The sequence below is a fragment of the Candidatus Venteria ishoeyi genome, assembly GCF_030378065.1.
In the GTDB taxonomy this organism is placed as follows: Bacteria; Pseudomonadota; Gammaproteobacteria; order Beggiatoales; family Beggiatoaceae; genus Venteria; species Venteria ishoeyi.
Genome location: NZ_JAUCGJ010000026.1, coordinates 1 through 57,671 on the forward strand (window position 1 = coordinate 1; position 57,671 = coordinate 57,671).

41 protein-coding genes are annotated in these 57,671 nt (G+C 44.4%); 15 read left to right on the top strand and 26 right to left on the bottom strand.

Going from position 1 to position 57,671, the window contains the following annotated elements:
- Positions 1–290: 290 nt before the first annotated feature.
- Positions 291–2,450 (bottom strand): two-partner secretion domain-containing protein, encoded by a 2,160-nt coding sequence (locus QUF61_RS10220; RefSeq protein WP_289681548.1) that lies wholly within the window; start codon positions 2,448–2,450, stop codon positions 291–293.
- A gap of 445 nt (positions 2,451–2,895) precedes the next feature.
- Between QUF61_RS10220 and QUF61_RS10225 the strand changes: the two genes are divergently transcribed.
- From QUF61_RS10225 to QUF61_RS10235, 3 genes are all read left to right on the top strand, one after another.
- On the top strand, positions 2,896–3,687 hold the full coding sequence (locus QUF61_RS10225) for a reverse transcriptase family protein (protein ID WP_146066895.1): 792 nt from the start codon (positions 2,896–2,898) through the stop codon (positions 3,685–3,687).
- 179 nt (positions 3,688–3,866) lie between these two features.
- The gene (locus tag QUF61_RS10230; RefSeq protein WP_289681549.1) at positions 3,867–5,555 is read left to right on the top strand and encodes a hypothetical protein; all 1,689 of its coding nucleotides are present in this window, start codon (positions 3,867–3,869) and stop codon (positions 5,553–5,555) included.
- On the top strand, positions 5,552–6,298 hold the full coding sequence (locus QUF61_RS10235) for an NUDIX hydrolase (RefSeq protein WP_289681550.1): 747 nt from the start codon (positions 5,552–5,554) through the stop codon (positions 6,296–6,298). Before QUF61_RS10230 ends, QUF61_RS10235 begins: the two co-directional genes overlap by 4 nt.
- Before the next feature lie 156 nt (positions 6,299–6,454).
- Here QUF61_RS10235 and QUF61_RS10240 read toward each other — a convergent pair whose 3' ends face one another.
- From QUF61_RS10240 to thrC, 12 genes are all read right to left on the bottom strand, one after another.
- A complete protein-coding gene (locus QUF61_RS10240; RefSeq protein ID WP_289681551.1) occupies positions 6,455–10,714 on the bottom strand; it encodes a PAS domain S-box protein in 4,260 nt (1,419 codons plus the stop codon).
- A 572-nt stretch (positions 10,715–11,286) separates the two neighbouring features.
- Complete coding sequence (locus tag QUF61_RS10245; protein ID WP_289681552.1) at positions 11,287–11,430, bottom strand: hypothetical protein; 144 nt, start codon at positions 11,428–11,430, stop codon at positions 11,287–11,289.
- Between the two features lie 209 nt (positions 11,431–11,639).
- Entirely contained in the window at positions 11,640–12,920 is a 1,281-nt protein-coding gene (gene rho / locus QUF61_RS10250) for a transcription termination factor Rho (protein ID WP_103922196.1), read from the bottom strand.
- 251 nt (positions 12,921–13,171) lie between these two features.
- Positions 13,172–13,498, bottom strand: coding sequence for a thioredoxin TrxA (gene trxA / locus QUF61_RS10255; protein WP_103922197.1), 327 nt, complete (start codon positions 13,496–13,498; stop codon positions 13,172–13,174).
- Between the two features lie 159 nt (positions 13,499–13,657).
- Positions 13,658–14,020, bottom strand: a complete 363-nt coding sequence (locus tag QUF61_RS10260) for a sulfur globule family protein (RefSeq protein WP_103922198.1) — start codon at positions 14,018–14,020, stop codon at positions 13,658–13,660.
- Between the two features lie 243 nt (positions 14,021–14,263).
- Positions 14,264–18,115 carry an efflux RND transporter permease subunit gene (locus tag QUF61_RS10265; RefSeq protein ID WP_289681554.1) on the bottom strand — a complete coding sequence of 1,284 codons (3,852 nt, stop codon included), beginning with the start codon at positions 18,113–18,115 and terminating at the stop codon, positions 14,264–14,266.
- Between the two features lie 104 nt (positions 18,116–18,219).
- Positions 18,220–19,398, bottom strand: coding sequence for an efflux RND transporter periplasmic adaptor subunit (locus QUF61_RS10270; RefSeq protein ID WP_286019573.1), 1,179 nt, complete (start codon positions 19,396–19,398; stop codon positions 18,220–18,222).
- A 247-nt stretch (positions 19,399–19,645) separates the two neighbouring features.
- Positions 19,646–20,047 carry an SCP-2 sterol transfer family protein gene (locus tag QUF61_RS10275; protein WP_103922200.1) on the bottom strand — a complete coding sequence of 134 codons (402 nt, stop codon included), beginning with the start codon at positions 20,045–20,047 and terminating at the stop codon, positions 19,646–19,648.
- Between the two features lie 285 nt (positions 20,048–20,332).
- Positions 20,333–21,052: a lysophospholipid acyltransferase family protein gene (locus QUF61_RS10280; protein ID WP_103922201.1), complete on the bottom strand. Its 720-nt coding sequence runs from the start codon at positions 21,050–21,052 to the stop codon at positions 20,333–20,335.
- Positions 21,053–21,054: 2 nt separating this feature from the next.
- Positions 21,055–21,609: a D-glycero-beta-D-manno-heptose 1,7-bisphosphate 7-phosphatase gene (gmhB, locus tag QUF61_RS10285; RefSeq protein ID WP_103922202.1), complete on the bottom strand. Its 555-nt coding sequence runs from the start codon at positions 21,607–21,609 to the stop codon at positions 21,055–21,057.
- A gap of 11 nt (positions 21,610–21,620) precedes the next feature.
- Positions 21,621–21,962, bottom strand: coding sequence for a nucleoside triphosphate pyrophosphohydrolase family protein (locus QUF61_RS10290; protein ID WP_289681560.1), 342 nt, complete (start codon positions 21,960–21,962; stop codon positions 21,621–21,623).
- A 133-nt stretch (positions 21,963–22,095) separates the two neighbouring features.
- Entirely contained in the window at positions 22,096–23,235 is a 1,140-nt protein-coding gene (gene thrC, locus QUF61_RS10295; RefSeq protein ID WP_103922204.1) for a threonine synthase, read from the bottom strand.
- A 107-nt stretch (positions 23,236–23,342) separates the two neighbouring features.
- Between thrC and QUF61_RS10300 the strand changes: the two genes are divergently transcribed.
- Entirely contained in the window at positions 23,343–23,741 is a 399-nt protein-coding gene (locus QUF61_RS10300; RefSeq protein ID WP_289681562.1) for a hypothetical protein, read from the top strand.
- A gap of 32 nt (positions 23,742–23,773) precedes the next feature.
- Here the strand turns inward: QUF61_RS10300 and QUF61_RS10305 are convergent, their stop codons facing one another.
- The 3 genes from QUF61_RS10305 to alaC form a co-directional block, all read right to left on the bottom strand.
- Positions 23,774–24,829 (bottom strand): AAA family ATPase, encoded by a 1,056-nt coding sequence (locus tag QUF61_RS10305; RefSeq protein WP_289681564.1) that lies wholly within the window; start codon positions 24,827–24,829, stop codon positions 23,774–23,776.
- A 35-nt stretch (positions 24,830–24,864) separates the two neighbouring features.
- Positions 24,865–26,184 carry a homoserine dehydrogenase gene (locus QUF61_RS10310; protein WP_103922207.1) on the bottom strand — a complete coding sequence of 440 codons (1,320 nt, stop codon included), beginning with the start codon at positions 26,182–26,184 and terminating at the stop codon, positions 24,865–24,867.
- A gap of 63 nt (positions 26,185–26,247) precedes the next feature.
- A complete protein-coding gene (gene alaC, locus QUF61_RS10315; RefSeq protein ID WP_289681566.1) occupies positions 26,248–27,426 on the bottom strand; it encodes an alanine transaminase in 1,179 nt (392 codons plus the stop codon).
- Between the two features lie 265 nt (positions 27,427–27,691).
- On the opposite strand from alaC, the gene rpsU reads away from it, so the two are divergent.
- The 5 genes from rpsU (at position 27,692) to QUF61_RS10340 (ending at position 34,443) form a co-directional block, all read left to right on the top strand.
- On the top strand, positions 27,692–27,907 hold the full coding sequence (gene rpsU, locus QUF61_RS10320) for a 30S ribosomal protein S21 (protein ID WP_103922209.1): 216 nt from the start codon (positions 27,692–27,694) through the stop codon (positions 27,905–27,907).
- Positions 27,908–28,034: 127 nt separating this feature from the next.
- Complete coding sequence (locus QUF61_RS10325; protein ID WP_103922210.1) at positions 28,035–28,481, top strand: GatB/YqeY domain-containing protein; 447 nt, start codon at positions 28,035–28,037, stop codon at positions 28,479–28,481.
- Between the two features lie 166 nt (positions 28,482–28,647).
- Entirely contained in the window at positions 28,648–30,399 is a 1,752-nt protein-coding gene (gene dnaG / locus QUF61_RS10330; protein ID WP_289681570.1) for a DNA primase, read from the top strand.
- A gap of 133 nt (positions 30,400–30,532) precedes the next feature.
- Positions 30,533–32,377: an RNA polymerase sigma factor RpoD gene (gene rpoD / locus QUF61_RS10335; RefSeq protein ID WP_289681572.1), complete on the top strand. Its 1,845-nt coding sequence runs from the start codon at positions 30,533–30,535 to the stop codon at positions 32,375–32,377.
- A gap of 107 nt (positions 32,378–32,484) precedes the next feature.
- Positions 32,485–34,443 (top strand): non-ribosomal peptide synthetase, encoded by a 1,959-nt coding sequence (locus tag QUF61_RS10340; RefSeq protein WP_289681574.1) that lies wholly within the window; start codon positions 32,485–32,487, stop codon positions 34,441–34,443.
- A 154-nt stretch (positions 34,444–34,597) separates the two neighbouring features.
- Here QUF61_RS10340 and QUF61_RS10345 read toward each other — a convergent pair whose 3' ends face one another.
- The gene (locus QUF61_RS10345; protein WP_103922214.1) at positions 34,598–35,509 is read right to left on the bottom strand and encodes a PLP-dependent cysteine synthase family protein; all 912 of its coding nucleotides are present in this window, start codon (positions 35,507–35,509) and stop codon (positions 34,598–34,600) included.
- 142 nt (positions 35,510–35,651) lie between these two features.
- Between QUF61_RS10345 and QUF61_RS10350 the strand changes: the two genes are divergently transcribed.
- Entirely contained in the window at positions 35,652–36,308 is a 657-nt protein-coding gene (locus QUF61_RS10350) for a rhomboid family intramembrane serine protease (protein WP_289681576.1), read from the top strand.
- A gap of 10 nt (positions 36,309–36,318) precedes the next feature.
- On the opposite strand, the gene QUF61_RS10355 is transcribed toward QUF61_RS10350, so the two are convergent.
- The 7 genes from QUF61_RS10355 to gyrB form a co-directional block, all read right to left on the bottom strand.
- The gene (locus QUF61_RS10355; protein WP_103922216.1) at positions 36,319–38,058 is read right to left on the bottom strand and encodes a diguanylate cyclase; all 1,740 of its coding nucleotides are present in this window, start codon (positions 38,056–38,058) and stop codon (positions 36,319–36,321) included.
- 75 nt (positions 38,059–38,133) lie between these two features.
- The gene (locus QUF61_RS10360) at positions 38,134–38,754 is read right to left on the bottom strand and encodes a tetratricopeptide repeat protein (protein ID WP_289681579.1); all 621 of its coding nucleotides are present in this window, start codon (positions 38,752–38,754) and stop codon (positions 38,134–38,136) included.
- Between the two features lie 5 nt (positions 38,755–38,759).
- Complete coding sequence (leuS, locus tag QUF61_RS10365; RefSeq protein WP_289681581.1) at positions 38,760–41,183, bottom strand: leucine--tRNA ligase; 2,424 nt, start codon at positions 41,181–41,183, stop codon at positions 38,760–38,762.
- A gap of 60 nt (positions 41,184–41,243) precedes the next feature.
- Entirely contained in the window at positions 41,244–41,939 is a 696-nt protein-coding gene (locus tag QUF61_RS10370) for a hypothetical protein (RefSeq protein ID WP_103922219.1), read from the bottom strand.
- Positions 41,936–43,090, bottom strand: a complete 1,155-nt coding sequence (locus QUF61_RS10375) for an AAA family ATPase (RefSeq protein ID WP_103922220.1) — start codon at positions 43,088–43,090, stop codon at positions 41,936–41,938. The genes QUF61_RS10370 and QUF61_RS10375 overlap by 4 nt, the downstream gene beginning before the upstream one ends.
- 160 nt (positions 43,091–43,250) lie before the next feature.
- Positions 43,251–45,065 (bottom strand): M23 family metallopeptidase, encoded by a 1,815-nt coding sequence (locus QUF61_RS10380; protein WP_289681582.1) that lies wholly within the window; start codon positions 45,063–45,065, stop codon positions 43,251–43,253.
- A 245-nt stretch (positions 45,066–45,310) separates the two neighbouring features.
- Complete coding sequence (gene gyrB / locus QUF61_RS10385) at positions 45,311–47,725, bottom strand: DNA topoisomerase (ATP-hydrolyzing) subunit B (RefSeq protein ID WP_289681584.1); 2,415 nt, start codon at positions 47,723–47,725, stop codon at positions 45,311–45,313.
- A gap of 236 nt (positions 47,726–47,961) precedes the next feature.
- Here gyrB and QUF61_RS10390 point away from each other — a divergent pair, with 236 nt between their 5' ends.
- From QUF61_RS10390 to mrdA, 5 genes are all read left to right on the top strand, one after another.
- Positions 47,962–48,360 (top strand): hypothetical protein, encoded by a 399-nt coding sequence (locus QUF61_RS10390; protein ID WP_289681586.1) that lies wholly within the window; start codon positions 47,962–47,964, stop codon positions 48,358–48,360.
- 129 nt (positions 48,361–48,489) lie between these two features.
- Positions 48,490–49,536, top strand: coding sequence for a rod shape-determining protein (locus QUF61_RS10395; RefSeq protein ID WP_103922224.1), 1,047 nt, complete (start codon positions 48,490–48,492; stop codon positions 49,534–49,536).
- A gap of 134 nt (positions 49,537–49,670) precedes the next feature.
- Positions 49,671–50,558 (top strand): rod shape-determining protein MreC, encoded by an 888-nt coding sequence (gene mreC, locus QUF61_RS10400; protein ID WP_286019589.1) that lies wholly within the window; start codon positions 49,671–49,673, stop codon positions 50,556–50,558.
- Positions 50,555–51,043, top strand: a complete 489-nt coding sequence (gene mreD / locus QUF61_RS10405) for a rod shape-determining protein MreD (protein ID WP_103922226.1) — start codon at positions 50,555–50,557, stop codon at positions 51,041–51,043. The genes mreC and mreD overlap by 4 nt, the downstream gene beginning before the upstream one ends.
- Positions 51,044–51,065: 22 nt before the next feature.
- The gene (gene mrdA / locus QUF61_RS10410; RefSeq protein ID WP_286019574.1) at positions 51,066–52,964 is read left to right on the top strand and encodes a penicillin-binding protein 2; all 1,899 of its coding nucleotides are present in this window, start codon (positions 51,066–51,068) and stop codon (positions 52,962–52,964) included.
- Positions 52,965–53,016: 52 nt separating this feature from the next.
- Here the strand turns inward: mrdA and QUF61_RS10415 are convergent, their stop codons facing one another.
- Positions 53,017–56,106, bottom strand: a complete 3,090-nt coding sequence (locus QUF61_RS10415; protein WP_289681587.1) for an efflux RND transporter permease subunit — start codon at positions 56,104–56,106, stop codon at positions 53,017–53,019.
- The gene (locus QUF61_RS10420) at positions 56,103–57,434 is read right to left on the bottom strand and encodes an efflux RND transporter periplasmic adaptor subunit (protein WP_177428673.1); all 1,332 of its coding nucleotides are present in this window, start codon (positions 57,432–57,434) and stop codon (positions 56,103–56,105) included. The genes QUF61_RS10415 and QUF61_RS10420 overlap by 4 nt, the downstream gene beginning before the upstream one ends.
- Between the last annotated feature and the right edge of the window lie 237 nt (positions 57,435–57,671).

Below are 57,671 nucleotides of genomic sequence, written 5' to 3' on the forward strand. Positions count from 1 at the left end.
GATGATAAATTTATTTTTCTAGCGGCTGGATTATGGAACTTCAATCTGGAATGTAGAGGGTAATTCATAGGGTAAACGGGCATGGGGCGGGAGTTTTTTTAATTTAGGTTATTTGGCAACATCTCTCATGAAAAATACCGAAAACCATCATTTATACTCATAGTACCACTTATCTTGTCAAGACATTTTTAATGCGATTGCCCTGCAGGTCGGAGGCACTGATATTGACCTGTGTCATAAAATGTGTCAGCAATTCAGCAAAATTGTGGTTATTCAATGTTAACTTCTTCTTAATAGATGAAATCTTCTGGTGCTGTCGGCGTGCCATGTGGGGCTTTTTTAATGCCAAAACGCGATAGGACATCATTGTGAATGGCGCAATCCAATGGTAATAAGTCGGTAGTCTGCAGAAAACGTCCGGTGGTAGGCAGCAGACTGCTGCTGCCATAACTATCCGGCGTATCGATCAATACCTGACCATCAATACCCAGGCGCGAAGAAGCGTTGATTTGGCTGTTCTGGGAAGATAAAAAATGATCTGCTGCAATGCTGATATTACCACCATTACCGACATCTGCCTGGGCTTTAATTTGTCCCTGGTTCAAAGCAGCAACGCGTGGCTGCTGAATATTGATATTACCACCATCACCACTGCCGCCAAACACGCTGGTATTAATTTCGGATTTATGCAGATACAGTTGTTGATTGATGTCAAGCTGGATATTACCGCCCGTTGCCTGGCTTGCGCTGGTACTGATGTTAGTACCGATTTCCAGGCTCAACTTATTGGCCTGCACATGAATTCTTCCTGCATTACCCGCAGGCACGTCATCAAAAAAAGAATGGGAACTTGCTGATAAATAACTGGGGAAAGCTTGTGTGTCCTGACTTTTTCCCGTTAATCGAATACTATCAGCCTGTAGCTGGATGTTGCCGCCATGACCTGCGCCAAAGGTTGAAGTATTGATGCCCGCACCCGCAGCTAATTCTATGTGGCGTGCACTGACATTAATATCCCCTCCAGTACCTGCTTCTATGGTATCTCCTAAGGACATGGATGATAAGCTTGCCTGCCCCATATATTGCTCGCTTTCCAGGTAAACGGTATCGCTTGCCTGTAATTGAATCGTTCCACCAGAACCGCTCCCCATAATACTGCTGCTGCTGATAAAGCCTCCATCCAATACCTTGATATTTTGAGCTTGAACATGAATATTACCCGCTTTGCCTGTTGCAAAATTAGCTGTTAAAAAAGAGGCACTATGAGATAAGCGCATCTCTTTTTCCAGTTCAATCTCAATATCGCCGCCTTTACCTTCTCCAATCGTGGTACTGCTCAGACTGATACCCTTGGCAATAGCCAGGTTTTCAGCACTGATATGGATGGGTGCGCCGGATGCAGATAATGTAGAAGCGGTAATACTGCTTGAATCAAGCTGAATATCACCTGCCCAAATATCGATCATGCCTGCGGGACTAACGCCTCTGTTTTCTGCGAAAATATGCCCATTTGACATCAATAATTTATCTGTCTGTAAGCGTATCTTACTACTGGGTGTTCCACTGACATTCAACCATGCCCGTTCCAGGGTGAAACTGCCAGACGGCTGGACATGAGATGGTGCATCATTGCCCAGAATAATTTCTCCTGTGCCTTGTTGGGTTATTAAATTTAATTCCCCACCAGAAACTGCCAGTATGGGTACAGGTAGAAAGTCTACGACTTGTTGTACAGTTTTTGTTTCCAGCTCATAAATCTCTGCTTGATGGTAACCACCCTGAGTCAACACAATATCACCTGCAATTAATGACAAGGCTTTTCCTGAATTTACCGCAAGTTGTGGGATATAACCCCTCCGGTATTGCAAACTTTCTTCTTTACTCAAGCGTATCGACCCCAGATCGCCGCCACCCCTGATTTCAATTGGTGCTGAATTTGTTCCCAAAAAACCAAACTTGTCGGTAGGACTTATTGACAGGCTACTGTTTGTTTGTAAGTCAGTATAAAATCTTGCCCCATCCTCCATTTGTAAATAATTAGCCGTGCTGGCATGAAAACTCCCGGACATATCCAGACTGGCGTGTTCTCCAAAAAAAATACCACTGGGATTTAATAAGTAGGTATTTGCGCCGGGAATGCTGTTTTTAATCATACCGTTAATATTTGATGGGCTGCCGCCGGTAACGCGGGAAATCACGTTTTCGACATGTGCCGCACCGGAAAAAACGGCGGTTTCACCCTGGGCAAGATTAAATGTCTGAAAAGAATGAAATAAATGATTACCAACAGTTTTCCCTAAATCCTGAGTAATGGCATAAGCCTGGGTTTCGTTGGATAAGGACAGTTTGTGGGCTGCTCCAAGTGTACCATCGCTAACTATCTCAGCCAGCGCCACAGAAGTGGAAAGCCAGTACAGGGTGCAATAATTAAATAAAGTTGTAACTTTCATGTATCCATTTTAACGTAAACCCAATAGAAACGTCACCCTGTTGCATGAGGCGTTACTTTCATGTAACAAAGTTAGCTGAAAAAACCTTGCAGTTGTTACTTGATATGTAACAGGCGGTTCGGGCTAAACTGACAGGCAAATATTTGTCACTTGCCAGCATCGCTTGGCACCGACAATTTTATCAACCACCTGAACAGCGTCCGAGGTTTTTATCATGCCCACAACAATAACTAGTACAGTAACTGGTAAAAACAAATAATAACTTCAGGACTGGCAGTCCTTAAAGGACTGCCAGTCCTACGCTCAAAGTTATTATGTAAACTTAGTGTTCGCTGTACTAGGAAGCTGTCCGAGGATTAAAAAATACTGTCTCTTGTAAAGAGGCAGTATTTTTTATCTGTTATAAGCAACAAAAACACCCTCCATTAAGACAGAAGGCAATATAATGAAATACTCATCACCTCAGATGTGGGGGAAAACCTCAAAAACAGGTTTTCAATCCACTGCAAGTCCTCATCTTCAAGCAGACTTAAAAACCTCTGCTCCACTGCTGACACAAACCCTCAGTGATAATAATTTAGATGTGGCACTAGCATGGTTATGCGACAGTGCGCAAGCGCAAGAACATAGCAATGTGCAGGATTACAGCCGCGACTGGGCTACCCACAAAGTACATTTGCAAGCACGTATACAAGCGGGTGAATTCCAATTCCAAACTGTGCATGAAGTTGAAATTCTGAGCAATGGCAAAAGTGAAATCCACGAATTGCGCTGTGCTGAAGACCGCTTATTGATTCGCGCCATTGCGCAAGTTTTACAACCTGTGTTTGCCGAACACATTGCACCTAAATGTATACATTTAGCCGGTGGTACACAACAGGCAGTTGAAGCGTTCCACGCACAAATTAAAGCCAAGGCTTTAGAGATGAAATTGGATATCAAAAGCTATTATGCCCACCTTGACCATTTTATTCTGCGCAGCCAGTTCAGCACCTTGTTAGTACAGGAAACCGAGCTACAGCGCCTGCTGTGGCAATTCATGCAACGCACCGTAGAACGTGACGGTCATTATCGTAATATTAAGCAGGGGGTTCCCTTGGAAACTGCCTTATCCCCCCTGTTCGGTGCGCTCTATTTCAGCCCCTTACACCACTTGTTTAGGAGTGAGGATGAAATAAATGCAGAAACTGGGCGCAGGATTTTTATTCATTTTCAAGGCGTGAAAACAGGCGCATAGCAAGCTATGTAACTGTTTTCACAACGCAGAAAATGGAGGAAAAGACCAGCCAAGTTGCTGAAGTTATAAAATTCTCACTCCTTAATGATGATAACAGGCATTTTTATCACCGTTACGTGGATTGATTCCTGTTTTTGTTCTATCATTAGGAATCTTTAGCAAAAAACATTATTTAGCTCATGGATTACCAGATTCAAGGCGGAAATAAAGTCACCCTGAAAGATCGGGATTTTATCGCGCAAGGCGGTGAAGCCAGTTTGTATGCCAAAGGCAATCAGGTATTTAAAATTTACACCGATCCCAAGGCAATGATTCCACCCACCAAAATCCAGGAACTGGCTTGCCTGGATCGCAGCAATATTATTCGTCCCCAGGCGGTGTTATTGGATCAGCGGCAAAATCCGGTGGGTTTTAGCATGCAGCGCATCAAACAAAACGTGGCTCTGGCGCGTTTGTTTACCAATGATTATCAACGCAAGCAGGGATTGGATACCCAACATATCATCGCCTTGCTGGAGCAGATGCAGGAAACCATTGCTTTTATTCACAGCCAGCAGTGCCTGTTGGTGGATGGCAATGAAATGAATTATCTGGTGGACAGCAAATCCCATAAAAAAGTCTATTTTATTGATGTCGATTCCTGGCAAACACCCAGTTTTCCAGCAACCGCCATTTTACCCACCATACGTGATTATCACAGTTCACAGTTTTCGCCGTTGACTGACTGGTTTGCATTTGCGGTCATCAGTTGTCAGTTGTTTTTAGGTATACATCCGTATAAAGGTAGACATCCTGATTTTAAGAAACATGATTTAAGCGGGCGTATGCAGAACAATGTATCCATTTTTAATTCAGAGGTGTCTTTGCCTGCGGCGGTGCGTGATTTCAGCCTGATTCCCACACCCTGGCATGACTGGCTACATGCCGTGCTGGAACAGGGACAGCGTAGCGCGCCACCCAGTGCGGGGGTTCCTGCTGCCTCCTCCATGCGCCCGGTTGTGCGTCCAAAAACCGTACACGGCAGTAATAACTTTATTATCACCCGTCTGGCTGAATATGACAGTCCCATTCGCGCAGTTTATGGGCGTAATGGGCAACGGGTGGTGGTTACTGCGGATAAATTGTATCTGGAAAATGCAGCCCATGCCTTGCCGCATCCCGCTGCACGTTTAATTGTTACCCCACAAAATCTGACACCTGTTTTTGCCTGGGTTGAGCAACAACAGCTTAAGCTGTTAAATGCCCATACCCAGGATATGCTGAATATCAGCTTGCAGGCTGCTCAGGTGCTGGTGGAAGATAATCAGTTATTTGTGATTTATCAGGAGCGGTGCACTGCCATACGTTTTCATGAGCTAGGCGGGAAGTGTCTGGCGGCTCCCGGTGCAAGCTGGCAGATTATGCCCCATGCCACGCAGGTACTGGATGGTTTGTTATATCAGAATATTTTAGGGCAGCCGTGGCTGTTATTACCTTGGAAAAGTCAGTCCTGTGCCGTATTAGCCGTGCCGGAGTTGCGCGATTATCGTATTATGAGCGGACGTTACAGTCAGGGTATTGCCATGTTGACGGCTTATCGGCAAGGTCGTTATGATCGTTTCTGTTTTTGGTTTAATCCTGACCACAGCCAGTATCAACTGGAAAAAACTGAAAATATTGAGGCTGACAGCCATCATTTCATCTGTCTGCCCAGTGGCGTGGCTTTGCATTTAGTTGAGGATGGTGTTTTGTCCTTGTTCCACCGTGAACAAAGTCTCAGTAAACAAATTTTAGATCCCGTATTAACCACAAAAATGCAGCTTGCCAATAATGGCAGTATGGTATTGTTCTCTACAGAAAATGTACTTTATCAATTGAAAATGCAATGACAGCAATCAAAGACAGCCGCCCAGCGGGGCTGGCGCATTATAAAAAACCCACGGTGATGGTGGATATTGTGATATTCACCATCGCAGATGATACTTTGAAAGTATTATTGATTAAACGCGGCATTCCTCCTTTTAAGGGACATTATGCATTACCCGGTGGCGCAGTGCGGGTGGATACCGATATGAATCTGGAAGCCGCCGCGCAGCGGGAGCTGGAGGAGGAAACCGGAGTTGAGAATAATTATCTGGAGCAGTTATATACCTATGGCGGCATAGATAGAGATCCGCGTGATTGGACGGTCAGTGTGGCTTATTTTGCCCTGGTCGCGAAACAGGATGTGCAATTAAAAGCAGGGACCGATGCCGCAGAAGCTCATTGGCATAGCATTCAGGGTAACCGGGTGGAGTTGCCGCTGGCATTTGACCATGCCCCCATATTGCAAGATGCCATAGAACGTTTGCGTGCCAAACTGGATTATACGGATATTGCAGTACATCTGTTGCCCGAAGAATTTACCTTAAGTGAATTTCAGCGCGTGTATGAAATTATCATGCAGGAAAAGTTAAATAAAAGCTCATTTAGAAAACGCGTGAGTCGGGCTGAAATTGTGCAGCCTATTGCGGGAAAAATGCGCACAGGTTCCAACCGCCCTGCACAGCTTTATCGTTTTACGGAAAATAAAACAGATCGTATGTTTTTTCCGCGCAGCATAGTCTGGGCGGAACGGGGGAAGCATGAATAAGCTGAATTCGACGTAAGCTTCTTTCAACGCTAAACGCATTAAAAACCGCTTCCGTCTCATGCTAAGTTATTGATAGTACGCACTGGATTTTATGAGTTTTTGCTAAAAAACCTTATGTCAGGTTCAGCTTGAATAAGCTGAATTGAACTCAAATTATTAATTCAGTTTTTCTTCAGACGTTAAAATTTGTGTGCACAGTATATAAATAGGCTCATAATCATATACTTTTGTCAGTATTTCAAGGCGCTTTGCAATATCAGGATTTATTTCCCTGATTTGAGCAACAATATTATCGATTTGTTCTGCCTCCAGCGTTAATATTGCTTCATACAATAAATTTAACAGCGCCTTCGATAATTTTTTCAGGTCATCTACAGACAGTGCCGCAGTCTTTTGTGGAGGATACGTTACTGCTTCTTGCGCATAGATATAACTCACCCCTAAATATTTATTCATCAATTCAAATACTTGAGGTATCAGGAAAGGTTTAGCGAGTATATCGTCACAACCCTCAAGCAGCACCTTGTTACGTTCTTTCTGAAAGACATTGGCTGTCAAGGCAACGATTTTAACCTGCTCACCACCAGACAAAGCACGAATTTTGGCTGTGGCAGCATAACCATCCATAACCGGCATTTGGATATCCAACCAGATAAAATGAGGTTGCCAAGTTTGGAATAATCTCACTGCATCCTCTCCGTTGACACCGGTTTTCACCTCAAACCCCACCTCAGTCAACACATTTTTGAGCAGGGTGCAACTATCCTGATCATCATCAACCACTAAAATCCGCCAGGCCTGCTGCCTGGGTTGTAAACCAAGCACTGACATAGCTTTATTTTTTTGGGTAATTTCCGCTGCTGTCTCCGGCACGTCCACGGCAATCAGGAAGCTGAAATACGTCCCTTCACCCAAGGTGCTTGTCACGCGCATCTCACCCCCAAGAAGCTCGACAAATTTACGGGAAATGGTCAAACCAAGGCCGGTGCCTTTCTGACCGGGCATATCCGGGGCAGCCTGTACAAAAGGTTTAAAAATATCATCCAACTTGCCTTTTGCAATCCCTTTGCCCGTGTCTTGCACCGCTACCTGTAAATACCACTGCTCTGTTTCATATGCGGGTGGCAAAAGGCCTGCACGTAAATCAATGTTTCCCTGCGGGGTAAATTTAATGGCATTACCCAATAGATTGCTGATGATTTGGCGCAGCTTGCCGGGATCCGTTTTAATATGATGGCTCATATTGTCTTCTAACATCAGTTTAATGGAAATATTCTTAGACTGGGCACGGATACGGAACATTTCCGTCATGTCTTGCAGCAATTGTTTGACATCAAATATTTCCAGATGTAACTCAATTTTGTTGGCTTCGATTTTGGATAGATCCAATACATCATTGATCATCGCCAGCAGATGTTCACCGGCATGGTTGATGATGTCCAGACTTTCTTTTTGCTTGAGCGTCGTATCGGGCGCATTGACCATCAATTGGGAAAATCCCAAAATGGCATTAAGCGGGGTACGCAGTTCGTGTGACATGTTGGCAAGAAACAAACTCTTGGCACGATTGGCGCTTTCTGCGATTTCTTTCGCCTGCACCAGTGCGTGATTGGTGAGTTCCAGTTCTTCTGTGCGTTCTGCCACGCGCTGTTCAAGTTTTTCCTTGGCTTCTTGTAATGCCTGTTCGGCTTTAACCTGCTCGGTAATATCCTGGGCAATACCGCTGATAATAACCTCTTTACCCCTGCTTTCCCGCCCGATAGCACGATCATGCAGCCAGTGCCAGTCACCATGACGATCCTTAATCCGGTATTTGATTGCAAATGAATGACCCTTGATGGATTCTGCAATAGCTGCATCCACTTTGATGATATCTTCAGGATGGATAGCATCATGCCAAATCATTGGATTATTCATAATCTCAGTTGGTGTATAACCTAAGCTTGTAGCCACACGTGGTGACCAGTAGAGCGATCCTTGAGTATTGGAAAACTGGTAGACCATGTCACTCATATTTTCTACCAGTTCCCGAAAGCGTTTTTCACTCAGTCGCAAGGAGCGTTCTGCCTGGAGGCGCTCGGTAATATCCTGACCGATGGCTAAAAGTCCCACCACCTTGCCCCCTGTATCCTTGAGAGTCTGATCCCACCACTCAATTTCAACTTCCTTACCTTCCTTGGTCACTATGGGGTTGACATTGCCTTTGGTCTGAATTTCACCAATAGCATTAAGAAATATATTTCGTATTTGTTCCTGATCAGATTCAGGCAAAAAAGTCCTGAACCAGTCTTTGCCCTGGACTTCCTCCAGACAATAGCCGGAAATATTCTCCATATATGAATTAAAGCGTATGATCCGGCCTTTTGTATCAATCAATAAAACAATGGCTGGGGCTGTATTGATTACACTTTCTGCAAAATTACGCTCGGCCCGTAAGGCTTCCTCCATCTCTTTGTGTATGCTGACATTCCTGAAACTAACCACTGCACCGATGATCTGTTGCTCATGCTTAATCTGTCTGGCATGAACCCAAACGGGAAAGCAGCTACCGTCAACACGGGTGAAAATCTGATCTTCCCGACTAACCCAATCATTATGCAAGGTTTGATGAACGGGACAGTCTTTTTTTAGCAAAGGCTGTCCATTGGCATCAAAATGGTGTATCAGCTTGTGCATGTCACGACCCAGCACCTCGGCGGTATCACGATACCCCAACATTTCCAGGGCTGCCGGATTAATAAAAGTACAAAGCCCTTTTTCATCAATACCGTAAATACCTTCTCCCACGGTATTCAAAATCAGGCGCTGGCGTGCTTCCACTTCAGCAAGCTGGTGTTTGCTATCGCGTAGTGCTTGTTCTGCCTGCTTGCGTTCGCTAATATCATCAATAACACCATCCAGGTAACGAGTATTACTCTGCTCATTCAGAACACTCACACCTTTTTCATGCACCCAACGGATAGTTTGATCGGCATGGATGATTCGGTATTCAATCGTGAAAGGCCTTTGTTCCGCGACACTTTGCAAAACACGCTCTTCCACCATGCCAACATCATCAGGATGAATAACCGAGGCATAGGAGCGTACCTGGTTGGCAATGAAATCAGCAGCCGGGTAGCCGGTCAAGGTTTCAATGCCTTCATTGATAAACGCCATAGTCCAGTTTTTATCACAAGCGCAGCGATAATTGACTCCTGCAATATTTGATGCCAGTGTATGAAAATGCTGTTCGGCTTCTATACGTTCCTGGATATCACGGATACTGCTACGCAGGCCCTGATAAATCTTGTCCTGATCATAAATTGGCTGAAATGACACAGCGACCCAGCGTTGTGAGCCATTTTTATGACACATGCGAAATGGAATATCATTGGCAGAAATATGTTCTTGCAATGCCCTGCAATGCAGTTTGAACATACGCTCCCGATCTTCTTTGGCAATCACCTTGGAAAAACGATCCTGCAAGTGCATGTATTCCTCTGGCTTGTACCCGGTAAACCGCTCCACTGAGGGATTAACCCAGGCTACTTGCGCATCAGGCATGGTCCAGACTTCCATGTCATAACTGTAATTAGCAATTGCCCGAAAGTGGGCTTCGCTCACCCGCAATTGTTCTGCATTGGATTTCTGTTCCTGAGCAGAAGTGACAATTTGTTGCAGTGGATAGCGGATGATAGACAGGTAAACCACCCAGAGTGAGAAAATTTTAAAAATATGTCCAACCAGATTGCTCAAGCCATAAACACTGATATAAAAGCTAAAGGCTAACTCGGAAATGGCGCTAAACAACAGTACCAACCCCAGCGCCATGAATATTTCAGTATCCAGTTTTTTGCGGTATACATAAAAATGCAGCCAGACAATAAACAGCAGCAGGATAATAAAGTACTCGGTGTAAATCTTAAATGGGGTCAGTCCCTGACCTTCAATATAGCAGTCAGGGAACCAGCCGTGGCTGATAGTCCATAATACAAACAGTGTTACTATGCCAAGGCCTAAAAATAACCAGCTTCTGTTCACCGAGCGGCGGATGAAAAGGGGGGCGCTGAGCAAAAACAGGGCTTCGAGAAAACGGGCGCTAATCCATAGCTGGGTGGAAAGGTTGGCATCGGTATCGGTGGCAGGAAAAATGCCCATGCCCTTGTAGGTCACGGTATGGAGTAAGTCGATCCCGGCTAACCAAAAATAACCAATACTCAGGTACATCAACAGGTGGTGCCTGGTGTATCCGTAGCAATGCCACATCACCGTCAGCATGGCCCAAGCCACCCCAATGGCAAAAAACTCTGCACTAACATGAAATAACAGGTAGTTGTAGTGACTTATGAGTATCAGCAGTACCGCCATAAACAGTGGCGTGAGGGTGTTGCGCCAGGCAAATAATTTATCGGCAAGTAAATTCATTTTTATCGGCATGTTTAGGTCCGCTCTAAATAACACAGCACTAATAGTTTTTGATGATGTTGGCTGCGATAAATAACATTTTCTAGCCGTTCATTTTACACTGTCATTAGTAAAGTTGATGGTTTTATAGACCAGCACACCCATGGGCATTGTTCTCCAGCAGCTTTTGGCATAATTTGCGAATCACATCAATTATGCTATTTATACTGTTGTTCTGGGTGGATATTTCGTGATAGTTATAGCCGGGAATAGATATGATGGGAATACCATCATCGTTAGGAGTGAGAATTTTATAACTTCAGCAACCTGGCTGGTCTTTTTCTCCATTTTCTGCGTTGTGCCTGTTTGGACTTAGGCAGTTACATAGCTTGCTATGCGCCTGTTTTCACGCCTTGAAAATGAATAAAAATCCTGCGCCCAGTTTCTGTATTTATTTCATCCTCACTCCTTAGTATGCTTGATGGCACTGCTAATTTGCAAAAGTGGTCACAGCAACGGGTGATGAATGGTAGCAAACAACAGGGTCATCAGGGGTTTAATGAGGTTGTGGAGCAGTACTGATGTAGATGGTAATTGTGCCAAGTTTAACCCCGGAAGTACTGATAATGCTTGCACAGTTCAATTTCAGTGGCAAGCAGGGTATCGTATTCGTTGGGTGCGTAGGCTTCGATAAGGATGGCAATATTCTTCTGTAAGCTTGCGATGCTCAAAGTAGAGTTTTGTTTCATCGCTACTATCATTTTAGGTATACAAAACAACAACAAGCATTGTCACGCTAACCATCCCCAGCAGGCGGTAAAGCGAGCTGTTACTATTGCCCTGCCATGACACGCTGCTGGCCTACTTCGCTGCTATTCCCAATACATTGCGCAGAATAATAGCAAGCTGGTTGTCAATATTCTCGTTTGATATGTGTTTATATAAAAGTCTGATTAATTCAGGTTCGCTTCAAGGTTCCTTTGATATTTTTCATTGCCACAAAAAATTCTTCATTGGTTTTAGTAATTTTCATGCGTTCCAGTAAAAATTCCATTGCGGCCAATTCGTCCATTTGCTGGAAAATCTTACGTAAAATCCACATGCTTTGCATTTCTTCCGGCGTTGTCAGTAATTCCTCACGACGTGTGCCGGAGCGATTAATATTCATTGCCGGATAAACGCGTTTTTCAGAGATTTTACGATCCAGATGAATTTCATTATTGCCCGTGCCTTTGAACTCTTCATAAATCACATCATCCATACGTGATCCGGTTTCAACCAGCGCCGTGGCGATAATGGTTAAACTACCACCTTCTTCAACATTTCTGGCAGCGCCAAAAAAGCGCTTGGGACGTTGCAGGGCATTGGCATCAACCCCACCGGTTAATACCTTGCCGGAAGAAGGCGCAACGGTATTATAAGCGCGCGCCAGACGAGTGATAGAATCAAGCAGGATAACCACATCCTTTTTATGCTCAACCAGACGTTTGGCTTTTTCAATGACCATTTCCGCAACCTGAACATGCCGGGTTGCCGGTTCATCAAAGGTACTGGAAACCACTTCACCGCGTACTGAACGATCCATTTCCGTCACTTCTTCTGGGCGCTCATCAATTAATAATACGATCAGATAGCATTCAGGATGATTATTGGCAATTGACTGGGCAATATTTTGCAGCATCATGGTCTTGCCGGATTTTGGTGGTGATACAATCAGACCACGCTGTCCCTTTCCGATGGGCGCAACCAACTCAATAATTCTGGGGGTTAAATCTTCAGTGGAACCATTACCCAGTTCCAGGGTAAAGCGATCATTGGCAAACAGTGGGGTTAAATTTTCAAATAAAACTTTATTACGGGCATTTTCCGGCCCATCAAAATTAATTTCACTGACTTTTAATAGGGCAAAATAACGTTCACCATCTTTAGGGGGACGAATTTTGCCGGCAATGGTGTCACCGGTGCGTAAATTAAAACGTCGAATTTGGCTGGGGGAAACATAAATATCATCGGGACCTGCAAGATAGGAGCTATCACTGGAGCGCAGAAAACCAAAACCATCCTGGAGGATTTCCAATACGCCGTCACCAAAAATATCTTCACCTTTTTTAGCGTGCGCTTTGAGCAGAGCAAAAATAATATCTTGTTTGCGGGAACGTGAAGTACCCTCAATTTTCATTTTCTGAGTAAGCTTATTGAGTTGAGTGGCACTTTGCTTTTTCAGTTCAGTTAAATTCATAGAAGTTCCTGCGTTATATACGCATTATTCAATCACTACGAAATGATTGCTAAATGTACATAAATCAATCAGTAGCGCATGAAACAATATAAACTGATTGTTTGTGTATTGTTTTTATTGAATAAAGGAGATATGGCTTGAGAAATGATAGGATTAGGTCAAAGGACGAAGATATAAAGGACAACACAGAGTAATGTCGCCCCATACGCTAGAATTTTTTAATAATAGGGATTTTAAATAAAAAAATCAAGTTAAAGATTACTATCAATAAAAGCGGTTAATTCAGATTTTGAAACAGCACCCACTTTCGTGGCTTCCACTTCACCATTTTTGAATAAAATCAAGGTAGGAATCCCACGAATACCATACTTAGGTGGCGTTCCTGGACTATCATCAATATTAATTTTAGCAATTTTTAAACGTTCAGAATATTCTGGTGCAATATCATCTAATAAAGGTGCTATCGCTTTGCAAGGCCCACACCATTCTGCCCAATAATCAACTAACACTGCCACTTTTGAATTCAGTACTTCAGTTTCAAACGTATCATCAGTCACTGATATGATATGCTCGTTCAAATGTTCAACTCCCTTTGGGATATATTTTGTATCGGATAAAACTATCGATAGATAAAAGCAATGGAAGTCAGTGAATCAGTATTCAGGGAATCAGGATTCAATGACTTCCATTATTTGAAACGCAGTTAAACTGCATTCCATAAGCAAGCTAAAGCTTACTTATTTAGCAACCGCTGGAGCAGCTGGTGCCATAGGTGCGCCGTAAGGATAACCGCCACCGTAAGGGTAACCGCCACCATAAGGATTGCCATAACCGCCATAAGGATGACCGCCATAACCACCATAAGGGTAGCCGCCATAACCATAACCACGGTTATAACCACGACCATAACCGCTACCACGCGCGTTCATGTTCATGTTAAAGTCACCAGAACCGTCACCCCAACCGCTGTTGTCCCACATGTTGCTCCAAGGGCCACCACCATAACCAGGACCGCCCCACCATGCTTGTGCAGCGCTCATAGGAAGTGCAACAGCGCCAGCAATTGCTACGGTTGCCAGGGTTTTAGCAAATTTATTCATACATTACGCTCCTTCAATCAAAATATAAGATATGACTCTATCTAAAAAGTAGGTCAGTAACGATAAAACCATCAAAGTGAATTATTTTCTAAATTTTTTAAAATATATAGAACACACTGGTTCCCTATGTAATAGAAAAATACTCACCTTCCTATTTTTCGCTACAATGCCCGGTTCTAAGATAAATTCTGATCCCTTTCATCTGAAAAGGTGATTAAACTTTACCACGCTTCCCGGTTTGTTTCAATGACCGTTCAGCGGTGGCTGTTGTATCTGCGACAAGTCATTCCCCTGCACGCCCCGACTGCCCGTTGCTGCCCGGGTTCGTTTTGTTGTTGTGCGCGCTTTTCTCACTGGCACAGAGGCATCCGCCTTAGCCACAGATGAGGGCATATTTTCAGGCTTAGTCGTCGTTGCCTCAGTCTTATGTGCTGCTGTCTGAGGGGGGGCATCCGTTGTGGTTTTTGTCGCTGCCTGAGCCATTTTTGGTGCTGGCTGGGTCTGTCGGGCTTGAGGTTGCGCTTTTGATGCTTGATATTTTTGCCATAAACCTTGTATAGCCATCCACGCCATAATTGCAACAGCGCGCAGCAGATAAAAACCCATCGTCAGCACATTCATAACCCGCGCTTTAATACTGGGCTGAGAGGATGCCATTGCGGTGCTTGTTTTAGTATCAGTCTGGGTTGCCGCTTTACTATTGTCTGCTGCATTTCCAGAGCCAGAGCCAGAGCCAGAGCCAGAGCCGCCGCCATTATTATTGCTTGGTGGCGTATTATCACTTGGTGGCAGATCATCATCATCACCCAGCAAGGCTTCAGCGCCTGCGCTGATGCACCCCAAAGGAATTACCACCAAAGTTAATAAGGTGGAAATTAACACCCCAAATAACAAAGAAATAGCCATACCCTGGAAAATGGGATCAAACAAAATCACACTACCGCCACCTACCAGTGCAAAAGCGGTAATCATGATAGGACGGGTACGGGTTTTACATGCCAGAATAACCGCATCTTCAATACGGGTACCATGCTTCAATTCATGAATGGAATAATCCACCAGCAAAATTGAGTTACGTACAATAATCCCTGCCAGCGCAATCCAGCCAATCATTGAGGTTGCGGTAAACTCAGCATCCAGCAACCAGTGACCCGGCACAATACCCAGCAATGTTAATGGGATTGGAGCCATGATAATTGCCGGAATTAAAAAGTTACCAAATAAACCCACTACCAGCAGGTAAATCAAGACCATGGCAACGGCAAATGCCAGCCCCATATCACGGAAGGTTTCATAAGTCACCGTCCATTCACCGGTCCATTCAAATCCGGAATGTATATTATCTTTGGGGGGTGCCAGATAATTACCGGACAAAACGATACCATCCGGTGTTGTGTATTCTTGCAGCAAATCTTCAATTTCCATCATGCCGTAGATACCGGAAGCCTCACTGTATTTATTATCACCCTGATGAATACCAACCGCATCCCCGACAACGTATTCAATCCGGCGCAAATCTTTATAGAAAATAGGTAAATCTTCCGGTTCACTGATAAAGCGTCCAAGTTCAGCCAACGGCACGGTATTTTGCTGATCCTGAGTGGGTATGGGTAAATCATACAAACGCGTGAGTTGTGAGCGGATTTTCAAAGGTGCCTGAATCACAATCAGGGTTGGCTCTAACACCGGCCCGTGTTTCACGTCACCTAAGTGATAACCACCCATTGCCATCGACAGGTTACGGTTAATTGTATCCACGGAAATACCACGGCGTACCGCTTTTTCAGTATCGACTTGAAAACGCCAGATGGTATGAGAGTCGCTCATATAGTTGTCAACATCATCGACAATTTTCGCCTGCTCAAAAACCTCTGTCATTTTCGCCGCAACTTCACGCCGGATATTATCATCCGGGCCATAAACTTCTGCGACAATAGACTGTAACACAGGTGGTCCTGGCGGCATTTCTACAACGGTGACTTTAATACCGGTATCTTTGACCACTGCCTGCAATTGACGGCGTACATCGGTAACAATTTGATGGCTGCTACGGTCTCTATCATATTTATCCCGCAACTGCACATGAATATCTGCCTCCCAGGATTGTTGACGCAGATAATAGTGACGCACCATACCGTTAAAATCAAAAGGCTGCGAGGTGCCGACATAGGTTTGCAAGGCTGTCACTTCCGGTACTTTGCGTAACACTTCTGCCAATTGATAGGCCATATTAGCGGTAACCGGCAATGCTGTGCCATCGGGCATGTTAATAAACACATTAAATTCAGGTTTATTATCCAGTGGCAGCATTTTGACTTCCACTGTGCGGAAGTAAAACATCGAGATTGCCATAAAAAAGGCCACAACCAGTGCTATCAGAAATAACCAACCTTTGGCACGGCTGCTAATCAGTGGTGTTAATAAGTGTCGGAAAAAGCCTTCCAGCTTTTCATTAAATGCGTGTTCTTTTTGTTCTGCCTTATGCAAGGATTTTATTGATGGCTTTAAGGCCATTGCCAGCCAAGGGGTAAATGCAAAAGCAGCAAATAAAGAGAAAATCATCGCCACCGAACCCAATACGGGAATCGGCATCATATAAGGCCCCATCATGCCGCGTACAAAACCCATGGGTAATAGCGCAGCCACAACGGTAAAGGTTGCTAAAATCGTGGGATTCCCCACTTCTCTAACCGCATCTACCGCAGTTTCAGTATCGATTTCACCTTTGAGTAGCCATCGCCGGTAAATATTTTCAATGACGACAATGGCATCATCCACCAGAATCCCGATAGAGAAAATCAATGCAAACAAACTCACCCGGTCAATGGTGAACCCTAATGCAAAAGCGGAAAACACCGTCATTAAAATAACCACGGGAATTACCAGCGTGACAACAATAGCGGGACGCCAGCCCAAGCTAATCAGAACCAGGATTGTCACTGCACCTGTTGCGATAAACAGCTTTTTAATCAGGCCATTAACCTTATCATTAGCACTTTTACCATAATCCCGAGTGACTTCAATATGAACATTATCAGGAATTAAACGCCCTTTCAGTTTTTCAACTTTTGCCAGAATATCATTGGCTACAGCAACGCCATTGGTGCCAATTTTTTTGGCAACAGCAATGGTAACGGCTGGGGCTGCACTGATGTCAACGGCGACACCCGTGCCATCTTCCGTTTCGGTATAATGATAGGAAGGCCCGGAGAAGTAGTTGACCATTTTACTGACTTCTTCCGGCCCCTGGAAAACCGTTGCAACATCACGCACATACACTGGCATATCGTTATAGATGCCAACCACCAAATGGGATATATCACCGGCGTTGCGGACAAAAGCACCACTATACACCGTAAAGTGCGTATCGCTGCTTTCTACATCCCCCACTTTGATTTCACTGTTGGCAGTACGGATCGTATTTGCCACCTGATCCAGGCTGAGATTAAAACCAGACAGGCGCTCCGGCATAATTTCAACGCGCATCTGTTCAGTGCGTCCCCCCACAACAAAACCGGGGCCAGTATTGGGAATCTCTTTTAAGACCTGCAATACATCAAATGCCAGGGTGCGTAAATTACCGTCATCAACCGTTTCTGACCATAAAGTTAAATTCACCACAGGTACATCATCGATACCTTTGGGTTTTACGACAGGTTTGGAGACACCGGGAGGGATTTTATCGGCATTAGACTGTAGTTTGTCATGCACCTTAAAAATAGAGCGTTCTAACTCTTCGCCCACCTTAAACTCAACAGTCACCATGCCCTGACCACGCCCGGAAGCGGCGTATACATGTTTTACCGCCGGAATTTCGCTGAGCATACGTTGCAAAGGTTCAATCGCCAGACTGGCAACCTCTTCTGCGGAAGCACCGGGATAATGCACAAAAATATCAGCCATTGGGACTGAAATCTGCGGATCTTCCTGTCTTGGTGTCAGGAATAGCCCAATCAACCCCATAGCAAGCATGGAAATAAAAAACAAGGGAGAAAGTGGGGAGTGGATAAATGCTTTGGCGGTATTGCCTGCAAGTCCAAGCGCAAGGTGTTCTTCGTTTGTGTCGGTATCAGGTGATTTTTGCTGATCGGTCATAGTCTGGGTGCTGCCTCATGATCCAACCCGGCACAAGAATCTGTTGATGCTTGTGCCATTGGCATAAAAAGAAAAATTTGAAAAAATTTAAAATGCTTATTTACTTATTTTGCATTGCTTTGCGGTGGATTGATCCAGCCGGAGCTTACGCCAGGTTGCGGACTGAGTTCAATCACTTCACCCGGCTTTAAGCCACTGAGTACTGTGACCTCGGAACCATAAGTATCCCCTAATCGTAATAAACGCAATTCACGTTTATTATCATTCAGTACATAGACACCGGGCAGGCTCCCGCGCCACACTAATGAAGCCGTGGGAATTACCGGTAAATATTTTGCCGGTGTGCTGATATCCTGAATTTCAACCTGAGCATATTGACCCGCACCGGTTAAAGTGTTTTGAGGCAAGGTAAATTTAACTGTTACCGTGTGTCTGCGTGCGTCAGCAATGGGGAAAATCTGTGCAACACGAACCTGCACCCAGCCACCAACATCCAATTTGGCAGGTAATACCATGCCGGTTTGCAAACCAGGCACCAGACGCGCTGGCACTTCAACCTGAATTTGTAATTCACTGGTATCAGCATATTTTAGTAAGGGTTGACCGGGTTGTACCGTATCTCCAATTTCAACCATTTTATCTGTAATCACGCCATCAAAAGGGGCCAAGCCTCGTGCATTACGCAGTTTGGCATCAATTGCATCAATCGCTGAGCGCGCCCTGACCATGGCATTACGTCCCTGCTCAACTTGAACATTGCGACTATGTAAGGCGGCACCGCGTTCTGCCTCCATATCCCGGGTACCTGTTATATCTGACATGGGTTCTGCAAACATCTGGTCAAGCACAAAAGGCATCGCCATACCGCCTGGCGTTTTACCTGCATCTGGCGATAAAATTTCTGTACGCTGACTCACCCAGGCATTACGCAGATTCGCTTCCGCATTAGCCCATTCAGCAACCGCAGAGCGTCTTTGTGCCATCAGCTCAATGGTATCAAGGCGAACCAGTACGGTGTCCTTTTTGAATGCATCACCCTCTTCACCCGCAATCATTTCAACGCGGCCTGGTAATTGTGCAGACAGGGTAATGTCCCGAGCCGGAATGACTGTGCCTCCCAGCGTAACCGCAGTGAGAATGGGGCGTGCTTGAACAACATAACTGCCTGCGCCAACAACAGGTTGCGCCTGCGTCATTCTGAAAGGTAAAACAATGGCCAGCGATAACAGCATGGCATAGAGTATAACCCTAAACTGGATGGAATATTTTCGAGTGATTTGCATAATAGTCAGGCTTGGTTGTGATTACAGAGGTGCTCAAACAGTGTCGATTGTTTAAGCCGACAGGGTGAATTATTTTTAATCAAAAAAACAGTTGTCAGGAATATAGCTTAATCAACCTGAATTTACGATTTGTTCACACCCCTTAAGGACAAAGGTGTGTGAAAATTTTCAGGTACCCAAATCACTTATTTAAGTGCTGATACTGGATTTGAGTATTGTAACCTGAAAAATTTTATCTCAGTCCGGGTTAGCCAACCCGTCCCATGACAGTAAAGCTCTTAACAAAAGGACTCGCCATACGTGGATCTTTAATCATTGCCATGTAATCGCCTATATTAAACTTGAGTTTACGAGAGGTATAAGCCATACCCAGTCCCATCATACCCAGTCCTTTTTTCAGCCACTTATTCCAACTATCAGGACTTGCGCGCAAGTCCCAGTTCAATTCGGTAGAGCCATCATAGCTACCTGCTGAAATCGCTTTACCATTTTCAATCACCATCATGCCCAGAGGTTGGTCATCACCATCCATGCCATAAGCGATCACGGTATTAAAATTAATTTGGGCCAGGGCATCACTTAATTCTGGTTCTTTGTTCCATTCTTCCATGAAACCTTTCATCCATTCATCTGAAAATAAATCAGCCATTGAGTTCATTCCTCCTGAGGATTAAGTTAACCTGAGTTCGATGCAAAGTTTCCAAGCTTAAAACACCCAAATCTACCGCTGACTATCAAGAGGCCAGCATGAAGTGTAGGTTATTTGCAATTACACGGTAAATTACAAAAAAACCACCCCAAACTCAGGTCAGTAAAAAAGTCCAGACTCTGTTTATTATAGAGTTCACCAGACATCGATTTAAAAATAAGCCTAAGATTGTAACATGCATTGGAATATATTTTGCTCATTTTTAGCTCATATCCCGCTTATTTATTAATCAGACGGCTTACCAAGCGCAGGCCAAGCCGCTTCAATCCAGTCTTCCACCAATGCATTAATTTCCTTGGCAGACTTTCCCTGCGGATCGATGGGTGTGCCAATTTTAAGCTTAATCGTGCCAGGGCGCTTAATAAAATTTTGTTGATTCCAGAAATACCCGGCATTGTGTGCAACCGGCACAACCGGATAGTTTTTCGCCGCTTCTGCCAATAAAGCCCCACCCATACGATAAGGCTTAGTTTGCCCCGGTACAACCCGCGTCCCCTCTGGAAAAATTACCACCCAGTGACCCTCCTGCAAGCTTGCAATGCCCTGGGTCAGCAATTGTTGGCGTGCTTCCCGAGCTTTGCCGCGATTAATTGCAATTGGCCTTAACAAGGCCATGGCCCAGCCAAAAAAGGGAATCCAGAATAACTCTCGTTTCAAAACCCAGACCTGGCGAGGAAAAATCTGCTGCAAGGCAATTGTTTCCCAGGTTGACTGGTGTTTACATAATACAATCGCCGTATCTTTGGGGATATTTTCTATACCTTCAATCTGATAATCAAGGTGGCAAATGACTTTTAACCACCACAATATAAAACGTGACCAAAAATTTAAAATACGGTAACGCTGAGGAAAGGGTAACACCCAGATAAACAAACTGGCAAAACTGGCCATGAATGTCGCCAGTGCAAGTCCCATATTAAATAAAGCAGAGCGTAAAATCAGCATGTTTAATAGACCTCATCCATTTTCAGCAGATGAAGCACTGCCTGATTTAAATCGTCATAAACGGGGATATCGTCAAAGTCATAGTCGGCTAATAAGGATTCTGTATACACGCCCTTTCCGGTGCGCACTAGAATAGGTTGCGCACCCGCTGCGCGCGCTGCCTGCAAATCACGCAAGGAATCGCCGATGGCGGGAATACCCGTCAAATTAATACCCAAACGTCTGCCAATATCCTTAAACAGACCCGGCTTGGGTTTGCGGCATAAACAGGCATCCCGTGGCCCATGCGGGCAAAAGAAAATAGCATCAATACTACCGCCAAGCTCAGTCAGCGCATGACACATCTTGTCATGAATTGCGGTTAGGGTATCAATTGTAAACAAGCCCCTGGCCAATCCCGATTGATTAGTGGCTACTACAACGCGATAACCTGATTGTGTCAGTTGTGCAATGGCTTCAAGACTGCCAGGAATTGCCCGCCACTCGTCTGGTGACTTGATAAAGTCCTCAGAATCCTGATTAATCACACCATCTCTATCGAGAATTACTAATTGCATATACCGTATCCTTAACTATTTCGAAACTCTGACACACGAATACGACCATCAATCATGCGACTCTCACGCGCCTGCAATTTATCCATTTTATCCCAGAATGCCTGCTTTAAATCAAAGTCCTGCGCAATTGCTGTACCCATTAATAAAATCATTAAATCAGCCACTTCTTCAGCCAGCTCTGCAACAGGTTTGCCTTTGGTGACACATTCTGAAATTTCACCCAATTCTTCCGCCATCAACGCAATGCGGTAAGTCATTTCCTCACCACCGGTGTTTTTGAAATCATGTTTATCATGAAAGGCCTGCACAACGGCCAACATAGTTTCATAAGAGTCTTTATTCGGTGATGACATGGTAACAACCTGTAAAAAATTGTGAGATTCAAGCTTAAAACTGTTAAATCCAGCACGCAATATTATTAATAACCAGCATGAGATGAAAGTGATTTTCAGCCATGCAGTGGCTGAGAAGAAGCTTTCATCAAATTCAATTTAAGTTATCGAGAATCGCATGTTTCACTGCATCCAGTGTTGGTTTGATATTAATCAGCGGTGCAGTGCTTTGAGCAATTGCAGTATCGGGGTCTTTTAAGCCATGCCCGGTCAGGGTGCAGACCACGCTACTGCCTTCAGGAATTTTACCTGATTTAATATCACGCATAGCACCTGCTAATGAGGTTGCAGACGCGGGTTCACAAAATACGCCTTCTTTTTCTGCCAGGAGTTTTTGTGCCGCCAGAATCAATTCATCACTGCATTCATCAAACCAGCCACCAGATTCTTTTTGTACCTGCCAGGCATAATCCCAGCTTTGTGGATGACCAATACGAATTGCAGTTGCCACAGTTTCTGGGTCATCCACCATTTTACCGCGCATGAATGGGGCAGAACCTGCTGCCTGATATCCCACCATTTTCGGACGATTACCAACTATTGCGCCACCCGCAAAACGACAATTGCCATCACAAAATTTGCAGGCTTTGGTGACTTCACCGCCAGCACTACTGTATTCACAATAACCAATCCAGTGTGCGGTAATATTACCCGCATTACCTACGGGCAGGCAATGATAATCCGGTGCTCGTCCCAGCTCTTCAACGATTTCAAAGGCGGCTGTTTTCTGACCCTGCAAACGATAAGGATTAATCGAGTTAACAATAGTGACAGGTGCATGGTCGGCAACCTGTTTAACCAATGCCATACCTTCATCAAAGTTGCCTTGAATCTGGATGACTACAGAGCCGTGCATCATCGCCTGTGCCAATTTACCTTGCGCGATCTTACCCTCAGGAATGAGCACAAATGCAGTAATACCTGCACGCGCCGCATAAGCTGCTGCTGCTGCGCTGGTATTACCGGTTGAGGCACAAATAATGGCTTTGCTGCCTTCTTCCACCGCTTTAGTCACTGCCATGGTCATACCGCGATCTTTAAATGACCCGGTGGGGTTCAGACCTTCATATTTAACATAAATATCAACATCCTTACCAATAATGTCTGGAATGTGATGCAGCCGAATCAGCGGGGTATTACCTTCACCCAGTGAAATAATGCGGGTATCATCATGTACTGGCAGGCGGTCGCGGTAGCGGTCAATCAGTCCAGTGTAACGGGAACGAAATGGCATAATAAGTCCTTATAACTTCTATAAAATAAGTGGATTCAATTTCTTAGGCTAATAAATTTTAGCTATTTCTGGTGAGTGTAACACTCCAGGGCATACCCTCACTTTTCATGTTAAAAACCGATGGGTTTATATCAATAGAGCGCAATTTTTTCCTAAGTGCTTGTAAAATTTGTGAATGTCTGCCTGCAAGTTGCCTTTGTTCTTGTTTAGTTTCATCAGGTAGTTCTAAATGTAATGCAATGCTCAGAGATGCTGCATTTAATGCAGCCACTGAAAATGTTTTTTCTATATTGTTTTCTGCATTAAGCTTTGCAGGCAATAATGCGGCTAAAGTACAAATCACTTTTTTGGCCAGCTTATTAGGTAAATCACTGGGTACCTCAGGTGTTGGATACCCTTTACGCTTACGAAAATCTTTGATTTCAATAAGCCAAACTGTATTTTTTTATCACGATAAAAAGCCCATTGATCATACTGAGTCACTTGCCAGTTTTCATCAAAAGTAAAACATAACTCATCTTCAATAATGTCTGGCATATCAGTGTCCTGCAACCATGATTTGCATAAAACGATCAGATTGTATTAACTCTTCATCCAGTGCAGCAATATCACCAACATCATCCAGGCTATTGCCTTGCTCAACAACCATGCCAACATCAGTGTTTTTATGAAAGCCAAAAAATTGTACTGCATCAGCATGATGATGAACTGATTGTGAAGTTAAAATCTCTAATTCACGCAATAAAAACAAACTATGAGTGGCAATAAATACTTGTATACCATTTTCAGTCAGTGCCAAAATTGCCTTGGCAACAAATTTAATGAGTTGTGGATTCAAATTGCTTTCAGGCTCATCCCAGAATAAGGAAACACCTTCTTTCAAAGAATCATTCTGAATAAGGTAAATCAATGTAGCAATTTTACGATGCCCTTCAGCCACCATATGAATATCCATTAAATTATCCATATCTGGTGTTTTCAGGTAAAATCTGTCACCTTCAAAAATGACTTTAGCATTATCAATAAGTACCTCTAAATCCTGAATAAGTGACTGCTCTTTTTTATTAAGTTTTTTACGTAAGGGGCGATTTAAAGTTTTACACAAGTCATAATAGGTTTCATCAAATGCAAGATAAAACTCTTCATAGAGTGATGTAAATTTTGGGTAAATAGACAAAATCTCTTTAGCGGGCAGGAAAATTGGGGAAGAAGGTTTGTTAGGATAACTGGTGTTTGGTGTATCATCTTCAAATTGTAGAGAACTTTTAGTATTAAATTCAAAGTCTATATTCGGTTCAGTCAGAGCAATTTTTGTACTATTTTTTATATCATGTCTGCCTACTAAATTTTGCTTCCCTGTCTTAAAAACACCCTCAATTTTGCTGAGGTATTGGGTAATTGAATTACTGTTTTCCAATGCTGGAAAGCGACTTAAATATCTGGAAATATGTGCATACCAAATGGCATACACAATTTTTAAGATATGCGTTTTGCCTGTACTATTTTCACCAACAAAGACATTTAGACCGGGAGAAAAATTAAACTCATTATCTTGAAATAATGTAAAATTTTCCAGCTTCAAAGAATTTATCATAAATATTTCCAGTACAAACCCGGTCTCTAAACAATTTACTGGCTCAATGACTCCAAGCGAATACGCATAATTTCCCCACGAATATCCGGCAGCGCTTCAATTCTCACAATCGCTTCATTTAAGAGTTTTTCCTGTACACGATGGGTTAGCAGCACGATATTAACCTGGGTTTCCCCGGTTCTGGGTTCTTTTTGAGAAACTGCTTCAATACTGATGCCGCTTTCACTGAGAATAGATGCGACATGGGCTAAGACACCGGGTAAATCATCGGCTTCCATGCGCAGATAATAAGCCGATTGAATGTCTTCAATGCCCAGAAAGCGCTGATTTTTAGTAATGGTATCGGGTTGAAAAGCGAGATGCGGTACCCGATTTTCTGGATCAACGGTTAAGCTGCGCACTACGTCCACTAAATCAGCGACGACAGCAGAAGCGGTTGGCTCCGAGCCTGCGCCTGCACCATAATGCAGCGTTGGGCCTACCGCATCACCATACACCAGTACGGCATTCATTACGCCATCCACATTGGCCAGCAAGCGTCCTTCAGGCACCAGCGCCGGATGCACGCGCATTTCCACGCCTTGCGCAGTGCGGCGCGCAAAACCCAGATGTTTGATGCGATAGCCAAATTGCTCGGCATACTCCACATCAATGGGTTCAATCCGGGTAATGCCTTCGGTATAGGTGGCTTCAAAATTCAGTGGTACGCCAAAGGCAATGGCAGCCAGAATAGTCAGTTTATGCGCAGCATCTACGCCTTCAATATCAAAAGTGGGATCGGATTCGGCGTAACCCAGTTCCTGAGCTTCTATTAAAACATCATCAAAGGCACGGCCTTTTTCCCGCATTTCGGTCAGAATAAAATTCGTAGTACCATTGATAATACCCGCTAACCATTCAATTTCATTACCGCTTAAACCCTCGCGAATGGTTTTAATAATCGGTATGCCGCCCGCAACAGCGGCTTCAAATGCAACGATGACACCCTGCTTTTGTGCCTCATCAAAAATTTCATTGCCATGCAGCGCAATCAAAGCTTTATTTGCAGTGACCACATGCTTGCCATTAGCAATCGCTTTTAATACCAGATCACGCGCGCGGGTGGTGCCGCCAATCAGTTCCACCACCACATCAATTTCAGGATTATTAACCAGAGACATCGGTTGCTCAGTTAAGACAATATCTTCGGTATTACATAAACGCGACTTATTTAAATCACGCACACTGGCATGAGTTACCTGAATATCACGTCCGGCACGGCGGGAAATTTCCCGGGCATTGCGCTGCAATACATTGACCACGCCGCCGCCAACGGTACCAAGCCCTAATAAACCAATCTTAATGGGGTTAAGCATGTTTTTTCTGTTCCTTAAATTCGATGTAAATCTTGTTTACGCTTTATATTATCTGAGACTTTCCTAGCTATTACGCAACATAGCTTTTACGCCACGCACCGCCTGCCGGATACGATGTGGGTTTTCAATCAGGGAAATACGCACATACTCATCGCCATAATTACCAAAGCCAACACCGGGGGAAACGGCAACCTTGGCCTCTGCCAATAATTTTTTGGTAAATTCCAGGGAACCCATTTCACGAAATTGTTCTGGAATTTTTGCCCAGGCAAACATGGTTGCCTGTGGCGGTGTAATATCCCAACCTGCCGCATTTAAGCCTTCACATAAAACATCCCGGCGCTCTTTATACATGTCGCGAATCTGGCTGACGCAAGACTGATCATCCTCTAATGCCGTAACCGCTGCCACTTGTATGGGGGTAAACATACCATAATCCAGATAAGACTTGATTTTGGCCAGGGCTTTAATCAAAGTTGGGTTTCCCGCCATAAACCCAACGCGCCAGCCAGGCATATTATAGCTTTTTGACAATGAAAAGGATTCTACTGCAATATCCTTAGCACCAGGCACCTGCAAAATAGAAGGCGCAACATAACCATCAAATACAATATCGGCATAAGCCAAATCATGCACAATCCAGACATTATATTCTTTGGCAATGGCAACGACTTTCTCAAAAAAGGCCAGATCCACGCATTGAGTTGTCGGGTTAGCGGGAAAATTCAGCACCAGCATTTTAGGGCGCGGCCAGGTGGTTTTCATGGCGCGCTCTAAATCTTCAAAAAAATCCATATCCGGCATCAAGGGCACATGATGCACATCAGCACCGGCAATCACCACGCCATAAGGATGAATGGGGTAAGCGGGATTAGGTACTAAAACAATATCACCTGCGCCTAAGGTTGCCATCATCAAATGCGACAAACCTTCTTTAGAGCCAATCGTAACAATGGCCTCGTTATCGGGGTCAATCGATACATCATAACGTCTTTCATACCAGTTGCTGATGGCCTGGCGCAAACGCGGAATACCCTTGGACATGGAATAACGATGGGTATCTTTACGCTGCGCAGCTTCAACCAGTTTATCAACAATATGCGCGGGGGTCGGCTGATCGGGATTACCCATGCCAAAATCGATAATATCCTCCCCCCGTGCTCGCGCCGCCATCGTTAAGTCTTTAACGATACTGAATACATAAGGAGGCAAACGCTCAATGCGGGAGAAATCTTCATTCATGGGAATAATCACCGTCCAGGTTATATATAACTCTGCTTTGACAGAGTAATAGATGACTTCAGAAAAAACTGAAAACTTTACATGGACAGGCGAATGGATACAAGTTATTTTATCAATAAAATCTATTGGGCAAATTATGAAGCTCTGCTATAATGTTCCGATCTACCCTGCCAGAGTCTCTAGAAACAGCTGATTTTCTGAAGCAGGAAAAAATGCAGGGCACTATGTATTATCACGCATTCTATTATTAAGGAAATCTTTTTTTATGCCAAACGTTCGCGTCAAAGAAAACGAACCCTTTGAGGTTGCTATCCGCCGTTTCAAACGCTCTTGTGAAAAAGCCGGTATCCTGGCTGAAGTTCATCGCCGTGAGTTTTATGAAAAACCTACCGCCGTACGGAAACGCAAAGCAGCCGCCGCTGTCAAACGCCACATGAAAAAAGTTTCCCGGGAAAGTTCCCGTCGGACCCGACTGTACTAATAATTTTTTATAAAAATTTATTAGTGGTCACTTGCGCCCCGTTCGCGTCCCTACTACTGGGTACATCGAATGGGGCGTTTTCATTATAATGGCTTATCGCTTTTAAGACGAAATACAGGAAAGAATAATGACAACGCTGAAAGCACAAATTACTGATGATATGAAAACGGCGATGAAAGCCAAAGATAAACCCCGCTTATCCACGATTCGCCTATTACAGGCCGCAATCAAGCAACGCGAAGTTGATGAACGTATTGAGTTGGATGACACTCAAATTATCATCGTGCTGGATAAAATGGTCAAACAACGCAAAGATTCCATTGAGCAGTATGAAAAAGCGGGACGCCAGGAACTGGCAGATCAAGAACAGTTTGAAATTGACATCTTAAAAACTTACCTGCCACAGCAACTCAGTGCAGCAGAAATCGAGCAGCTTATTGGCGACGCCATTGCGCAAACCGGTGCCAGCGGTATGCGCGATATGGGCAAGGTAATGGGCTTATTAAAACCTCAGTTGCAAGGGCGCGCAGACATGGGCGCAGTCAGCGGTCTGATTAAACAAAAATTAAGTTAAGCCCCCTGAGTTTGGCGTAGGCTAGATTCAGTGCTAAATGCACTGAAAACTGCTTCTACCTCATGCTTAATGCCTGTGTAAAAGTTTAAAGGAGTCCAAACCTTGACTTGGGCATATTTTTTAGACTGCCAAGTTGGGGCTTGGACGCCTTTAAAAAAATATCTGAATGTCTGGTTATATTCCCAAAAATTTTATTGAGTCTTTGATAGACCGCTGCGATATTATCACAGTTGTAGACAGCTATGTCCCCTTGAAAAAGGCTGGCAAGGATTATCACGCCTGCTGCCCCTTCCATCAGGAAAAAACGCCTTCTTTTACCGTCAGTGCCGACAAGCAGTTTTATCATTGTTTTGGCTGCGGTGCGAACGGTAATATTGTCAGCTTCTTAATGGAATACGAGCATTGCGATTTTGTTGAAGCCATTGAAGAACTTGCTGCTTCACAAGGCTTGAGCGTGCCTTATGAAAAAGGTACGCACACGCAAGCCAGCGCTTCACAAAAAACTGAAGACCTGAAACCTTTATATCAATTATTAGAGCAGGCTAATCGTTTTTACCAAACCCAACTGCGCCAGCATCCACAAGCAGGTGAAGCGATTGATTATCTGAAAAAACGCGAACTGAGTGGGCAGACCGCAGCCCGTTTTGAGCTGGGTTATGCGCCAGATGCCTGGAATGAGCTGTTGACACAGCTTGCAGGTAACAGTGAGCAACAAAAACAGCTTCTGGATGCCGGTTTAATCGTGCAAAATGAGCAGCAACATTATTATGATCGTTTTCGCAACCGCATCATTTTTCCCATTCATGACCAACGTGGACGGGTCATTGCTTTTGGTGGGCGGGTATTAGATGATAGTAAACCTAAATATCTCAATTCTCCAGAAACCCCGGTTTTTCACAAAGGTAAAGAGCTTTACGGCCTGCATCATATCCGCAAACAGCGCAATAAACCGGAACAAATTATTCTGGTTGAAGGTTATATGGATGTGGTGGCCCTGGCGCAACATGATATACACAATGCTGTTGCAACCTTAGGCACGGCAACCAGCACAGAACATTTGCAGCGTTTATACCGGCTCACAGAACAGTTGGTATTTTGTTTTGACGGTGATGAAGCCGGACGTAAGGCCGCCTGGAAAGCCTTGGAGATCCTGTTGCCATTGCTCAGTCAGGGGCGACAGGCAAATTTTATGTTTTTACCCAATGGCGAAGATCCCGATTCACTGGTACGTCAGCAAGGCAAACAAGGGTTTTACCAACAAATTGAACAAGCATTGCCCTTATCTCAATATTTATTCTCACATTTGCAACAACAACTGGATATCAGCACTCTGGATGGCAAGGCACGTTTACTGGAGTTAGCCAAACCTTTAATCCATAAAATGCCAGAAGGTGCTTATCAGGATTTATTATTACAACATTTAGGTGAAATTACCGGAACGCGGCAGACAGCGCAATATCAGCGCACAGCTCCCGTTCAAAAAACAGCTTCAGCAAACAAACCCCATAAAACAACCCGACCATCGCCAATACGTGTCGCCATTGCCTTATTACTACAATCCCCAGAATTTGCCACATCTCTGGAATCTATCGAAATTCTGCGTCAAATTGAACAACCGGGTTTACCTTTATTGGTGGAACTTATTGATTTTATCAATAACAACCCCAATATACGCACGGGCACGCTGGTGGAGCACTGGCGTTATTCTGAACATGAAAAAAGTATTCAAAAGCTGGCGAACTGGGATATAGGTATCCCACAAACGGGTATGCAGGCAGAATTACAGGGTGCAATTTCCCGTCTGATTCAACAAACGAAAGAGCGACAACTGGAAACTTTATTACAAAAATCCCAGTTACAAAAACTGTCGCAGCATGAAAAACAAAGCCTTAATCGTTTATTAAGCGAGCTTCGATAACAAATTATCAAATAATGTCGCAAATTTTTCATGATTTTTCAGCACGGGCAAAAATCATGGTCTACACTAATAGGCGGCTACATACACAGTAAAATAGAAAAACTGTTTATTTTTCATAGGTGTTTGAGGGAAAATGAATCAAGAACAACAGAAATCACAAATTAAGCTTTTGATTACAAAAGGGAAAGAGCAGGGATACCTGACCTACCACGAGGTTAATGACCACCTTCCAGAAGATATAGTCGACTCTGATCAGGTTGAAAACATTATTAACATGATCAATGCAATGGGGATTGCTGTACATGAAACAGCGCCCGATGCCGACACCTTATTAATGGCTGATACGGTTGCCACGGATGAAGAAGCAGCAGAAGAAGCTGCGGCAGCATTGGCTAACGTTGATAGTGAGTTTGGCCGAACCACCGATCCGGTGCGCATGTATATGCGGGAAATGGGCACGGTTGATTTACTCACCCGTAAAGGTGAAATCAAAATTGCCAAGCGTATTGAGGAAGGCTTAAAACAGGCCTTATCTGCGTTGGCAACCCACCCGGATATTATCAGCGTATTTCTTGATCTCTACGACAGAACTTTGACATCAGAGCTGAAATTAACCGATTTGATTAATGGCTTTGTTTCTCCGGAAGATGAAGAAGACAGTGACGAAATTCCTGTACCCAAGGTGGCTGTGGTAAAAGAAGAGGAAAGTACAGGCAATACTGATGAAACAGCCAATACAGACTTAAAAGACGACGAGCAGGAAAATGAAGGCCTGGATCTGAAAGAAATCGAGCTGCGCTTTGGCAATTTACGTGAAGCGCAAAAAAAAGCCATGGATGCCAAAGAAGAACATGGCACAAAATCAGAAGCTTATCAGAACTTACGTCAACAAGCCGCTGATTGTTTCCTGGAATTTAAGCTGGTACCTAAGGTCGTTGAAACCCTGACTGCCAAGCTGCGCATGGCTGTTAATGAAGTGCGCGCTCAGGAAACCCGCATCCGCGATTACTGCGTGCGTTATGGTCGCATGGGTAAACGCGAATTTCTGGACTCGTTTAAAAATAACAGTACCAATCCTGAATGGGTGCCTACATTGCTGAGCAGCGACAAACCCTATGTGGAATCGCTGAAAAAATATGAAAAGCAACTGTTAGCTGCTCAGGCGCGTCTGATTGAACTGGAAAATGGCTGCCGTCTGGGGCTGGAAGAAATCAAAGAAATCAATCGCCGCATGACCATTGGCGAAGCCAAAGCCCGGCGCGCGAAAAAGGAAATGATTGAGGCTAATTTACGCCTGGTGATTTCCATTGCCAAAAAATACACCAATCGTGGCTTACAATTTCTGGATCTGATTCAGGAAGGTAATATTGGCTTAATGAAAGCGGTGGATAAATTTGAATACCGCCGGGGTTATAAATTTTCCACCTATGCCACCTGGTGGATACGTCAGGCAATCACTCGCTCAATTGCCGACCAGGCGCGTACCATCCGTATTCCGGTACACATGATTGAAACCATTAATAAACTCAATCGCGTATCCAGACAGATACTTCAGGAGAAAGGCCGCGAAGCCACCCCTGAAGAACTGGCTGAAAAAATGGAAATGCCGGAAGAAAAAGTACGCAAGGTGTTAAAAATTGCCAAAGAACCCATTTCCATGGAAACCCCCATTGGTGATGATGAAGACTCCCACTTGGGTGATTTCATTGAAGACATTACCATTCAATCCCCTGTGGAGGCGGCGACTTTTGAGGGTCTGCGGCGCGCCACCCAGGAAATGTTGCATGGCTTAACCGAACGTGAAGCCAAGGTATTGCGTATGCGTTTTGGGATTGACATGAGCACCGATCACACGCTGGAAGAAGTTGGCAAACAATTTGATGTGACCCGCGAGCGGATTCGTCAGATAGAAGCGAAAGCGTTGCGCAAATTACGCCATCCCAGTCGCTCTGAGCAATCCCGCAGCTTCCTCGATTAAGCAATGGGCAGATATTTCCTCGTTCCCAAGCGTCAGCCTGGGAACGTCTGCCATCCAAGCGCCAGCTTGTAAAGCCCGTATTCCCAAGATAAATATCGAATTTAACTATGTCTCACCTGTACGCCACCCTGCCCGAAGCCTTAACCAGTGCCGCTAACACCCCCTACGGCATTCGTTACATCCAAAGTCAGCAACAGGAAAGCTACCTGAGCTATCACGACTTAAAACAACGCGCACTCGGTATTCTGGGTACTTTGCAAGCAAAAGGCATTAAACCCGGTAACGAGCTAATCATCCTGCTTCAAGATAATGAGCCCTTTATTGATGCTTTCTGGGCGGGCTTATTGGGCGGTATTCCTTTAGTTTCAGTGGCAACAGGTAACAGCGATGAACATCGCCGCAAAGTGTTTCATATTTTTGAGCAATTGGAACAACCTTTTTTATACACTTCCCGGAAAATTTTTGAACGTTTGGCGGTATTTGCACAAAATCAGGGGTTAGCGCAACAATGGGAACATATTAAAAATCATTGCTTCTTAATTGAAGAACTCCACGAACTCAGCCCTGGCACGCCGCACTCAGTACAAACCGATGATATTGCTTTTATTCAATATTCCTCAGGCTCTACCGGACAACCTAAAGGTGTGACATTAACCCACGCCAACCTGCTGCATAATATTCACGCCATTATTAATACTGCGGCTATCAAACCTGAAGACCACATGATGAGCTGGATGCCACTGACCCATGACATGGGGATTATCGGTTTTCACTTAACGCCGTTAGTTTGCAGTTGCCAGCAATATTTGATACCGACTGAACTCTTTGTGCGGCGGCCCATGTTATGGCTGCTCAAAGCCAGTGAGCACGGCGGCACCTTGTTATCCTCACCTAATTTTGGCTACAAACACACGCTGCAACGTTACAAACCAGAGCAAAGCCAGGCGCTTGATCTTTCCAGTGTACGGCTGATTTTTAATGGCGCGGAGCCTATTTCAGTAGAATTATGCAAAGCATTTATGCAGGCATTCAGCCAACACGGGCTGTCTGCCAACAGCATGTTTCCCGTTTATGGTTTAGCTGAAGCCAGCTTGGCGGTGAGCTTTTCCCAACCTGGAAAACCCTTAAAAAGCCTGTCATTGGAGCGAAATGCTTTGAATTTAGGGTACGCTATTCAAATCAAAGCGGCTCAAGAAAACAATACAACCCAGTTTGTTAATGTGGGTAAAAATATCCAATATTGTGAACTACGGATTGCTGATGAAAATCATCAAGCCTCGCCTGCCGCAACGATTGGTCATATTGAAATTCGTGGCCCTAATGTCACTCAGGGATATTACCGCAACCCAGAGGCAAGCCAGTCCTGCATCAACCAAGACGGCTGGTTGGATACCGGGGATTTGGGTTTTATACATGAGGGGGATTTATATGTCACGGGTCGCGAAAAAGATCTGATTATTATCAATGGTCAGAATTATTACCCGCAAGACATTGAAAACCTGGCAGAAGCCTGTGACGGCATAGAACTGGGAAAAATTGCCGCCTGCGGTATATTCAGCAAAGAAGCTGCCACGGATGTTTTAATTCTTTTTGTGGCATTTAAAGGCAGTAATGAAGATTTCTGGTCTTTGATTCAACCCATTGCTCAAGTGATTGGCTCACAAACCGGGCTGGAAGTAGCCCATATACTGCCCGTGCGTAAACTGCCAAAAACCACCAGTGGTAAAGTGCAGCGTTATCAGTTGACTAAACAATACTTAAATGGCGAATTTGATACGATAATAAGCACTTTACACGACACAAAAAAGCAAACGATCCAAACGATTCAACAGGGTAATCATCTGGAACAGGAAATACTGGAAATTTGTGCTGCTGTAATGAGTGATAAAAGTTTTTCTGCAACTGACAATCTATTTGATATCGGCAGCAGTTCATTAACGCTGGCACAGATTTTTGAACAACTGGATGAGCGTTATCCCGATCAACTTGATATTGCCGATCTTTTCGATCATCCCAGCGTCAGTGAGCTGGCGCAATATATCAAGCATAAGCTGAATTCAGATTGAATTAAGAAAGATTAAACCTGCTTGAAAAGAGGTTTAATGACTTTAAGCTCAAGGATTACTAATCCAGTAAGTAGATAGTTAAATACTTCTAAAGGATTCAGAATCCACAGAAATTATTGCTGCATCATTTCTACAGAAATGATGCGCTATTATATTACTCGCACCCTCTTATTTTTCCTGTATCTATGATAGGAAAAATCTCAGAAAAGTAATAATCTCCACCATCAGGAGCAACTATCACGCCTTTTAGTCCACTTTTACCTTCTAAATATTTTTTAGTTGCTGAAAGAATCGCGCCTGATGATATTCCGTTAAAATACCCTTCAGAGAGATAATCATTAACCCCATTAGTGACATCATCATTAAATGTAACATTAATCACTTCATCAATTAAGTGTTTATAATCTTGATAAAACTTACCAACATTGCGTACCGTGTTATAGTTTTTAATGCCTTCCACTCTATCAAGCGGATTGACTGCAATAATTTTTATAGAAGGATAGCGTTCTTTTAGATATTTCCCAGTGCCAAGGAGCGTTCCTGTCGTACCAAGCCCTGCAATAAAAAAGTCTATTTCTCCAATTTGCTCAATAATATAGGGGGCAGTCAGATTATAATGAGCATCCATATTATCCTCATTATTAAACTGATCGGGAACAAAATACTTATCAGGATCCTTTTTTACCATATTATCTCGCAGATCAATACAGTCATCTGTAACGCCATCAACTTCAATGAGATCAGCGCCATATGATCGCATCAGCTTCTTTTTACAACTTCCTGTTTCTACTGGAACAATAAGGCTAACGGGAAACCCAAAAATTTTACCCATGTAAGAAAGAGCAATGGCTGTGTTGCCGCTTGATGCTTCAAGTATCTTTTTTCCGTTAGATAAATCCCCTCTTTCGAGCGCCTTCTTTAGCATCCAATAAACCGGCTTTACTTTTATACTTCCACACAAATTAAATTTTTCAAGTATGGTATAAACTGTATTTTCTTGAATTTGGCGAATTTGTGCGATTGGAACAGTTTTTAAAAGTTGTTCAATTGATAAGGTATGATTCATAGCGATACTTAGAGTTAGGGATTTGTTAAATCCAATGAGGATATAATCTGACTAGATGGCATTATACCTTATCTAAATCAGTAAGAGAAACGTGCAAGACAAGATCAGCATTCTGCATACCTACTTTAAGTGAGAGCCCAGTATGAAACAGTGTGTAATGATAGTGCTCGGTGTCATTCTCGTATTATGGCTGATTAAAATCAGTGAAATAATTCTTGGCCTTGATCTGGCTGTATATGGCATTTATCCACGAGATATGGATAAGCTGACAGGTGTGATAACGGCCCCGTTGATTCATGGCTCATTTGAGCATCTGTTTGCCAATACGCTACCATTGTTTATCATGGGTAGTGCGCTGATTTATAACTATCCAAAGGCGGTCAAATACGTTATTCCCATTATTTATCTTGGCTCAGGCGTTGGTGTATGGCTGTTTGCGCGTGAGTCATATCATATTGGTGCAAGTGGTGTCGCACACGGTATGATGTTCTTTATTTTTATTGCAGGGATTTTGCGCAATGATAAGCCATCTGCCGCGCTCGCGCTCATTATCTTTTTTCTTTATGGCGGTATGCTTGTGAGCATATTCCCTACCCAGGCGCATATTTCTTTTGAGTCACACTTTTTTGGTGCGGTGGCAGGTACAATCTGTGCCTTTTTATTTCGTGATATGGATCCTAAAAAGGCAGAAAAGAAATATAGCTGGGAGCTTGAAGAAGAAGATTTATTAGAATTTCCGGATGATGATAATGAAGAAAAGAGTAAATTAGTACATGATACAAAGTATTCAGCCTACTGAAGTTTTGTTCCTAATTGACATCCATTTCCACACGATTACGTCCCCGCCTTTTAGCGCGATATAACGCTTTATCAGCACGTTCAAGCAGTGCATCCAGTCCAGCTTTGTTATTTTTTGCTTGTGTGAGTCCGATACTGACGGTGAAGTAAATTTTTTCTCCATTGGCTTCAAAGCTACTGGAAGCAACCGCTTGCCGAATCCGCTCTGCGGCATGTTGTGCAGATATGCTGGCGGTATCAGGCAGCAAAACAGCAAACTCCTCACCACCGATGCGACCGAGGATATCAGGCTCACGCAATGTTGAGCGGACAGTCTTTACAAAATACTTCAGTGCCTCATCGCCGGTCGCATGTCCATAATTATCATTTAAGTGCTTGAAGTGATCAATATCAAGCATGAGCAGGGAAAAAATGCTGTTGCTACGAGCGCTGCGTTTAATCTCATGCTTGGCCAGTTCACTGAAATGGCGACGATTATAGGTGCCGGTTAAGGGATCGGTAGTCGCCAGTGCTGTCAGCGAGTGTTCAAGTTTTTTTTGAACACTGATATCCTGAATAATCCAGATACTGCCTTCATGGACATGTTCGGGATCGATGGCCTGACCAATCATCCGGCACCAGTAGCTGCCATTTGTGCCTCTACGCAGGAGAATATCGGTCTCATAACGCTCACCTTTTGTCAGTAATGTTAAGTAGGCCTCTCCCACGCACTCATAATCTTCATTATTCAAAAAAAAGATCCGGGTACTTTTTCCAAGGAGTGTTGCCTCTGGCATACCACATTGATAAGCCAGCATCGGATTGACCCAGTGCACTTTACGGTGAACGAAATGTGCAATACCAATTTGTGCATTTTGCAGAATCAAGGATTGGGTTTTCATTGCTGCGTGCAACTGCTTGGTGCGCGTGTCTATTTTTCTGTGCAGCACCAGATTCCAGGTCAGGATTGCGATGATTAGCGTAGTGGTTAAAACCAGCAGCAGCACGATGATCTGCTCTTTGCTTAATTTCCATTCTGGTGCCTTAAGGCTGATCCAGCGCCGAAAAATTTCCTGCTTTTTATGCTCAGGGATAGCATCCAAAGACTTCTGAAGAATAGCCGCCAATTCAGGCCAGTCAGAGCGTACTGCAAAACGCAATTGCCATTCAAAGCCCGATTCTCCAGCGACTCGTAAGTTGGTTAAGCCATTTTTTTCAATATAATAAATGGCTGATGCATTAGTCACCACTATGGCATCCGCAGAGCCAAAAGAAACCATACGCAAACCGGTTTCAATATCAGGCACGGGAATCAGCTTGAGAAAAGGGTAATTTTCCTGAATATAGGCCTGTGTGGCATAATTTTGAATAACGACAACCCGCTTGCCTTTAAGATCGGGCATGTTTAATAAGTCTGTAATTTCTTTGCGTACAATAATGACGGCAGGGAGGTGAATATAGGGCTTGGTGAAGCGCATATATTGCTCGCGTGCTTTGGTTTTAGCGGCTGCCCCCCACATATCCACCTTCCGCAGTTTAGCCTGAGCAATAACTTCCGCCCAATTTTGTAGCTGAATAATCTCAAAGTGAATACCTATCTTTTCATCAATATATTTGATGAAATCGGCGGTGATGCCACGGTAGATATTATTTTTATCAAAAAACTCTACCGGAGGATAATTAGGTGCTGGGGCAAAATGAATATGGGGGTGTGCTTTAAGCCAAGCTAATTCTTCTTTGCTAAAATGAGCTGAAGTTGGTGTTATCGCCATTACTGAGCCAGCTTCCAGGCAAAGCAGTAATACCAATATGAAAAAAAAGAATTTTTGGATGATTATAAACAATTTTTAACGCATCATTGCCTGCTTCCAGCGGCTGATTTGTTCTGCTCCAGCCTGCTGCATCAGTTGAGCAAGTAGTGCTTCCCCATTTTCGCTGCCATGTGCGGCAGCCAGTGATAACCATTGAAAAGCCAGTGCTTGGTCTTGGGGGATTTCAGTACCTTCTGCCAGCAATTTGCCTAATATAAACTGGGCGGGGGCAAAATGCTGATTGGCGGATAACTGATACCAGTACAGCATTTTTTCCAGGTTTTTGCTAACACCGTATAAACCGCGTTGATACATGCTGCCAGCGAGATATTGATCTTTTGCCAGCCCCTGCTTTGCAGCTTTGAGATACCATTTCCCAGCCTGTTCATCGTTTTGCTTAAGGCCCAGACCATTTGCGCATAGCCAGCCCATACGCGACTGTGCTTCAGCGTGCTGCTGCTTGGCGGCTTTTTGAAACCATTTTGCAGCCTGCGCATAATCCAGTGGTAACTGCTCGTTTTTTCTGGAATAGAGTAAAGCCAGACGATATTGTGCTTCAGGGTGGCCTTGCTGTGCGGCTTGTTTTAAGGTGGCTATGACTGCTTGATATTTTTTGCCACCTAAATTATCCAGGCTAATCTTGTCTTCGCTTGTCATGTTTATTAATTCGCCACAATACTGACCAGCTTACCTGGTACCACAATGATTTTACGCAGGGTTTTGCCTTCGGTAAATTTTTGTACATTCGGCAGCGCCAACGCCATTTCTTCAATCTGGTTTTTATCGGCATTGATTTCAACCTCTAATTTTGCACGCACCTTACCATTGACCTGTACCACAATCATTATAGTATCTTTTACCAAGGCAGACGCATCCACTTCAGGCCAGTTTGTATCTAAAACAAAACCGCTGTGCCCCAGATTCTCCCAGAGCTTTTGGGTGATATGCGGCACGATAGGCGATAACATCTGTACCACCGCTTCCAGACCTTCACGCACAATGGCTTGGCTTTGCGCTTGTTCATCGCTGCGCCCTAAAGTATTAAGCAATTCCATACAGGCGGCAATTGCCGTGTTAAAGGTATAACGCCGTTGCATGTCATCGCTGACTTTGGCAATGGTTTCATGAATTTTACGACGTATATCTTTTTGCTTTTTATCCAGCACGCTGTTATCCAGTGCTGGCACATCACCTTGTTCAATATGAGTATCCACCTGTTTCCACAAGCGTTTCAGAAAACGGAAGCTGCCTTCAACACCGCTATCCGACCACTCCAGGGATTGTTCCGGGGGCGCGGCAAACATCATAAACAAGCGTACGGTATCGGCACCGTATTGTTCGATTAAGTGCTGTGGATCAACCGTGTTGCCTTTGGATTTTGACATTTTTGCGCCATCTTTCAGCACCATACCTTGCGTCAACAGGCGCTTAAAAGGCTCATCGCTGTCCAATAAATTTTCATCACGTAATAATTTATGGAAAAAACGCGCATATAACAGATGTAAAATTGCGTGTTCAATGCCTCCCACATATTGATCCACCGGCAGCCAGTAGTTAGCGCGCTCATCCAGCATGGTGTCTGCATCCGGGCAGGCATAACGGGCGTAATACCAGGAAGATTCCATGAAGGTGTCAAAGGTATCGGTTTCACGTTGCGCACCATCCGCCAGCGCATAAAATGCCGCATCGGTTTTCAGTGGCGAAGTCGTACCTTCCGGCACCACATCTTCCGGCAAGGTGACAGGTAAATCTGTGCTGGGTACTGCCTGGGTGCCGCCATCCGCCTGATGTATCATCGGAATCGGGCAACCCCAGTAACGCTGCCGGGATATACCCCAGTCCCGCAGGCGGTAATGCACTTGTTTTTGGCCTAATTCTGCCGCTTCCAAATGCTCAGCAATGGCATCAAAGGCTTGTTTTGAAGTTAAACCATTAAATTGCCCAGAGTTAATCAGTACGCCTTTTTCAGTGAAAGCAGCATCCATTTCAGGATTGCTTTCACCGCCTTCAGGAATAATCACTTGCTGGATTGGCAAATCATATTTTTGCGCAAATTCAAAATCACGCTGGTCGTGACCAGGTACAGACATCACCGCACCGGAACCATAACTCATTAAGACAAAATTCGCGGCCCATAGCGGCACACTTTGCCCACTAATCGGATGTATTGCCCGCAAGCCGGTGTCCATGCCTTTTTTCTCCATGGTTTCCATATCCGCTTCGGCGGTGCCAGTTTTTTGGCATTCATGGATAAAGTCCTGGAGTGCGGGATTGGTTTCAGCCAGCGCCTTAACCAGCGGATGCTCGGCAGCAATTGCCACATAAGTGACGCCCATCAAGGTATCGGGGCGAGTGGTAAACACTTTCAGTGGCGTATCATTGACTGAAAACTGAATTTCCACGCCTTCAGAGCGGCCTATCCAGTTTTTCTGCATGATTTTAACCGCATCAGGCCAGTCTTCCAGTTGTTCCAAACCTTGCAACAACTCTTCGGCATAATCCGTAATGCGAATAAACCATTGCGGAATTTCACGGCGTTCCACTAAAGCCCCGGAGCGCCAACCGCGTCCATCTATGACCTGTTCATTCGCCAGTACAGTTTGATCCACAGGATCCCAGTTGACCATTGCGGTTTTTTTATAAACCAGACCTTTTTCGTACAAACGGGTAAAAAACCATTGTTCCCAGCGGTAATATTCCGGTTTGCAGGTCGCCAGCTCGCGTGACCAATCATAAGCAAAACCCAGACGTTGCAGTTGTCCGCGCATGTAATCAATGTTTTCATACGTCCACTTGGCGGGGGGTACCTGGTTTTTAATCGCAGCATTTTCCGCAGGCAGACCAAACGCATCCCAGCCCATCGGTTGTAATACGTTTTTACCCTGCATACGATGATAGCGGCTGATGACATCGCCAATTGTATAATTACGCACATGCCCCATGTGTAGTTGCCCACTGGGATAAGGAAACATTGACAAGCAATAGAATTTTTCCTTATCCGGGTCTTCTTTAACCTGGAAAGCACGATTTGCCTCCCATTGTTGCTGTACCTGGGTTTCAATGGTTTCGGGATTGTACTGGTTCATAGGGATTATTTGAGGTTAAGTGGAAGTTAATGAGAAATAAGGGCATTGTATAACGTGTTGCTACACAGTTTCTGAACTCAGTTTTAGCATAGAAAGAAAGCTAAGGAATTCCCCCATACTTTTAAGGCTGTTTTTTTCTGATAGAACTCTAGACTTAAGTTCATTGAGATAATAAATTTCTGTAACTTCTTTTGGATTTGATTTGCTATATCTTATATTCTTTTCAGCAAGCATTGTTTTTAAATATTGATAGTGGTAATCAGCAATTGAACCATTATATTCAGATGGTTTAGACATTTTCTCCGGATCTGATTGTGAGATATTGTAATATTTTGTAAATATCCTGGCATTTTCAGAAGATTCAGGGTTTCTTGTATATATGCGACGATTTCCAAGGAACCAGGTTTCCATACATACAACTTGTGGGATAACTATAAATTTGCAATCTTTAAATGTTAAGTTGTTATTTTCTACAAACTGATTAACTTCTTCAATCTTTTTTTCAGCATGATGATCGTCTGTATCAATGATTATAACAAAATAATTGTATTTTCCAGACTCTTGAATATCACTAACTGAGTCAACTAAATGATTATCAAGGATGCTTGGAAAACCACCACCACTAATTAAATAATAGTTATTATTGACCGCATCGGATGGAGATGACACTCTTTTAAGGGTTGGTGCCAGGTGTGAAAGCCATTTTGGATAGACTTTCCGCTCTGTTTTTCCTTCCACTAGAAAATATATATTCATGAGTCTACACCCTCAGAATAAATATCTAAATTAATCAACTGTGTGAATGCCTTATGCTTTGACTTTTCAAAGTTAAAATCACTGCTATCATGCGATATAACTAAGCCAGCTTTTCTTGAAATAACCTTCCAATAAGAAGGGCTTATATTATTTATAATATATGGGTGATGACTTGTTATAATAAACTGAAGGTCTCTTTCAGCAGTCACGATGCTATTGGTAAGTTCATCAATACAGTTTATTCCCAAGCTATTTTCAAATTCATCAATTAGTATTAAGCTAGAGTTAGAACATAAGTATAGTTCGGCTATATGTATTAGTGCTCGGTACATTCCAGATGATAGTTTTGTTTCATCAACCCAGTTCTTAATACCCTTTTCCTTAATTTGAATAAATGGCATATCTCTCATAAATAACGGGATTCGAGTTCCAGAATTAGTCAATGGCTCCACTTTAACTTCTGTAACATAAGGGAATATATCAATAAAAGCATTGGCAATATTACTAAAAGCATCCTTCTGATTTTTATAGGATAAATATAATTTTGATTCAATTTCTTCATTGGAATTACGAATAGACTCTATTGACTTATATTTCTCTAATTTTTCATCTATTTTATCATCAAAAGAAAATCGCCTTAACGAGGATGTACTTCCAGTATTGTCATTAAATATTACGTTATCAAACTCTATATATATTTCCTTGATCTCTTCCTCTTCCCTTAAAAGTGAAACAATACTTTCATTCTGAGATAGTTTTACAGTTTTTGTACCATTAAAAAGAATGCCATCTATAGTCCTGTCTATAATTAATGTATTATTTAAAAAAATTTTCTCAACTTCGATGTTAGGTTTTTCTTTATCCTCATCCTCATCATCTGAATAAAAAATACTTCCAGCAGAAAAACCTTTATTTTCAAACTCACCTTCCCATTTATATCTATTACCATAAGTGCTTGTAAACTCTACAAACCACTTAACACCATTAAGTGCTGCGCCTCGAGCTATTTTTTTTAAATCAAGTATTGACTTTAATATCCGGGTTTTACCTACACCAGAAGCACCAACAAGCAATGTTAATTGATCGAAAGAAATAGGATTAAGCTCCCAGCTTGTTGTTTTATTTGTATAAGCAAGTTTTTTTATACGCATATCCTATCTCAAAATAGTTGATATATTAGAGCATTTAACTTGGTGCATAACATGATAATATAACAAAAAAAGGCGGAATACGCTGTGTTATTCCACCTTTTCATTTGCTGTAGAGACATAGCACTGCTACGTCTCTACGTCGTTATGATAAATTCAGGGCTTATTTTTTCATCGCAACCTGTACATTGCTACTTTTAAGCTGTGCTAACAGCGTATTAGCATGTTTTTTGAAATCAGCCAGTTGTGTTGCTTTAATCGCGCCTGACTGCGGAAATTTTGTACTGTAAGCATTTTTGGCAGCACCATCAACATGTAACTCATAATGCAAATGGGAACTGCTTGCCAAACCGCTATGACCCACATAACCAATAATTTGCCCCTGCTTGACCCGTTGTCCGGCTTTTAGACCTTTGCCATAACGCGACATATGGGCATACAGTGTGCTGTATTTATTACCATGCTCAAGTACGATGGTACGACCATAACCACCTTTCCAGCTTTTTGACTCAACCTTGCCATCGGCAACGGCGTAAATCGGTGTACCACTTTTTGCGCCATAATCCGTGCCTTTGTGAGGACGGATGATTTTTAAGATAGGATGGCGACGCTTTAGATTAAAATGTGAAGTGATGCGTGGATTTTTAACAGGGTGGCGATGAAATGCCGGTTTTAGGCTGATGCCTTGGGGTGAATAATACGCGCTATGTCCGCGTGCATCGGTATAACGCACGGCAGTCCAGGCTTTCCCTTGATGATAGATTTCAGCAGCCAGAATATTGCCATCTTTTACTGCTTGCCCGTTGCTTTGGTATTGTTCATAAACAACCTTAAAGCGATCACCGGATTTCAGTGCGTGTTCAATATCCAATGTCCAGCCAAAAATATTGACCAGCTTTTGATGCAGAGGGTCAGGCAGCCCTGCTTTTTTAGTGCTTTTGTTAAAACTGGATTTTTTTAGCGTACCTTGAACCTGCTTGATTTTTTTCTTTAAGGTTAGCGGATCGCCTTGTCCACGTAAAAGAGCCGTAAACGGCCCCTTCTTACCTTCAGAAATAATATGCAGCTCACGTTTCGATTTGAATAAAGTCAGACACATGGCCTGAATATGACCGTCTTTATCTGCCTGTACGCGAAGTTCCTGTCCCGGTTGCAAAGCACGTAATAAACGTTTGGCTTTACCCAGTTTCAGAATATTAATCAAATCACCCTGATTCAAGTTATTGCGTTTGAATAATGTTGAGACATTATCACCGGATTTAACCGTCATGAGACGCCATTTGGCTTTGCTTGTCGTTGTGGTGCTTACACTAGGCGACTTAGTTTCAGCACTGGTTTTAATGGTCTTTTGCGGTTTATTACTTGTCTCGTTTGCGGTATGGGTAATGCTGTTTTGGGTACTTGGCGTTTTTGCAATTTTTTTATCCTGGCTAATCTCAAAAAAATTGCCCACGCTTAACTCAGAAGCATGACTTTCCCCATCAGGATAATTTTCAATATTACCCCAACCGGCAATATCCGGCCTTAAAACTGAAATTGCCTGACTGGATAAATAATCAGATTCAATACCGGGCGCTGTGATCTTTAAACTAGTCGTGTGTATTTCCGTATCAAAGTTTAATTGCGCCATCCAGGTTTGTGGGATTTCAGGTGGATGGTTAACGGGAGCGTAGGCAATGGAATAATCCAGTGGCAGGGAAGCGGTTAAACCTAAAGCGACAAAGCTGGCATGAACCAGTTTGCGCCGATAAGGGGGTATGCTGGAAAGTTGTCCTATTTTCCAGCGCATATCAGGCGCGCAATTGCGACGCATCACTGCTTGTTTTTTTTCACCGCTACCAAACCAACGAAACATACCGGAAAGTAAGCGCCGGGTTTTGGATGTTTGCAGCCTGTATTGTACAGAAGACCGTGGCATCACAGCTTTCATGTTTTTAACAGGTTTGTATTGATAGCGTTTGATTGAATGTTGACTCATAATGCGCGTAGCCTTGCTTTCAGTCATTTCAATACAGTCATCAGACGCCGTGACTGCACCGATTGTTACATTACGTTACAAATTAAAGTTATTATAGTGTAATTGATTTTTGCTGCTTTTACGAATCAAATACCATGAATTTTGGCGTTTGAGTACTTTAATTAAGTTGAAAAAAGCAAAGCATACAATTACTTAAGTAATAAACCTTAAGCTATTTTTAAAATCTATCTTACCAGAAGCTAGTTTTATGCGTCCAGGTTTAATACCGATAAGGCATTACTTTCAATAAAATCACGCCGTGGCTCGACTTGATCCCCCATCAAGGTGGTGAATATTTCATCTGCGGCAATCGCATCTTCAACCGTAACTTGTAACATAAGCCGGGTTTCCGGGTCCATGGTGGTTTCCCATAACTGCTCCGGGTTCATTTCCCCCAGCCCTTTATAACGCTGAATACTTAAGCCGCGCCGAGCTTCACTCATCAGCCATGCCATCACCTGTGAAAAATGCTGAACCGGGTGTTTTTTGTCTTTGCGCTGCACATAAGCACCCGCTTCCAGTAAATCACGGGTTTTATCACCAAATTCTACCAGCTTCTGATATTCACTGGCGCTAAAAAAATCTTTACCCAGGAAGCAGCTATGTCCCACGCCATGCGTGACCAGGGTGATTTCCAAGGCTTGTTTTTCCGTCTCAAAATGCGCACTGGCATTTAAGGTTTTGCCATCCGGGTTTTGTTTGATGGTTTTGATTAAATCGTTGGCAAGCGCCTGTGCTGTCGCACTGTCAGATAAACTTTCAGCAGAAAAAACTGGCAGTTCAATAAATGCTTTCAAAATGGGTTCAGGAATGGTGCGCGACATGCGAGCGATCATGCTCATGGTTTGCAGATGTTCCCGGCACAGTAATTCCAGCGCCTCTCCAGACATTGCCGGGGCTGCCGTGTTGACATGAACCTGGGTATTATTCAGCGCCAGTTCCAGCAAATGATTGTTTAATTCCGCATCATCTTTAATATAGCGCTCTTGTTTACCTTTTTTAACTTTATACAGCGGTGGTTGTGCAATATATAAATAACCATGCTCAACAATCTCTTTTAACTGGCGGTAAAAAAAGGTTAATAGCAGGGTGCGGATATGACTGCCATCCACATCGGCATCAGTCATGATAATGATGCGGTGATAACGCAGTTTTTCGAGATTGTAATCATCCTTGCCGATACCACAGCCTAACGCGGTAATCAGGGTGCCAACTTCTGCAGATGCCAGCATTTTGTCAAAACGGGCTTTTTCCACATTCAGAATTTTACCTTTTAAGGGCAAAATGGCCTGAAATTTTCGCGCCCGTCCTTGCTTGGCAGAGCCACCTGCCGAGTCCCCTTCCACGATAAACAATTCGGATAAGGCCGGGTCTTTTTCCTGGCAATCGGCGAGTTTGCCGGGTAAATCAGCAATATCCAGTGCAGTTTTACGCCGCGTCATTTCCCGCGCTTTACGCGCTGCTTCCCGGGCGCGACTGGCTTCCAAAATTTTGGCAGCAATCAGTTTCGCCTCGCCGGGGTTTTCCATTAAAAATTCTTGCAGCTTTTCTGCAACCACAGACTCCACAATGCTTTTGACTTCACTGGAAACCAGCTTATCTTTAGTTTGTGAAGAAAATTTTGGATCGGGTACTTTGACCGATAACACCGCGATCAAACCTTCGCGCACATCATCGCCACTGGGCGCGGATTTAAGTTTTTTTGAATAACCACTCTCTTCCAGATAATTATTCAGGGTACGGGTTAAGCCTCCGCGCAGCCCTGCCAGATGGGTGCCACCATCACGCTGAGGAATGTTATTGGTAAAACAGAATACGTTTTCCTGGTAAGAATCCGTCCACTGCAATGCCACTTCCACCATATTGTCATTTTTTTCCGTGTTGCAGTAGAACACTTTTTCATGCAGGGGCGTTTTTTTGCGGCTTAAATGCTCGACAAAGGAGCGAATGCCACCTTCATATTGAAAAATATCCTTACGCTCGCTACCTTCTTCTGATAAACCGATTTTGATACCGGAATTAAGAAATGAAAGCTCGCGCAGGCGTTTTGCCAGAATATCGTAATGAAATTCAATATGGGTAAAGGTTCCTGCGCTGGGATGAAAGCGGATACGGGTACCGGTTTCTTCCGTTTCCCCTGTCGCTGCTAACGGTGCTTCCGGCTCACCATTCACATAAGTTTGCTGGTGTACCTGACCACTGCGAAAAATGGTTAATTCCAATTTTTCCGATAAGGCATTAACCACCGACACCCCGACCCCATGCAGGCCACCGGAAACCTTATAAGAATTATCATCAAACTTTCCGCCTGCGTGTAATACTGTCAGAATCACTTCAGCGGCAGAACGGCCTTCTTCCTCGTGAATATCCACGGGAATACCACGCCCATCATCTTGTACCGAGACCGATTGATCGGCATGGATAATCACGCTGATTTCCGAGCAATGACCTGCCAAGGCTTCATCAATGGCATTATCCACCACTTCAAACACCATATGGTGCAAACCGCTGCCATCATCGGTATCCCCAATATACATACCAGGGCGTTTGCGCACGGCATCTAAGCCTTTCAGCACTTTAATACTATTGGAATCGTAATTTTGCTCGGTATTATCGGTCATAAATTGCTCTGGTCAGTTTGACATTAAGCGGACTATTATATACCCAGGAGCCTGTCAAGGACAGATAATCTCTATGTATTGAATAAAAAGAGGTTTTAATCGCTAAGGCAGACTGTAACAGGACATGCTAATATTTTTTAATCACATCAGGAAGCAACGAATAACACCCCGCCGCAGGGGTGTTATCCGTAAACTATTTAGAACTTATATTACTGAATCTAATCAAGGTGAAAATCATGACAGAAATGTCCCGCTCACAACTACTTGACGTGCTCAACAAGCAACTCCCTGCACAGTTTGAAGAATTACTCTTTCACTTCGCCATGCCGCCCGGACTGGTACGCCGTAATGCCACCCAAACCGAACAAGCCATCGACCTGATACGTTATGCCGAAAGTGGTAACCGGCTGGGGGAATTATCGGCTATGCTGCAATCATCTGCATCAAGCACTGTACCGGCAAATTCCAGCAGGGCAACATTCAATCAGGCTGGACAGCAGGTGGGGCAGCAATTTAATGTCGCGGGTGATGTACATATTCAGGGGGATGTGGTTGGGGGAGATAAGGTGGTGCAGAATGTGACGGGTAATGACAATGTATTTCACTGCAAACCAATCCACACTGTAAAATCATAATATAGCCTGGACAGCATTAAAAATTAAGCCCAAATTAATTTTTAGACTTGCTCAAAATAGCTGGCATTGGTAGAGTAACGCGGTTATCGATTTGAATTTTTTTTATATATAAAAAACTGGCTAAATTTCATGTTAAAACGCTTACGTGGCTTATTTTCTAATGACTTGTCCATTGATTTGGGTACGGCAAATACACTGGTTTATGCACGCGGCAAGGGCATCGTGCTGGATGAGCCTTCGGTAGTGGCGATTCGCCAGGGACGGGAGTCTGGCAGCTCCAAGATGATTGCAGCAGTGGGGATTGATGCCAAATTGATGCTGGGTAGAACACCGGGGCATATTACCGCAATCCGACCAATGAAAGATGGCGTGATTGCAGATTTTACCGTCACTGAAAAAATGTTGCAGTATTTTATCCATAAGGTTCATGCCAGCCGTTATTTTAAGCCCAGCCCCAGAGTGCTGGTGTCGGTGCCTTGCGGTTCCACCCAGGTGGAGCGTCGCGCGATTCGGGAATCGGCTGCGGGCGCGGGTGCGCGTGAAGTGCATTTGATTGAAGAGCCGATGGCAGCGGCGATTGGTGCGGGTATGCCGGTCAGTGAGGCCTGTGGTTCCATGGTATTGGATATTGGCGGTGGCACCACAGAAGTGGGTGTTTTATCACTTAATGGTATCGTTTATTCCGAATCCGTGCGTATTGGTGGCGACCGTTTTGATGAGGCTATTATTTCTTATGTGCGCCGTCATTATGGCACCTTGATTGGGGAGGCCACCGCTGAGCGCATCAAAATGGAAATCGGCAGTGCTTATCCCGGCAAGGATGTACGAGAAATCAGCGTGCGCGGGCGTAATATTACTGAAGGTATTCCCCGCAGCTTTAAGCTTAACAGTAATGAAATTCTGGAAGCCATTCAAGAACCTTTGGCAGGTATTGTTGCTGCAGTGCGGGTTGCGCTGGAGCGCACACCACCAGAACTGGGTTCTGATATTGCCGAGCGCGGCATGGTATTGACCGGTGGCGGTGCCTTGTTAACCGATATCGACAAACTCCTGATGGAAGAAACCGGTTTGCCCGTAGTGATTGCCGATGAGCCATTGACCTGCGTTGCACGCGGTGGTGGTCGGGCGCTGGAAATGATCGAAGTGCATGGCGCGGATATTTTCCGCGCAGAGTGATTGACTAAGCCATACCAAGTCGGTGAGCATAATTATTCTGACAAAAATTTGTGCAGGATAATTACCTACTTAGTATTGGGAGAGGGTTTATCTTCCGGGATTAATTTGGATAATTTGTTATCAAACCGCTGTTTATTAAAGGGGCCTCCCCATTTATTCGACTGATGTTACTGGGTTTTATATCCATTGTGCTGATGACGGTCGATCATCAGTTTAACTATCTGGATAATCTGCGCAGTATGCTGTCTTTGGGTTTGTCACCGTTGCAACATCTAGTGAATCTCCCCATCCGTTCCGCGCGTGATGTCACAGAAAATTTATCCATGCGCCGCACCTTATTAATGGAAAACCAGCAACTACGTGATGAAAATCTGGTTTTAAAAGTGCGTTTGCAACGCTTTGAAGATTTGCAGCAAGAAAACCAGCGTTTACGTTTATTACTTGATTCTGTAGGTGAAACTGAAAATCAGGTAACAATTGCTCAAGTGATGTCGGTTGATCTCGATCCCTTTTCCCGCAAAATGCGTTTAAATAAAGGCAGCCAGCATCATATCAAAGCCGGTATTCCGGTGTTTGATACCCAGGGAGTGATGGGGCAGGTGGTGCAGGCTGATTTATTTTCCAGCGTGGTGATTTTGATTACCGATCCAGAACACGCAATTCCCGTACAGATGGTACGCACCGGCCTGCACACCATTGCCGTTGGCACGGGTAGCAGCACCTTATCCTTACGTTATCTGCCTAATACCGCAGATATTCGCCCCGGCGATCAATTAATTACTTCCGGCATGGGCGGGCGTTTTCCCGATGGTTATCCTGTCGGCGTGGTAACGGATGTGCAGCGTAATGTCGGCGAGCCGTATACCGAAGCAAAAGCGCGTCCGGCGGCACTGCTGGATCGGAATCGTGATGTATTATTAATCTGGCCTGAACATGCTACTGCCGCACCTGATGCAGTTGGCGCACTTGGCACAAGTCATAAAAATACAGATAGCAGCACTCCAGAGGAAGCATCGCCATGAGCCTGGAGAGACATCAGGGCGGTTGGGTGATCGTGTTCAGTTTTATTCTGGCGTTGCTGTTAGCGATTATTCCCCTGCCTGATTGGATTATCCTGTGGCGGCCCGAATGGGTGGCAATGACGGTAATCTATTGGTGTATTGCGCTGCCAGAGCGCGCTGGCGTATTTACTGGCTGGCTTGCTGGTATCGCGATGGATATTCTGTATAGTACCTTATTAGGGCATTATGCACTGAGTTATGCGCTACTGGCTTATATCAGTCTTAAAATTCATCGTCGCCTGCGGGTTTTTCCGCTGCCACAACAGGTTTTTATTATTTTTCTACTGATTGCATTTATCCAGTTACCGGGCTTATGGGTGCGTGGCATCCAAGGCCACCCAAGCACATTGTTTGAGTTGCTTTATCCAGCAGTGACCAGCATGTTGTTATGGCCCTGGGCATTTATTTCTTTGCGCATGTTACGCCAGCATTTTCATGTGCGATAAAACCGTATGATATCCAATCCTGATGTCTGAGCAGTCTCCCCTCAAATCTCAAAAATCTCACTATTCCAGCAGTATGCTGCTGAAAAATGCGATAGCTGAAAGCCGTTTATTCAATGACCGCGTGCTCATCGCCTGGGGGCTTGTGATCTGTATGATCGTGTTGATACTGATTGGGCGTATGTTTCACCTGCAAGTGCTCAGTTATGATCATTTCACCACCTTATCTGAAAGAAACCGCCTGAAAATTTTACCGATTCCACCCACCCGGGGTCTGATTTATGACCGCAATGGTATTGTGCTGGCAAAAAACCTGCCCTCTTATACGCTGGAAATTATCCCGGAAAAAGTCACCGATCTGGATGCTTTGCTGCTGGAACTGCAACAACAAATCAGTATTAGCGAATCAGACTTAAAACGCTTCCATCGCTCACGTAAACGCACCCGCCGTTTTAAGCGCATCCCGCTACGTTTTCGCCTGACCCAACGCGAGGTTGCGCGTTTATCAGTGCGTATCCATGAATTTCCCGGCGTGGAAATCAATGCCACCTTAAGCCGTTATTATCCACTGGGGGAAATTGGTGGTCATGCTTTGGGTTATGTCGGTCGCATTAATGAGCAGGAACTAAAACGGCTGGATGTTTCCGACTACAGTGCCACGCAATACATCGGAAAAACTGGCATTGAGCGTTATTATGAAGATGAATTGCATGGCACGGTAGGTTTCCAGCAGGTTGAAACCAATGTCAGAGGCCGTATTCTGCGGGTGATGGAACGCCAAAACCCGGTTCCCGGCAAAAATCTTTACCTGAACATGGATATTAATCTGCAACGTTTTGCAGAACGTTTGCTTGCTGGTGAGCGCGGCGCGCTGGTTGCTATTGAACCTGCCACCGGTGGTGTTTTGGCGCTGGTCAGCACGCCGGGTTATGACCCGAACTTATTTGTTAATGGACTGGACCATAAAACCTATCAGCAACTGCGCTTGTCACTGGACAGACCCCTGTTCAACCGCGCCATACGCGGACAATACCCTCCGGGTTCCACGATTAAACCCATCGTTGGTCTGGCCGGGCTGGAATACGGCGTACGTCAGGCAGGCACACGCACCTGGTGTCCGGGCTGGTATAAACTGCCCAAGCAAAGCCATAAATACCGGGACTGGAAACGCAGTGGACACGGACATGTCAGCTTTCACCAATCTGTGGAACAATCCTGCGATGTCTATTTTTATGATTTAGCCCATGATCTAGGCATTAACCGCCTATCGACTTTTCTGCAACAATTTGGCTTAGGCCACCCTACTGAAATTGATATCAGCGGAGAACTCGGTGGTTTGATACCAACCCGGGAATGGAAAGAGCGTCGTTATGGCACGGCCTGGTATCCAGGGGAAACCCTAATTGCCGGTATTGGACAGGGTTTTGTGCTGGCAACGCCGGTACAACTTGCCGTTTCTACCGCAACGCTGGCGATGCGCGGCAAGGCGCGTCAACCGCGCCTGGTGTTTATGACCGAAGATGCCGAGCAAAAACAAATGCAGCCCACTACCACCAAAACCTTAAAAGAAATTCAATTGAAAAATCCCGAATACTGGGACGATGCGATTGGCGGCATGGAAGCGGTGGTGCATGGCATCCGTGGCACAGCGCGCCGTCAGGGTAAGGATTTAAGTTATCACATGGCAGGAAAAACTGGCACTGCGCAAGTGGTTAAAATTGCGCAGGATGCCCGTTATGATGCCGATAAACTGGATAAAAAATATCACGATCACGCATTATTTGTCGCCTTTGCACCGATTGAAAAGCCGGAAATTGCGATTGCCGTGCTGGTGGAAAATGGTGGCAGCGGCAGTCGCACTGCCGCACCGATTGCGCGGCAGGTGATTGATTATTATCTGGAAGAAGTGAGCCGGAATTATTAACCTGGATATTTATGAAATATCCAGGTTAAATCCGGGTTATATGCTGTTCAAGTTAGTGTGATGTATTTTCAGGTTTCGGATAGAGCATCACAAAAAATGCCGGTATCAACAAAATAGAAAACAAGGTCACAGCAAACAGTCCGAATGCCAGACTGGTGACGATAGGGATGAGCAACATGGCCTGAGTACTGGTTTCCAGCAACATCGGCAACAAGCCTGCAATGGTTGTCAGTGAGGTTAAAATGATGGCACGGAAACGATCTTGTGCTGCCAGTTGTGCTGCTTGCAGTATACTCATGCCTGCTGCAAGCCGTTCTTTAATAAACGCCACCAGCAGGATATTGTCGTTAACCACGATGCCTGCCAAGGTTGCAAACCCTACCAGGCTTGGCATACTCAGGTTAATACCTAAAACCAGATGACCCCAGATCACACCGACAAACCCCATGGGAATCGCCAGCATCACGGCAATTGGCTGAATATAACTGCGAAATTGCAAAGACAAAATGACAAACACGCCAAATAGACCAACCAGCAGATTAATGATTAAAGAACCACCAGTTTTTTGGGTTTCGCTGCCCTGACCCCGGAAAAAGATTTTAACATCTGGATAACGCGCTTTCAGATCCGGCAAAAACTGCTTTTTGGTCTTACTCATCAGTTCCCGCGCATTGGCGACATGAGGATCGATGGTTCCCCGCATGGTGATGGTGCGTTGCCCGTTGACCCGATGAATGCGCGAATAATCCCGCGTTTGTTCCAATTCCGCAACGCTTGATAAGGGAATAAGATCACCGTGTTTGCTGCGCACATAAAGAAATTGTATATCATTGAATTCATCGCGATCAGCCGCTGCAAGCCTGACTGCCACTTTAATGGATTCCTGCCCGATCTGGATTTCCAGTCCCGTGCTGCCGTTTAGTGCAGCGCGTAGCTCAGCAGCAATCGTGTTGGCGCTGATGCCCAGAGTGCTGGCACCTTCTTTGAGCTTAACCCGGATTTCCGGTTTGCCGGGACGCAGGTCATCGGACACTTCCAATACCCCCTGAAAACTGCTGAACCAGGCTTGTAATTCCAACGAAGCTTGTTTAACCCGCTGTAAATTTTTGCCTTGCAGTTGCAGATCAATAGCTTTACCGGCAATGCCGCGTTCCTTGTCGGTAAATTTCAGGCTTAAGGCATCGGGTATATCGCCTGTCAATGTCCGCCAGCGTTTAAGCATTTCCACTACCGAGCCAACCCGTTGCTCGGCGCGAAGCAAGTCGGCGCTAACCGTGGCAATATGCGTACCGCTTTCATAAGCATCAATATTTTTGTTGTAATGCACGGTAACGTTACGCACCAGCGACCTTTGTTGTTGCTGGCGAGGAGAAAATTCTTCATCCAGTTGTTTCAGTCCGCTCAGTACCTGCGCAACGGCCTGCTCAGTATGCTGCAACGGCGCACTTTGTGGTAATAAAATTCGTGCTTCAATGACATCACTTTCCAGGTCGGGAAAAGCATTGAATTTCAGCATTCCTCCCGGTAGCGCGGCAAGCGATGCGATCAGAATGAACAGTAGCACCCCCAGCGTAATCGGCGCATGGTGTGTGGCAAGTTTTACCAGTGGCATAAACAAGCTGTCGCGTACACTGTCAAACTGCTTATCAAACCAGCAGTGAAAACCTGAGCGCCTATTGTTTTCCATATGTGATAATGAATGATATAAATGCGCAGGTAGAATTAAAAAGGCTTCAATCAGGCTCACTGCCAGCGTAATCACCAGAATAATGGGCATATATTTGAGTACTGCGCCCATTTTTCCCGTCATGAATGCCAGTGGGGTAAGTATCATAATTGTGGTGAGAAATGACGAAAAAACACCGGGAAGTACTTGCTTCACGCCGTCAATCGTGGCTTCCAGCGCGGCTTTGCCCTTGCGTATCTGTGCTGCGATATTTTCCGCAATCACAATGGCGTCATCCATCAAAATGCCAATCGCCACCAGCAGTGCAATCATAGTGATCATATTGATGGAATAACCCAGGAAGCTCATCACATATACGGCCCCAAGAAAGGCAATCGGCAGCCCCATTGCCACCCAGAATGCATAACGCAGGCTGAAAAATGCCCACATGGTCAACATCACTAACACCAGTCCCATGCCGCCATTGCTGACAATCAGGCGCAGGCGTTCACGGATATTGGAGGTGACATCCTGACTAATGTCCAGGCGTACACCGTGTGGGGCACGGCTACGCTCGCGTTGCAGGTTTTGTTGCACGGCATCCATGATCCGCAAGGCATCCTGGGATTCAGTTTTAATGATTTCCAACACTGCGGCACGTTGCTGGTTAAAAATAATTTTTTCTTCAGCACGCTCAAATTGTTGCTTTATCTGCGCAATATCACCTAAGCGTACCTCGCCACCTGTCTTATCGGCAAGCATGATTAAGTCGGCAAACTCCTGCGCTGCGCGGCGTTCATCGGTATAACGTACAATTAAATTTGCACCCTTGGTTTCCAATGTTCCTGAGGGCAAATTCAGGCTTTGTGCCCGAATCGCGTTGCTAATATCAGCAAGGCTCAAACCATAACGATGCAGTTTTTCCTTACTGACCTGAACTGCGATTTCCTGCGCGGAAAAACCTTTGAGATTGACTTGCGCGATACGTGGGTCGCGTTTAATGCGCTCTTTCACGCCATCGGCATAGATTTTCAAATCCGCTGCACTCATGTTGCCGGTAATAGCAATTCTGGCAACCACTGCGGTACGCTCCAAAATGACAATGGAGGGTGTTTCAAGCTCGCTGGGGAAACTGGAAATCGCTTCCACGGCAGATTTTACATCGTTGTAAAACTCGGATAAATTCGCATCTTCGCGCATTTCAGCCGTGACAATAGCGATATTTTCTCTGGCATCACAGCGCATTTCAATCAAATCCGTTAATGCCTCCAACGCCTCTTCTAGCAGACGGCATACACCATTTTCCACATCCACAGGTGTTGCGCCGGGATAAACCACGCGCACTTCAACCATGGTGGCAGGAATAACGGGAAAGGTATCACGTTGCAGCTTGGGTAAGCCCAGCAAGCCCAGAATAATAAACACCAGCATCAACAGGTTCGCCGCCGTCGGGTGTGCAGTAAAATAACGAATCACGGGTTTTTCTCCCGGCTTTCAGTCATTGCCATTGATTTTGGCGCAACAGTTTGCATCAGTGCCTTTTTAGTTTTTTTATCCACTATCGGAGCCAGTAACATACCATCCAGGGCAGGAATCAGATCGGATACCACAATGGACTCGCCAGCAGTCAAACCTTTTGCTATCGCCACAAACCCTTTTTGCTGATATAACACCTGAACCTTGCGTTTTTCCAGACGATTACTGTCATTGATCACATAAACCTCGCCTTCATGCAGCGCGGTTGCGGGAATCACCAGTTGCTCTTGCTGCCCTACGCCTTGTAATTCAAGTTCAACAAACATATTGCGAATCAGTGGTGGGCGCTTACCAGAACGCGCGTCAGCATAAGGTTTCTCCACTGTGGCAACAATACCCAGTGTTTGGGTATTGGTTTGAATGGAACCTGAAACCCGCTCGATTTTTGCAGGCCAGATAATACGATGATTGGGGGTATTAAGTTTAATCAGCGCCTGTAAACCCACAACACCCGGCACCCAGCTATCCGTCATCGGCCTGCCCTGTATTTGTTGCCGCACCAGGGGGCGCAGCTTGCCAACCGGAAACTGCGCAATCACTTCAGCTTTGTTTATGCCATCGGCAGTGATTAATTTCTGTCCACGATTGACGTATTCCATTGGATTAATCAATACCTGGGTCACACGTAAATCCAGCGGCGCAGTAATGCTACAGCGTTCGATATTCAATTTTGCCTGTTGCCGCTGCACCTTTAATACTTCACGCTCAGCAATATTGATTAACAAGCTGCTTTCCAGGTTTTGCAACGCATTTTTGGCATTCAGCACTGCCCGCTCCGCGCTGTCTTTTGCTGATTTTGATATTGCCCCTTTCTTTACTAAAGCACGTTGCCGTGCATATTCATTCTGCAATAAATTCAACTCACGTTTTGTTGTTTTTAAGGATAACTGCGTGGTTTCATATTTGACTTTGGACGCTTTGATTTGTGCGTCAATCTGCGCCAGTACCAGACGGTATTCGGAATCATCAATACGCAATAATTCATCACCCGCTGTAACAAAAATGCCGTCTTTAAGGTCTTTTGCAAGCCAATGAACTCTTCCGGCAACTTCTGCCACGGCCTCCCAGCTTTGCGCTGCCTGTACTGTGCCAAAACCACTGGCCTTAAGTTGCACTGGCATCATTGATACTTTAATAAACCGTGCCTTGGTCGCAAATTCACTGCGCTGTACTTGCTGTGGCGGCTGTTTCATTTTCATGGCAATAAATACCACAACAAAACCAAGCATAAGAAACAGCAACGGCCAGCGTATTTTTTTCAAAAACATGGGACTGGAATTCTCCTGTAAAATAATTGTGTTCTTAAAGCCTACCTTAGGTTGCTGATTACCATTGGAACTAACAAGGATATTTGTATGTACTTTTTTGAATATTTCTTCTAATTGCAAATCAGGGCGCGTAATCAGCTTTAATAGTTCTTGGGGGCATCCCCAAAATATGATACACCACAAAGCTACTAATCATGCAGTCCTCAGAGAATTTTATGATATTTCTCTTGTGCATAA

Excerpts from the sequence above, each read along its gene's own strand:
- QUF61_RS10350 (WP_289681576.1), top strand. The coding sequence starts at position 35,652 with ATGAAACAGTGTGTAATGATAGTGCTCGGTGTCATTCTCGTATTATGG.
- QUF61_RS10265 (WP_289681554.1), bottom strand. The coding sequence starts at position 18,115 with ATGACCGATCAGCAAAAATCACCTGATACCGACACAAACGAAGAACAC.
- QUF61_RS10225 (WP_146066895.1), top strand. The coding sequence starts at position 2,896 with ATGAAATACTCATCACCTCAGATGTGGGGGAAAACCTCAAAAACAGGT.
- QUF61_RS10395 (WP_103922224.1), top strand. The coding sequence starts at position 48,490 with ATGTTAAAACGCTTACGTGGCTTATTTTCTAATGACTTGTCCATTGAT.
- QUF61_RS10300 (WP_289681562.1), top strand. The coding sequence starts at position 23,343 with ATGTTAAAAACCGATGGGTTTATATCAATAGAGCGCAATTTTTTCCTA.
- QUF61_RS10375 (WP_103922220.1), bottom strand. The coding sequence starts at position 43,090 with ATGCGTATAAAAAAACTTGCTTATACAAATAAAACAACAAGCTGGGAG.
- QUF61_RS10370 (WP_103922219.1), bottom strand. The coding sequence starts at position 41,939 with ATGAATATATATTTTCTAGTGGAAGGAAAAACAGAGCGGAAAGTCTAT.
- QUF61_RS10380 (WP_289681582.1), bottom strand. The coding sequence starts at position 45,065 with ATGAGTCAACATTCAATCAAACGCTATCAATACAAACCTGTTAAAAAC.
- mreD (WP_103922226.1), top strand. The coding sequence starts at position 50,555 with ATGAGCCTGGAGAGACATCAGGGCGGTTGGGTGATCGTGTTCAGTTTT.
- QUF61_RS10420 (WP_177428673.1), bottom strand. The coding sequence starts at position 57,434 with ATGTTTTTGAAAAAAATACGCTGGCCGTTGCTGTTTCTTATGCTTGGT.
- rpsU (WP_103922209.1), top strand. The coding sequence starts at position 27,692 with ATGCCAAACGTTCGCGTCAAAGAAAACGAACCCTTTGAGGTTGCTATC.
- QUF61_RS10275 (WP_103922200.1), bottom strand. The coding sequence starts at position 20,047 with ATGGCTGATTTATTTTCAGATGAATGGATGAAAGGTTTCATGGAAGAA.
- QUF61_RS10390 (WP_289681586.1), top strand. The coding sequence starts at position 47,962 with ATGACAGAAATGTCCCGCTCACAACTACTTGACGTGCTCAACAAGCAA.
- QUF61_RS10280 (WP_103922201.1), bottom strand. The coding sequence starts at position 21,052 with ATGCTGATTTTACGCTCTGCTTTATTTAATATGGGACTTGCACTGGCG.
- gmhB (WP_103922202.1), bottom strand. The coding sequence starts at position 21,609 with ATGCAATTAGTAATTCTCGATAGAGATGGTGTGATTAATCAGGATTCT.
- dnaG (WP_289681570.1), top strand. The coding sequence starts at position 28,648 with ATGTCTGGTTATATTCCCAAAAATTTTATTGAGTCTTTGATAGACCGC.
- QUF61_RS10290 (WP_289681560.1), bottom strand. The coding sequence starts at position 21,962 with ATGTCATCACCGAATAAAGACTCTTATGAAACTATGTTGGCCGTTGTG.
- QUF61_RS10260 (WP_103922198.1), bottom strand. The coding sequence starts at position 14,020 with ATGAATAAATTTGCTAAAACCCTGGCAACCGTAGCAATTGCTGGCGCT.
- gyrB (WP_289681584.1), bottom strand. The coding sequence starts at position 47,725 with ATGACCGATAATACCGAGCAAAATTACGATTCCAATAGTATTAAAGTG.
- alaC (WP_289681566.1), bottom strand. The coding sequence starts at position 27,426 with ATGAATGAAGATTTCTCCCGCATTGAGCGTTTGCCTCCTTATGTATTC.
- QUF61_RS10230 (WP_289681549.1), top strand. The coding sequence starts at position 3,867 with ATGGATTACCAGATTCAAGGCGGAAATAAAGTCACCCTGAAAGATCGG.
- QUF61_RS10360 (WP_289681579.1), bottom strand. The coding sequence starts at position 38,754 with ATGACAAGCGAAGACAAGATTAGCCTGGATAATTTAGGTGGCAAAAAA.
- QUF61_RS10325 (WP_103922210.1), top strand. The coding sequence starts at position 28,035 with ATGACAACGCTGAAAGCACAAATTACTGATGATATGAAAACGGCGATG.
- leuS (WP_289681581.1), bottom strand. The coding sequence starts at position 41,183 with ATGAACCAGTACAATCCCGAAACCATTGAAACCCAGGTACAGCAACAA.
- QUF61_RS10310 (WP_103922207.1), bottom strand. The coding sequence starts at position 26,184 with ATGCTTAACCCCATTAAGATTGGTTTATTAGGGCTTGGTACCGTTGGC.
- QUF61_RS10245 (WP_289681552.1), bottom strand. The coding sequence starts at position 11,430 with ATGAAACAAAACTCTACTTTGAGCATCGCAAGCTTACAGAAGAATATT.
- QUF61_RS10340 (WP_289681574.1), top strand. The coding sequence starts at position 32,485 with ATGTCTCACCTGTACGCCACCCTGCCCGAAGCCTTAACCAGTGCCGCT.
- QUF61_RS10220 (WP_289681548.1), bottom strand. The coding sequence starts at position 2,450 with ATGAAAGTTACAACTTTATTTAATTATTGCACCCTGTACTGGCTTTCC.
- QUF61_RS10355 (WP_103922216.1), bottom strand. The coding sequence starts at position 38,058 with ATGGCGATAACACCAACTTCAGCTCATTTTAGCAAAGAAGAATTAGCT.
- QUF61_RS10345 (WP_103922214.1), bottom strand. The coding sequence starts at position 35,509 with ATGAATCATACCTTATCAATTGAACAACTTTTAAAAACTGTTCCAATC.
- QUF61_RS10305 (WP_289681564.1), bottom strand. The coding sequence starts at position 24,829 with ATGATAAATTCTTTGAAGCTGGAAAATTTTACATTATTTCAAGATAAT.
- QUF61_RS10270 (WP_286019573.1), bottom strand. The coding sequence starts at position 19,398 with ATGCAAATCACTCGAAAATATTCCATCCAGTTTAGGGTTATACTCTAT.
- rho (WP_103922196.1), bottom strand. The coding sequence starts at position 12,920 with ATGAATTTAACTGAACTGAAAAAGCAAAGTGCCACTCAACTCAATAAG.
- rpoD (WP_289681572.1), top strand. The coding sequence starts at position 30,533 with ATGAATCAAGAACAACAGAAATCACAAATTAAGCTTTTGATTACAAAA.
- QUF61_RS10235 (WP_289681550.1), top strand. The coding sequence starts at position 5,552 with ATGACAGCAATCAAAGACAGCCGCCCAGCGGGGCTGGCGCATTATAAA.
- QUF61_RS10240 (WP_289681551.1), bottom strand. The coding sequence starts at position 10,714 with ATGCCGATAAAAATGAATTTACTTGCCGATAAATTATTTGCCTGGCGC.
- thrC (WP_103922204.1), bottom strand. The coding sequence starts at position 23,235 with ATGCCATTTCGTTCCCGTTACACTGGACTGATTGACCGCTACCGCGAC.
- mrdA (WP_286019574.1), top strand. The coding sequence starts at position 51,066 with ATGTCTGAGCAGTCTCCCCTCAAATCTCAAAAATCTCACTATTCCAGC.